This window comes from Paenibacillus glycanilyticus (assembly GCF_051200795.1).
GTDB classification, from domain to species: Bacteria; Bacillota; Bacilli; order Paenibacillales; family Paenibacillaceae; genus Pristimantibacillus; species Pristimantibacillus glycanilyticus.
The window spans coordinates 6,222,672-6,280,342 of sequence record NZ_CP195155.1; the positions used below are offsets into that span (position 1 = coordinate 6,222,672).

The following is a 57,671-nucleotide window of genomic DNA, read 5'->3' on the forward strand; positions in this document are numbered from 1 at the left end:
ACTTTTACATCAGGGAAAATCGTCTTCAGCCTCTCGGTCGTTACAACGCCGTTCTCGATTGGCATGTTAATATCCATTAACACGATTTCCGGAATCGTGTGGTTGCAAAACTCGAGCACTTGTATGCCGTCTCCGCATTCCCCAATGACCTCGAGATCGTCTTCCATGTTCAAAATCCGTTTAAGTCCTTCGCGGAAAAGTTGGTGATCATCCGCTAGCAATACTTTTATCTTGCGCTTACTTCCCGGCGCAGCCTGGTTCATCGTCATCTTACTCCTTTCTACTCTCTACGGTAATTGGGATGTTGATTATAATCTTCGTCCCTTGTCCTAATTTTGAGTCGATTTCCATCCTCCCTTCAAGAAGATCCACACGCTCGCGCATGCCAATCAAGCCGAAAGAAGAGTTGTTCTGCGCATGGGCTTCCGCCTGCTCGCTATGGAATCCAATACCGTTATCCACGATCGTAATCGTGACCGTCTCTGTCGTAAAAGCAACCTCCAGCGTAACAAAGGATGCTCTTGCATGCTTCTGAGCATTGGTGAACGCTTCCTGAACGAGACGGAAAACACCAGCCTCCATGGCTGACGGCATCCTGACTTCTTTACCGTTAAGCTCAAAGATTGTCCGGATCTTTGTCTTATCTTCAAAGTCGTGGGCGAACTTGCGTAGTGCAGGTACAAGACCCAAATCATCCAAGGCCATCGGACGCAGGTTGAAAATAATTTTTCTTATTTCCTCCAGTCCGGAACGAACCTGACCTTTCAGATCTAATAATTCGTCCTGCACCATTTGAAATTCCTTCTTTAGTAGCATTCTTTCCACAATTTCTGTTCGAAGCACGATATTGGCAAGCGATTGAGCCGGTCCGTCATGAATTTCGCGAGAAATTCGCTTCCGTTCCTCCTCTTGCGCCACGATGATTTTTAGACCTATCATCTGTCTCGTCTTCGCCGACTCCAATATGCGCGATACCTGGTTCAGGTCGCCGGACAAATACTGGAGCACCACATTGATTTGCGAGGCAATCGTCTCCGCCCGCTCGATCGACTTCTCGACATTGCGGACCCGCTTCTGCAGATCGTCCCGGCGAGTTTTCAAATACGCTTCCTTCTCCCGGTAGACCATCAGATCGAGCTGAATTTGAGTCGCCTTCTCATAGGCGGTTTTGATGTCCTCTTCTTTATATCGAACAAAGTCTTTGCTAACTTCAGTCAGCCGAATGCGAGCGCGCCGGTAGTCCTGCTCCAGTTGGTCTACTCTTTCGATTGTCGTTAACGTTTCCGCCAGTACAATCTCGAGCTCTTGACCAAGGGATTCAAGCTCCTGGCGCGCCGATTCGCATATTTCGTAAATTTGCAGTTTGCTGTCCTCCATGACGGAGATCGCATTCGTAATCACTCTATTAATATCGACTATGTGCTGGTCCAAAACAATCGGCAACCTTTCTTAAATTCTAAGAATATATAAGTTTCACCTTATAAATAGCGCTTAGAATTCTCGGAATGAAACACTACCCGCTCTCCAAGGAAAGCGAGGCCGTTTCACCTGGTTAAAGGCTATTCCCCTTTATCATAACACAGGTTGGTTGCCGCTCGTCCACCATTAATCGATGGCAATCTTTTTCGTTTTGTTATCGTAGGTGACCTTTAGACCCAATTTTTCGGAAACGAGACGGATCGGAATCAACGTTCTTCCGTTCTTGATCATTGGAGCAACTTCCGTCTGGGAAAGCGCGCCGTTGATATTAATTTCCTTTTTGCCGATGACCATTTCAAGCATTTTGGAACCGTTTAGAACAGTTACGCGATTGAGCTTATTGTCCCATTTCAGGGTAACGCCCATCGCATCGGTAACAAACCGAATCGGTACATAAGTCGTACCGCCCGTCTCGAAAGGAGCTACCTCCATGACAATTGTCTTGCCGTTGGAAACAGCCGACTTTTTGCCGATCGTCATTTCGATATGGCCCTTAGTTGGTGTTGTCGTGGAAGACGCATATTGCAACTTGATGTTATCAATGCCTACCGCGCCTGTTGCGGCACGCTCATCCTGACCGTCCGGCGTTGTTACCACGTAAACGCGCTTCAGCTTAACCGGATACGCCATTCCTTTGGCAGACAAGTCGGCCTTAACCGATTTCCAGCCTGTCCAGTCAAGCTGCTTCGCCAGGTCTACGAGGTGGACCGTGCCGTTGGCATCCACGAATTCGGCACGCAGCCAGTTAAGGCTCTTATCGCCGTATACGTCCATTGTCATCGATACCGGCGAGCCGTCGATCGATTTTCCGGAGCTGCCGTTAAACTGCGCGTATACCGCTTTTGTACCGGTTCCGGCACTAAAGTCATAGGAAATTTGCAGCGCTTTGCCTGACGTTTGGCCCGGAAGGTCCGTAACCAGCTTCACGCTTCCCGTTGTTGTCGCAGCAGGCGTCACCTGCGGATTAATCGCATAGGATACATTTTCGAATGTCTCAAACGTTTTCTCGGAACCGCCCTGCGTGAACGGAAGCATGGTCCCATAGCCGTCGTAGCGGCCAATCGCGTAGCCCGTTGTCGTGCCCGGATTGACGGAGTTAACCGTAAGAGTGTCTCCGCTTGTTGTTGCGGTAAAACCAGTGAACTCCCATTGCAGCGAGTCGCCGGTCAGCTTGTAGGTTTTGCCGTTCTTCAAGGTAACTTTTACCGGAATGGACACCGTTGCGCCCTTCGACAGGACGCCTACCGCCGTATCGAGCTTCAGCTCCGCAATCTGGTCTTTGCCGATAACCTCAACCGGATAGGTAGCCGTTACGGAGCCAGATTTTACCGTAATGTTGGTTGTGCCCGGCTTGGAAGCCGTAAACGTATTGCCGCTGAACGAACCAACGCCCGTAGTGCTGCCCCAGCTTGCATTCGTTCCGTCTACCGTATAAGGATTGTAATACGTATCATAGCCTTTTACCGAGAAGGTTGTCTTTTGTCCGACAAAAAGAACGTTCGAACCGCTAATCGCAATCCCTTTCAGATCGCCTTGCGGTGCCGTTGTGAATACCCCAATCGAATTGGAAATGCTGCGCTGCGTTGTATCGTATTGCGTGGAATGAGCCAGACGAAGCGAAGTCTCGCCAAGCGGACGCTCAATCATCGTTGTTGAACCGCCGCCGTCGAGGTTGATCCCTTTGTATACGCCAAGCTTCACCATCACCTGCTGCAATTCTTTCAGATTAAGCCCCGTGCTGTCACCGTAGTCCTCGCTTGTGATCAGATAAACCTTTGTACCGTCCTTGGAATAACCAACCGCCGTACGGGATACGTAGGAAGAGCCGCTTACACCCGTAATATCGCGGGAGAAAGTCGCAGCCGCACCGTTATTTACGAGAATCGTATGTCCGCCTACCAGCATTTCAAAGGACGTAGGATCTACCTTTTGCCCGGATGTGGCGGATACGAGCGAGTAATCGGATGTTACGGACTGGCCAACCTGCAAATGCTCGAGAATAAATTGTGCCGCAGTCCCGTGACCGCGCAGGATATAACCGTCTGCCGGGATCGCCCCGGTTAACGGCTTGCCGTCCGAAATTTGCTGAACAACTCCGTTTACGACAAGGGCTTCCGTTGGAGTCGTAGACGAGTTCTTAGGGCGCTCCGCGCCGCCCCAGGCGCTATTGTAAATATAGAGAGCGTTAAGATGGCTGTAGTTCGAGGAACCGCCCTCCGGAATATAAGCGGACTGGTTCAGCCCTGCCAGCGTAAAGCTGGAGCCGTCTGCGGACGTCACTTTACCGTCGAAGGTATAGCTGTCGATGACCGGCTTGCGGTCTTTGGTCACGGCAAAAGCGTACATGCCCTTAATTTGCATCGGGCTGGTCATAAGCGTTCCGCTTGTAACCTGCGCGCCCATTGGCGAGCCTTCCGTTGTTGTGATAAACACGTCGGCGTTGATGCCCGCAACCGCGCCGTTCTCTTTCGTCATATTCATAACCGTATTCAGCTTGCCTACGGTATCGTTCTTGCCGCTCATCGTGTTCAAGTTCACATAAGGATTGGTGAGATCGACTTGAATGACATGGATATTCGCTTTAGCAGCTTTTCCGCTGCGTGTTGTCGTCCAGAGATAGTCCATTCTTTGCGCGCCAGCCGTAATATACGACTGTTGAAGAAGCTTGAGGGATGGCTCTGCCGTAGCAGCAGCCGCTGTACCTGCTTGGAACGGATTCAAGTCTAAAGATATAGCTGACGAGACTGGCTGAGCCAGCAATGTGCCACCGATTACGACAACCGCGATCTTTTTGCCTAGACTTCCCGTCTGCCGGACTTTGCTGTTATGTACCTTACTCATCGTTATAGCAACTCTCCTAATCTATTAATCTATCTATTATAGACTATTAGAAGGGGAGAAAAGTTCCGAGTATAAAAATTTCTTAATAAAAATGGGAGGATAGTCGTGCTGTAGTGTGGTAAAAAGGTAGGGTAAGGCTGCGAGAAAAGGTCATTCTTCCGATCGCTGTTGCAGACGAATTCTTTCAATTATAACGATGCTATCGTTAGAATTCGTCCTGCAAAGGCGAGCACTTAAAAGCTTTCTGAAAGAAAGCTTCTTCGTAAGCTTATGCTTTTCTCCAGAATGACCTTTTCTCTCCGCCCCTCTGCCTGCCCCATCCCCCAGCACTTGGGGGGATGGCCGAAAGAAAATAGGTCATCGTGTGGGCCTACTACCACCCACTGATGACCCACAGGTTCTATCTCTTAAGGCCCCTAGGGCCTTAACTAATTCTATTTACTTTTTTCCACACTTAAGGTTCCTTGGGGACCTTAACTTCCCGTGCTACCCCACGGTTCCACCATTTCCAGCATCCTCTAGGTCAATAAGACCCTAACAGGGTCTTATCCACTCCAAACTAGTTACTTTCACTGCCAATAAGACCCTCGCAGGGTCTTATCACGTACATCCCCGCCATTTCCTTGCTTCCGTCAGCCATCTCCCGATTAATAAGACCCTGCCAGGGTCTTATCCACTCCAAACTAGCTACTTTCACTACCATTAAGACCATTGCAAGGTCTTATCACACCATAATCCCCACCGGCCCAGAAGACAGAAATAGCCCCGTCGCTGCGAGAATATCTGCGACGGGGCTCAAAATTTAAATCATCCTAACAGATCTACATACTCGAGCAATCGTTTGATCATAACGATCGCTTCGGCGCGAGTAGCGTTTTTGGTTGGGCCGAAGGTGGTTTCGGTCTGGCCGGTGATAACGCCCATATATACGGCTTTAGCCAGGTCGCTTTTCGCCCAGGACGCTACTTTCGTCCGGTCACTGAATTTGGACAGGTAAGTCGTTTCCGACTGTGGAAGCGAGATCGTAACCGCAGCAGCCTTTGTCGCGCGGGACATCATTACCGCCATCTCCTGGCGGGTAATCGGACTATTTGGCTTAAACGTACCGTCGGTATTGCCCATTACGATGCCAGCTTTGGAAGCAGCGCCGATATAAGCGGCTGTAGCGGTTCCTCCTGCAACATCCTTGTACTTCGAAGCATCGCTCCGGCTTCCGGACAAACCGAGGCCTCGAACAATATACGCCGCGAATTCCGCGCGGGTAATGGAGCTTTGCGGATCAAACTTCGTTGTGGATCCCGAACGGCCTTCGATAATGAATTTGTTCGACATCATCTTGATCGTTGAACCCGCCCAATGCGAGCCGATATCGGTAAACTTCGATGAACCGCTGACCAGAGCATAAGAGCTGTTGCCCTTCCGCTTGAACGATACCATATTCGTACCGTTCTCCGTCGAGAATGTGGTCGGTACGTACGACAGCTTGCCGGTTTGCGGATCCAGCCATACCACTGCACTGTTCGTAGCATTCACGGACGTCAGAGACTCAAAGCTCCGTTTCACATAGCCGCCAAATTCCGATAGATTCTTTTCGGTCGTCCCATTCACGACCGAGGTCTCGAACGTGATCGGCGTCGACAAGAGCGATGCTCCTGCTTTGCTGATCGCCGAAGCCAGGCCACTGGTGTTCGAGTTAGAACCTTTTTCAATCTTAATCAATAGGTTGCCTGTTGTAGAGCTGGACCCGATCAGGGAAGCCATACTCTTAAAGGCCAGTGCGCTAAGCGGAATCTCATACGAGCTTGTTCCGTACTGTACGACGAGGGACGACCCGTTACTGGAACGGTAAGCCGTCTCCAATACCGTTAACGGAACGGCCACAACTGCCGCTCTCTCGGAGCTTGGCACCTGGAAAACAACGCGCGCATTGCTGATTCCTGCGCTTCTTGCTGACGTATAAGCGGTAGAAAGCTTATCGGCTTGGATCGTATAACGGGTAGTCGTATAGCCGGCAGGCGAAATATCCGATGTCTGCGTGGCCATTGATGTCGTTAATCCAATACCTCCACCGCTTGCTTCTTCATAACCGCCTGGCAGCGAATCAATAAGCGTCGTCTGATTGGCTACCGTCACATTCGTAAAGCTGTTGATAACCGTGCCGTCAGACGTGCGCAGGCTGTTAGTAGAAGTTGCGTAATAAGTAACGGTAACCGCATCGCCAACGCCTGGCGCTTTGGCGAGGGTCAATACGACGGTATTGCCGCTGACGGTTATATTAGTAGCCGGGTCCGCCGAATTATTAACCTTCACCGAGAAGTACGCGGAGGAAGGTACATAGGAAGAGCTGAGCGTTTTCCAGAAGGACAAGGTCAATTTGGTTCCTTTGACAACCGCCCCGTATAACCCGGTATCCGAAGACGAACCGTTTCCTACCGAAGCCGTTGCATTCGTAAAGGCTGCCGCTTCATTGCCGGACAAATCAGCCACAGCTGTGTATAACTTGGAATAAGACACCTTCACCGATGAACCGGATGGAATATCCGGACTTACCGTAAGAAGGACCTGTGAACCAGAGACGGATACTTGCGTTACGCTGCGCAGCGAATTGTTAACAAGCACGCTGTACTGGCTGGTTGACGGTCTTCTAGCTGAATCCAACGCTTTATTATAAGTAATAATGATGGACGAACCGTAAGCGTCAATGGTTTGCACCGTCGGCAGCGATGTATCTACCGTGCTTGATAAGGAATAATTGCTGAAATTGCTTACCTTGTTGCCTGCTGCATCCTGCAGCGGGTAAGATCCGGCGCTGTAGGATACTCTAACGCTCGAGCTTGAATCGATTGAAGTATTCACAGCTAGGATAACTTTATTTGCCGTGCTATACACAGATGTTGGCGTGTAGTAATTACCCCCAACATAGACGCTGAATTGTGAATAAGCATAGCTGCTGACCGAAGCCAGATTTTTCGAGAAGATCAGAGTTATGATCCCGCCTGCAGCGGTCCCTCCCGTCAGTTGAGGCAGGGTTGTGTCCACTGCGGTAGTTACCGTCTGGGAAGTCAGGCTAAGCGCCTGGTTGCCCGAAAGATCCCGAATGCCGAGAGTTGCAACAGATGGCTTGGAATACGACAGCTTCACTTGCTGCCCGTCCACGATGTTGCTGGACAATGTCAACGTAACCTTTGGTCCGGACACCGAAACGCCGATAACGGAGCGGTATGCGCCATCAACCGTGATATAGAAGCTTCCTGCTGTAGGAATCGAATTATCCATCAGATCTTCGTTATAAGTCATCACAATCGTTGATCCGTTAGCTTCCAGCTTCGATATCGCCGGAGGAGTCGTATCTCCGCCAAGCGTCTTGAATGCCCATTGATATTCGTTCTGAATACCGTTAAACGTATTGCCCGCAAGATCGGTTACCGCATCCGGGTCAATAACGACATAATAAGCCGTTCCTGCCTGCAGAGCCTGGTTTGGCGTAATAATGAGTTTCTTGTTGTTCAGCGGATCTACGGAAACCGAAGTTCCTACCGAAGGTGTCGCGCATTGACTGCTGGTACTGCTCACGCACTGAATCCAGATCTGTCCGCCGCCCGGTTGTACGGCTTCGCTAAACGTGGCGGACATAGTCCCCTTAGGATCAGCCGAGGTTGAACTATTAGCCGGTGAAGTAGCGACCAAGGTCGGCTTCACATTATCTTGCGTAACCGTAAATCTCCAGCTGGATGAACTCGTTAACCCGTCATAATACAATCCTACACCGTCTTTAAAAGCACGGCTTCCGACAGTGACGTAGTATGCCGTATTATTCACAAAAGCTTTTGCGGCCTCGCCGCCGTAAGCGCTTGTTGCGTCAATGGTAATCGTGTCCGTACCGCCGCCGGATACCCGGCCCGAAGTAACCGGAATGGAGCGGAACAACGTGCCGCTTGTTACTGTACGGATCTCGATCGTGCCGCTATCCTGGAAGACAGGCTCCGTAAACGTTAATACGAGCTTGCCTGTTGTAGCGGTTAGAATACCGCCTGCTGTTGGCAAGAGGCTTTTAAGAGCCGGCTTGGTTGTATCATTGCCATACCCGGTTGTAAAATTCCACGCCGCAGCATTAGCAATTCCCGGGAACGGATAATTAAAGCCCGAATCCGTCTCGACAAAAGCTCCTGCATCCACAAGTACATAATATGAAGTATTCGCGTTAAACCTAGGACTTGCCGGCAAATTAACGGTTGCTGTCGCTCCCGTAATCGCCACTTGAGACGAGCTTGTTTTGATTCTGGCAAAAGTCGTGTTGTTCTTCACGTCTCTGATTTCAATATACTTTTCGGCCCCGGCCGCAATGTTATGGTCAAACGTCATGGTCAGCTTATCCGTCAGGACAGATACAGAGGTCGCATAATTGGCGGGCGTAACCGTGACGATATTAAGAGGAGCAAGGTCCGTACGGAAGCCCCAGCTTACATAAGAAGCTCCACCCAATTCCATGGCATTGCCTGCAGCGTCCTGAAAAGCGGTTCTAGGGATCGTAACCGAATAGTCGGCGTTGGAATCCAGCGGAGTATTGGGCGTAATCGTGATGGTGCTTGTACCGCTGCCTTGCACCATGCTTGAGGTTACCGGAATATTTTTCGTATCCGTTACGCTGCTTAGCGTCACGCTGCCGCTTGCCGCATAGACAGGCTCGTTAAACTGAAGAATTACTTTACTGTCCACAGCCACTTTGGTTGCGCCCGAATCCGGCGACTTCGCAAGGATCGACGGCCCCGTTGTATCGACAACCGCTGCCGTTCTGAAGTTCCATGTTGTCGCACTGGAAATACCGGCATAATAAGTACCGTTGGATACGTTGGCAAAAGCGCCGTAATCAATCAACACGTAATAATCCGTATTTACATTTAAGATGGCATCCGGATTAATGGTTGCCGTGCGGCCTGTCGCATCGAGTCTGATTTTGTAGGAAGACATCGGAATGCTCTCGACAATATCGCTTGTATTGTAGTTATAAATGGTAATAACGGCTGAATCGGCGCCTTTTGTAACGGCCTCATCAAACGTCAGCGTCAAATCGCTTGCAGGCGTAACCCCAATTGCATTATCCGCTGGACTCATGCCTACAACGATAGGTCCGCTTGATGCAGCTTGTGCCACGCGAGTGTCCCCTGACCAACCCGAAAGAACGAGTTGGAGCACTAATAAGACAGCTATCATGAAACTTAATCGGCTTCGTACTAACATTTCCCGCAATCACTCCCCAGCTAAATACACTTGTACCCTATTTGTCGGCAAATCAACTTGAAAAATTTAGGCTAACTAGGTATTAGTCGAGGATCAGCGCGAAAAGGTTGCACTTTCCAGATAAAAAGAGCAAACAAAAAGCCCCGAATCCGAAGATTCAAGGGCTTTGATGTGAAAGCAATTATTTCGCAGCAAGTGCGTCTGCTTTAAGATTCTCTGCTTTGTCCACGCGCTCCCAAGGGAGATCCACATCCGTACGGCCGAAATGACCGTAAGCAGCGGTTTGAGCGTAGATTGGACGGCGAAGGTCAAGCATTTTGATGATGCCTGCCGGGCGAAGATCAAAGTTCTTTTTGATCACGTCAACCAGAAGCTCTTCGGATACTTTGCCAGTGCCGTAAGTGTCAACGTTGATCGATACTGGTTGTGCTACGCCAATGGCATAAGCCAATTGGATTTCGCATTTGTCAGCCAGACCTGCGGCAACGATGTTCTTAGCTACATAGCGAGCTGCATAAGCTGCGGAACGGTCAACCTTCGTTGGATCCTTACCGGAGAATGCGCCGCCGCCATGACGTGCATAACCGCCGTAAGTATCAACGATGATTTTCCGGCCAGTCAGACCAGCATCGCCTTGAGGACCGCCGATTACGAAACGGCCTGTAGGGTTAATGAAGTATTTCGTTTGCTCATCGAGCCATTCAACAGGAACAACCGGCTTAATAACATGCTCAAGGATATCCTTTTGGATTTGCTCCAGCGAGATCTCTTCCGCATGCTGAGTCGATACGACGATTGTGTCTACGCGAACCGGTTTACCGTCCACGTACTCGATTGTAACTTGCGTTTTGCCGTCCGGACGCAGGTAGCCCAGCGTATCGTTCTTACGAACTTCAGACAGGCGGCGAGCGATGCGATGCGACAATGCGATTGGCAAAGGCATCAGTTCAGGAGTTTCGTTCGTAGCAAAACCAAACATCAGGCCTTGGTCACCGGCACCGATATCTTCGTTTTCCTTCTGAACGTCTTTCCCGTCGCGGCTCTCAAGCGCAGCGTTAACGCCTTGCGCGATATCCGCGGATTGTTCATTAAGCGATGTCAACACCGCACAAGTGCTGGAGTCAAAACCGTATTTTGCACGCGTATAACCAATTTCTTTAATTGTACGGCGAGCAATTGCGGAAATATCGACATAATCAGCACGGGAGCTGATTTCTCCAATAACAAGTACAAGACCAGTTGCAACCGAAACTTCGCAAGCTACGCGAGCGTAAGGGTCCGCTTCCAGAAACGCGTCCAGAACAGCATCCGAGATTTGGTCACAAATCTTATCCGGGTGGCCTTCTGTAACCGATTCCGATGTAAACAAGTGACGACCTTTTACAGACATCCGTATCAACCTCCTACAGCTAGTATGAAATAAGTGCAGACATCCTACACAAAAAATGAACCTTTTCCCGTAGGAAAAGGTTGTTAGACAACTCTCTAAAACAGTATAATACCGAAAATGTCGCTTGGTGTCAACGGATACCAATTTTTGATAAAAGTTAAGTTTCCGGATTAAAGTGAAAACGGCTCCGCCGTCCTTAGGCGGCAGAACGCGTTTCATCCGGATAATTCTAAGCCATATATATATGAAGAAATTTATTCGCTTAGAATTTAAACGTAGCCGTTTAACACTTTTTCGGCTTGGGCAACAAGACGCTGCGTAATGCTGCCACCGATCGAACCAACATCGCGGCTTGTTACTTCCCGCCATTGAATGCGAGTACCGCCGCTTACGCCGCCAAGCTCGTCTGCAAACTCTGTGTCAGCACCTACGCTCACACCATGAGAAGCAAATAAGCCAAGCTCCGCCGCAAGTTCATACTTCATTTGGTTTAACGCTTCCTTACACTCCGGTACAACCACTCTGTTGGAAGAACGACGACCCATAATAAGAACACCTCCATTTATATTAGGAACGTGGCTTTATTGTGTGTCCTTCCGAGCGGTTTGAAGCGTATAACTTATTTACTGTACGGGTAAAATGTTCTATAACATCCAAGCTTATTGAATTACGTAGCTGCCGCGTACCAATACAGTCAATGAACCTTTATAGGTAGGAGCAGTAGTAATACCACGCCCTGCGCGCGGGAACAAAATGTGATGGTTTGCCGTGATCGACTTGCCGTTGGTTAAATCTTTGCCATCCGTCAAATCCGCAATACCATTCGCGTCCGTACTATATACAACGGCTTTACCTGAACGCACGACTACCTCGGTACCTTCGTTCGCAATGAGGATTTTACCGTTAGGAACAGATACAACTTCAAGCTTCGCGCTAGCACCGCCTGTTTCCGGTTGCGTTGTTTCGCCGCCGTTAGAACCAGAACCAGCCTTGGCAATCTGTTCATCCACATAGCTCTTGGTTACAACCGGATCATCGGCAGAACCAGGCACTGCTGCATTTGATTCCGCCTCAAGGGTTGTCGGCCAGTTCACCCCAGCAATAATGCCTGCTCCTACTAGAACAACAGCGAGTACAATCCGTAGTGCATACTTCTTCAATTTCGACAAACTCCTTTCTTAACGCAATTACGCAAAATTACGCAAACAAATCTAGTATCTTCTATTAAGATACTAGATTTGAATGGGATTAACCAGTTATTTCTGAACTATTAATGTTCGCCGTCAAGCCAGTTGATTAGAGAAGAGAAACTAATATCTTTGGAGAAGAGCTTTTTCTTGCTGCCGTTTACGGTTTCGTAAACGTTAAGAGTGTAGCTGCTCCAGTACAGATTATCCTCCATCTTCTTGCTGAAGGAGTTATAGTTGTCTCCGACTTTCCATGTCAGGCTATTCTCGCTTTTACCCTCAAGGTTGATTTCTTGCGACCAGAGAACATCGTTAGCTGGCGTATATTCAAGCTCCATAGTAAGCTTGGATTGTGTAAAACCATCGTAGCTGTAATCACGTTGAACCTTGCTGCCAAGGTCAAACTCTAGAGTGTCACCATCGGCAAATACATTAAAGTAATTGAAGTCTACGTTATATGGACCTACTTTAATGGCATGGTTGTTAGTAAGATCAGTGTTCTCTGCCGGCATGCCGAAGTATACACCACGAATGAAGCCTGTTGGAGTTCCTGTTGCACCTTTGATCAGACCATTTGCGTCAATCGCTTCACCCAGCAAAAGTTGCAACCCATCGCGGCTTACATTGCTAGGAAGCTGCGTATATACAATAATTTGTTCTTTGTTACCCGGTGTTACGGAAGTAGCTGTCTTCTGAATCGTTGCTTCGTAATAATTGCCTGCAGCAGATTTGAAGTACCCTGTCCATTGCGGCATTACTTTGCTACGAGTTTGGTTATTTGTTACATCCATAAACACAGCATAAGTATCCTGGATATCGCCTTGGTAAGTACGAACATCCGTAACTTTAACGCTCATTTCGGAGCCAATCGATTTTTGTGTATAAACATTGCCAGCATTAACCGAGTAAATGGCTGAAAGAGCTGATTTTGTTACTTCTGCTACTTGAACATCTTCTGTACCTGACTTCTCATTGAGCTGAAGCTCAAACTTCTTCCAGTTATAAGCGTAAGGCAATTTACCGATAAAGGTAACGGTTGTTGAGGCACCTGGCGCCAATCCGATATCGCCTGTATTCTTGACTGCTTGACTATTAATGGTGATATTCTCATCCAGTACCACCGTACCCGTTAATTCAGGAAGCGGCAGATAAACTGATTCTTTATTTTTAATAGAAAGCTTAGCTACGACGTTATCATCGTTACCCCATGGCAAACGTTGCACGGATTGCAGTTCTACTTCATAAGTTCCTTTTTCATCCGTAAAGGTTTGTTTTGCTGTTCCCGGCGTTGTATCAAGCTTGAATGGAACCATAAACGATGCGACAGGTAATTCGACTTGGCTGCCCTCTGCTCCTGTCTTTTGAGTAATGACCAGCTTCCAGCCAGAAGTCGACACTGTGTTAGGAATAGATCCTGTCAATCGGATGGAGTTAAGTACAGCGGGCTCAAGCGTTAAGTTGGAATCTGCAGTATTCTTCAGTTTCAACTTATACAAGCCGCTAGATGTTTTTAAGTAGTAGTTATATTCCGGAATGGCTACTCCGAATTGGCTCGTATTACGTGCTACAAAAGATAAATTGATATTATAGTAGTCCGTTGTTTTGGATACGGTGTTCTGATCAATTCGCATGTTCACATTTGTGTTGCTGATTTTGACTGTTTTATAACCACCAAGTTTAACGTCATTGGTGTAGCCCGATGGGAATGTGAACGATCCAATCGTTTTCTCATAACCGGATACCGAGAAATCAAACTTCACAAAATTAAGGATGAGCTGATCAAGCGTTACTTTCGATCCTACTGCACTGTAAAACGTAAGGGTTGTATTAGACTTCGGGCTGATAGTCTTCTTGTTAGCCTTGTCTAGCAAAGTCAGCGTATATTTCGTTCCGCTCTTGGACTTCAAGCGTGCCCAATAGTCAACCAGATTTATAGCTTTGCTATCACCATTGTAAAACTCGAAGGTAAAACTTGCGGTTGCGCCACTCGCGCTTGGGACTAGACTTGCATCCGTCAGCTGTACATACGAAGCGCTCGATACGTACACCTTCTTGTTGACAGAAGAACTTGATGCAGCGAAAGACACTGGTATCGCACTGAGCAGCATAACAAAGGCAACGAAGAGGGATACAAGCATAGTCGTTCGTTTAAAGCTTTTCCGCATTGTCACATTCACTCCGTATAATTAGATTTACTTAAATAGACGAGAATGGAATCCTATAAGTTTCGGCACATCTCAAAAATCTTTGCTCCGCCTATATCCGTAACTATATCTAATGTATATGAACTGCATGTGAACATGTCCTATGAAAATAAAAAAGAAAGCTGAGAGCTTATGCTCTCAGCTTTCTAGTTAGTTAGCAAATCTAATTAGTTGTTTTTGTAAACAACCAAGATTACGCCAGCTTCTTTAGAGTTATCACCATAAGATTCGCCGCTAGCAACGATTACGAGTTGGTATTGGCCTTTTGCTGTACCGTAGTTGTTAGACACAGTGTCAACAGCTACACGTACATCAGCAAACGAACCAGTTGCCAATCCAGTGTTGTCGGAGTTTACAGTATAAATCTTAGTGTTACTTGTAGCTACATAAGTAGTTGTACCGTCTTTAATTGTTTTCAGGTCATTGTTAACAGTTGGTACAGTAGCAATTACAGTAGTACGTGGAGTTACAACTGCACTTTCATAGTTTGAGTCAGATGCATCAGTATCTTTCAGTGTTACGATATCATTCGTACCAACAGTAGCGATAGCTGCATCGAGAGCAAATGTTTTCTCTTCTCCATTAACATTCAGTTTAACGGAGTAGAAATCACCATCGGCAGTTGTAACCTTCGATTGGCTTACGAACAGACCTTGAACTCCTGGGAGTTCAGCTGCTGCACCAGCAGAAGTGATAACAACGAACTTCGCTGTAGCACCTTCAGCTTTAACAGTTACTTTATCTCCAGCTTTAACATCAGCTGCAGTAGCTGCTGTTACAGTGGAATCGACACCTTTAACAGTTACTTTCAGGTAAACTGTATTAGCATCCAACAGGTAAGAAGTGCTTGCCGAAGCAGCATCTTTAGTTGTAAGTTTCGAAGAAGAAACCGAATCAACTTTAGCGTCGTTGTTGTTAGCCAGTACTACGCTATTTTGGGACTCAACTGCAGTCGCGAATTTAATACGACCAGTATCTTTGTCGAATTTAAGTTCAACCAAAGAGTTGTCTTTAAGATTCGCTTTAGCAAACGCATCATTTGTGTAAACAGTATATTTCTTTTGATCCTTCAAGGAGTAGTAAACAACTTTAGTGTACTCAGCAGCAGTTACTTGACCATCAAGGATGATTTGATAATTAGAAGCATCTACATCGTAGATAACTGCATAATCACCAGAAGAAGCAGCTGTTTCGGAAGTATATGCTACAGCTTTGCCATCTTTGTTGAGGTAGAATGTGTACTCGGAACCGAGTGTCAGTTTGGAAGTATCTACAGAAGTAACATAAGTTGTTCCGCTTACTTTAACTGTTTTATCGGATCCAGTTGTACCTGTTGCTTCTACTTTACCAGTTACGACTTTACGAGTAGCAACAACTTTAGTTGCAAGGCCCGCTTTATTCTTAACAACATCAATGATATCGCTAGCTTTCAGATCAGCAAGCGTAGCCGCTTTGCCATCCAAAGTGATGGAAGTTGACGCATCTACTTTGTAAGAACCACCAGCAGCTTCAGTGTTAATGATGCTGTAAGTAGTGTATGCTACGATATCATCAATTTGGAGATCAGAGTTCCAGTTTGTAACGAGGATAGCTTGAGCTTTACCATCCGAGTTCAGGAACAATTGAATGTTTGCATCATCTTTAAGTTGATCAACTGTTGTGTCAATTGTCACACCATCAGTGTTCACGTATACAACTGGAGTTGCAACAGTGCTGTATGCTGTAGTCGACGCATCAGTCAAAATAGTGCCGTCGATTTTTTGGTCGCCATTTACTTTTGTAGTGATAACGTTGCTCTCAGCTTGGTTATCAGTAACAGCAAGAACTTTACCATCTTTATTTTTCAAGACAGTAACTGTATGACCAAGAAGGTCAGTCAGTTTTTTGCCACCAGTGATAAAGAAGTTGCTAGCTGTAGCAACTGCACCTGTAGCCAGTTGAATTTTCTTGTCGCTATCCAACGCAACAGAAGTTAACACTTCAGAGCTGCTAGTGCCCAGTTTGTTAATCAGCAATTGATCAACGTTTTTAACTTGAACGTTGGAAAGGTCGCCGTCAGTATTGTATTGAACCAAGTTTGCACCCAGCGAGTTTTCAGTCAGTTCTGCAACAGTACCACGAGTAGCGTTAGTACCGTTTGCCATTTCAACGCCTTCGAACAAACCAACTTCGTCAGCTTGCAGCAACACGTTGTAAGGCCACGAACCGGACAGGTATTTATCTTTGTAGCCCAAAGCGCGAACCAAGATCGCAGTTACTTCTTCGAACTTGATTGGATCGTTTGGACGGAAGTTACCATTGTAACCTTGGATGAAGCCTTTAGCAGCAGCTGCATTGATGTAGCCTGTGTACCAAGCGCCTTTTTTAACGTCTTTGAACGAAGGAGCTGTGTTAGCCATCAGGTTAGCAGCGCTTTCGTTGCCAGTAGCAACGATAACAATTTTAGCCAGTTCAGCACGAGTGATCGTGTTGTCTGGTTTGAAAGTGCCATCAGCATAACCATTGATAATACCCAGAGCTGTAAGCTCTTCTACTGCAGTTTGTACTGGTTTGCCAACTACGTCAGATGGTGTAGCTGCAAACGCAGGAACTGCCAAAGCGGAAAGCATGGAGCCAGCGAGTGCCAGCGAAAGTAAACTTTTTTTCATAACCTTTTTTTCTCCTCCTCTAAATACCTTCGGTTGTTGAGAGTTTTGTTTAGAAAATGAATTGCTCGTTTTTCTCATAGCCGATTCACCCCCTTCCCCGAGTTAAGAGCATAAATTAATAAATTAATATAAATGATGTCTGCTTCCATGCTTCAACCCTATGTAAGAACATGTCGCAGAAACTCGTAAACCTACGAAAAAACCATATAAATATATTACTAGAGAAGACCTACCACTTAACATTATACAATGGGCTACTCACAGCGTAAAGAGGAAGTTGAGAAATCATTCCACTTACAGGAATAATAGTAGTCCCAAGGTACTACATGCCTCGTTTTTGCAATGTCATGTAATTAAACGCACAGTAGCTCAAAAAGTTGCGCTCAGTTCAAAAAACTTCTGAGATTTTTTTTCGATTCGGTTGTTTATGTATTGTTACCCTTCCCTAGGTATGTACCTAGTATAGCTTGGCCTATCAATCTCGTCATTGCAAAACATTTTCCATGGATAAACTTACTTTAGAAAATATTGCATTGGAAATCAGCAGTAATTAATAAAAATTAATAATAGAGCAGATCGGCCAAGAGCCGAACTGCTCTGCCTCATTAATTCGCGTAAATTGCTGGCAATGTTTTGTTGCTTGCCATGACTTTGGCGATCAGGATTGATGCGTCGCTGCGCAGCAGTCTGGATCTAGGCTCAAACACATAGCCGGCTTTCTTATCTTTAGGATCAATCATAGAGCCTTGAATAAAGCCTTTCTTCTGAATCGCTAGAATCGATGGTACCGCATAGTAATCAGCGTTCGCGGAATCCTTAAACGCTTTATCCAATGCAGCTTTTGCTTTAGCAGCGTTTGTCTCCAGCTTCAGATTAAGCGCTTTTGCTAGAATAACCGATGCGTCTTGGCGCGTCAACTTCGTATCCGGCTCAAACGTAACCGGTTGGGTACCTCGTATGATACCCGCTCTAGCGGCTGTCTCAATATAACGGTAATCATAGAGGGCGTCAATATTCAAGATCGGATCAACCGGCACATCGATAAAATGCTTTGGTCCTTCATAATTCAAAGGAATGCTCAGCGCTTTAACGATCATACGCGCGAATTCGCCTCGGGATACGTATTGATCCGCGCCAAAGATACCTGTAGGGTCCTCCGCGTTCATAACGCCTTTAGCGAAAATAGCCTCCATGGCATTACGTGCGTAAGAATGGTCGTTGATATCATTAAAGCCATATGTCAGTTTGCCTACTACATAGTAGCCGAACTTCTGGAACGGTACCTTAATGGTGTGTTTCTTCTCGTCTACCGTACCGCCCATGTTCTCCCACACATTCTGGTACGGGTCGTAACGGAATACCGTTACAACGGTTCCGGCGCCTTGCGAGATATTAGGATCATAGGACAACGTCAGTGTACCCGATAGGGATGGAACAACTTCTCTACCACTGCTGAAACGCTTAAAGAATTGTTGGGTTGGGTCCCCTTGAACCATTGCGTATGGATAAGGATCCTGACCGCTTGTTACCGGATCATAGGCTTTGGTAGCATCGTCATCCGCCAGGCCTCCATCGATCCAGAAGAGCGAGCTTACTTTAATGAAACGATCCGAGAAAAATTCGCTTAGGTAATACGAACCAACCGCATTTTCCGACCAATAGTCTGCAGGCTGGCTTCTGAATTCATAACGGTTAATTACGCCATCCGTAGGATTGGCAATACCGAACAGAAGCTGATTGCCGCTGTAGATTTGGCTTGAATTGTTGCTTGTCGAGTTGTAAGAAGGACGAACAAGCTTGGTGTTTTTCGGGAAAGTCAATGCCAGGCTGCCGTCAAATACTTTATGAGAACTTGCCATCGTTTCCGTATATTGCGCACCCGGAATATTCGCCGGTTCATAATTTACGGTTAAGGAGTCCGTGATTTTATCCTTGCCGCGTGTAATGATTATCGGAATAGCAGTTTCTTTATTAGCTTTCAAGCCTGTTACGCGAACCTTGTATGCCTCGATAGGCACCGGAGTTACCGGGTCTTGGCTGTAATCAAGATAAGTAACTTTCTTGGCAGCAAGTTTGTTAATCGTCATCGAATCGGCGCCTGGCGAAGCAATAATGACGTCAACAAAGTTCGAATTCAGATTACGCTCCTCCGTTACTGGCGCAAGCACGGTATACGGAATAGCAACAGGGTCAACCTCGAGACGGTAAGTCGCACGAGGACCTGCTTCTCCGCTGTTAAATACGGTAAATGTATAGACCTGTGCACTTCCGTCTTCAGGAATCTCTTGGTCTTCCATAATGAAATAGAAGTATTGTTTCTCAATATCGTAGTACACTTTAATACCGGCTACTGTTGCATTCTGATTAATAGCCGTCCCAACCGGTTTGCCATTGGAAGTTGGTGTAAATTCCTTAGTCAGATTCCAATCGATATCCTTGGCAAAGTTAGGAGAGCTTACTCTCAAAATATAATTTGCCAGCAAACTGTCGTTATCATTACCATTTCCATCCGGATCCTTTAGTTCTGCCATTTTGTTTGCGATCTCTATCGGATCGTCACCCAAGTCTACAAAATCGAACGTACCGTATACATTCATCCGAGCTTCTTTTGTAGAGTAAATATTAGATACATTCGTGAAGTTAGGGTCATTTGCAAGCGGTTCTTGCAGATTCACACTGTACGGATATACTCCGTCCGTATTTGCTGCCGGAATTGAAGGCAGGTTGGTTGGGACAATGCTGATCTTAACCGTATTTTCGTAATTGTTTTTCGACGTTTTGTAAACGATCTTAAAGGTGTTTTCCCCTGTTTTGTTCAAAACCCCAAAGGCCGTTGCTTTGATCGTATCTACACCGTTTGCGTCTTTATTTACAGCAAGTTTAAACTGAGTCTTGGTAGCTGAACCATTTTGAGCAAGCGGCACTTCTACGTTGTTAATATAGAAGAAAACGGTTTGCGGCTTCGTATCGCCCGGATAAACAATCTCATCCTCATTGGCGATATTCATGAATTGACCGGCGAAATTGCCAAGCTGATCAAAAATGTACTGAATGCCGTCGCTAACTTTCATTGTTGTGTCGTACTTAATCTGCATGCCATTGTACAAGCTGTCATACTTCACAAAAGGACCGTACAAGAGCTTAATAGAAGCGCCTTTAAGGGAATTATTGTTCTTCACTTTAAAGTAAAGCTGTTGGGTACCGGCGGTGGGCAGCTTCGAAATCTCCATAAAAACGCGCAGGAATGGAACCGATGCCCCGTTAACATTCTTATACACAATTTGATTCACCGTATCTTGACTAAAAGAAATGCCTGCTGCAGGAAGCAAATCCTTACCCGCACTGTCTACTAATGAAACGATATTGGTTAAATTCACTCCTAAGGAAGAGTAGTTACCAATCAGTACTTCAACGCCCATCGGTAGCGAGTAAATATTCGCATTTTCAATGTCCGTTCCTTCAAGAACTTGCAGTTTAGCGATATCGCCTTTCATGCCTGCGGTATAACCGGTCAGGTAGTTTACGTCATAGATATACGGCAAAGTGCTGTTATGGAGCGTAAAGGTATAAGTCCCTGATTGTTGGGATTCAGCATCCACTACGTTATAACCTTGCATTTTGAACCGGTATGGCGTCTCATACGAAAAACCAGTAGAGGATGTGTCGCCAATAGCAAAGCTGAACGAGACTGTAATGTATTTTGTAGTCTGTGTAATGGAATCCTTGTCTGGGCTTACACCTTTAATATCTGTCGCTATGACTTGATAATTTTGTCCACCAACCCATTGCGGCAAATATTGAAATTGACTGGCCAGATTGGCAAAGTCCGCTACATTCGGCGTATAGGCGTTATTCGCGTACTTAACCGGAATAATAGCTTTACCCGAAAGCGTTAAAGTCTTACCGGAGGAAACGGAGAGATCCGATGTCTTATCCAGATCAATCGATGTTGTGCCATCCGTCACCGACATATCATAGAAGGTCGAGGAACCGTTATAGAATGCAATCTCCCTTGTGGTTTCTACAACCTGGCTGTTGTTGTACACGCGGATCGTGACAATGTTTTTGCCTGATTTGATATTTAACGGAGAAGCAACAAACTTGTAATCGCCGGCATCGGACACGTTATATTCATAGCTCTTGCCGTTTACGGAAACCGAAACTTTAGTCGCATTTGGCGCTTTACCACTGATGGAGATATCCTCGCTTGTTTTGCCGTCAGACAAAGCCGACTGCAGAACCGTTGTTTGATCCTCCAATATCGGGTAGCTTGTACCGCGAATGGTCGCCGTCAAATCATAAAGCATCGGGCTGTTGCGGTATTCAATATAAATGGATTCGCTGACTGTAGAAGTACCGTAGATCCCTTTAAACGTCAGCTTATTAAGGCCCGGATACAATTCCACGTTATTTACCGAGATATTGTTTCCGCTTAAAGAGATATTGGCCGTCTGATTCTCGATCGAATTTACGACGGTCTCCTTGCCACCGCTAACCGAAACGTTGTAGACGCTGTAGCTGATCGAGTTACCTACTACATTGTTGATTGTACCTTTCAGAGTTACGCGTTGGTCGGTCGTAATCCTTGCGCTTCCTGAAGTATACTGCTCATTCGGAAATAGGAAATACGTCCCCGCGGCGGATGCTTTGTGCGGTGTACTAAACGGCGGCAGCAGCGTAATTAGAAGCGCCAGTGACAGCACAAGGGATAATAGCTTTTTCAAAACGATGTTCCTCCTTTATGTAATGGCTGTTAGCGTAATGAATAAATGAACGATCGACGGTTCCAACTGGTTGACATTGCAATTAGAGGTCGATTGTAAATAAAGCTGTATGTTCCGATTTCCTTCCTCCCTCACACTCTTCGCCTGAAGAATAGTTCTGTACCTTTGTTATCGGTCCGCCAGCCCTAAAATGTTAGTTCATTTGGCAGATTGGAATGATAAAGAAATTTTAATGATGGCATGAAAAAAAAGGGCTGTCCTGATTGGACAACCCTTTGATCTTACCAGTATGAGAGAATAGCTTAATTATTTCGAGCTTCTAGCATCGACTTTCGAGCGAAGCATGCGGTTCAAGAAGTTGATAAGCGGACGACGCGACTTGTCTACGATACCGATGAGCTCCGCGCCAATCTGAAGGCTGAAGATCACCAGACAGATCACGATAAACGTAATCCAGTTCGCGGAGGACGATTGCACGACGGTTGATTGCAGAACCGCAAATCCGCCGAACACCGCAGCCACGCTCCAGATGATAAGAACGGTCTTGCGATGGCTGAAGCCAAGTTCTTGCAGACAATGATGCAGATGTCCTTTGTCCGGCGCAAAGATCGGGCGCTTGTTCACAAGACGACGGATGATCGCGAAGAATGTATCGGACAACGGTACGCCGATGATAAGCAGCGGAGTTACGAACGATACGATCGTAATCTGCTTGAAGCTCGTCATCGAGAGCATCGCCAGGCAGAAGCCCAGGAACAAGGAACCGGAGTCACCCATAAAGATTTTGGCCGGATGGAAGTTGAAGTACAGGAATCCAACGATACCACCCAAGAGCAGAACGCTGAGCAAGATAATCGGCACATTTCCCATGATGATCGCCATCACAAGGATGGTACCGATCGCAATAGCGGATACGCCGCCTGCCAGCCCGTCCAGACCATCGATCAGATTGATCGCGTTCGTTACGCCCACGATCCAGAAAATCGTGATCGGAATGGATATCCAGGCTTCAATCGGCTGCATCGTTGCGCCAAACGGCACGTTCAGCAGGTCGATCTTCACTCCAAAGCCGAATACCACGACGCAAGCCGCAGCGATTTGCGCTACCAGCTTCACCTTGGCCGACAGCTCGAAGCGGTCGTCAAACGCGCCAATGAGGATAATCATCGTACCGCCAACCAGAACGGCGCGGATCAGATTCTCTCCCTCATGGTTCAGCAATCCGTCCGGAATGAACGGCATCAGAATGAGAAATCCGACTGCGAAAGCAAGATAGATCCCGAGACCACCCATACGGGGCATAATCCGCGTATGTACTTTGCGGTGATTCGGTTTATCGATCGCTCCAACCTTGAAAGCGAATTTTTTAACTAGCGGTGTCATAACTAGAGCTATTATTAGAGATATGATAAATCCTAGTGTGTACAGTAAGCCTGCTGGCATATTGTGCAGCTCCCCTTTTTCTTTCTACCGAAGTGAATTATACTCCGACAGAAGAAGAAACTCCAAATCCCGTTTTCACGTATTTTCAACGGTTTTGGGAGGTTATTACGTAGTAGGGCGTGGTTTCTTGACGTTTTCTTTATCGCGAACCACTTTCACGACGAATTTCGGCAATACCATCATTCTTGGCAGCCTTTTCGGCTCCTGTAATAACCGGTAAAACCACTCCAAACGCAGCTTCTGGAATAGCATTGGCGCTCTTTTCAGCTTGCCTGCAATAATATCGAAGCTTCCTCCAACTCCCATAATAAGCGGGACTCCAAGCTGCTTCTTATATTTGGCAATCCAAGGCTCCTGCGTATCCGCGCCCCGTGCCACAAACAGTAAATCCGGTGCTGCCTGCCGAACCGCTTCGATTACTTCCGCGTCCTGTTCAGGACCAAAGTAGCCGTTGCGGCAGCCTACGATGCGAACCTGCGGATATTGCAGCTGCAGCTTCTCGGCCGCCGCTTCAATAATTTCCGTCGATGTGCCAAGCAAATAAGCTGTCCATTTCCGTTTTTCGCCCTCTTGCATAAGACGATGCAACAGGTCAAAGCCCGTTACGCGTTCTGTCACCGGGGTTCCCACATAATTGGCCGCCCATACGACTCCCGCACCGTCCGGTACGATAAGCTCGGCTTTTCTCATCATCTTGTAGTAATCCTGGCTTTCGACAGCCGACATTACCATAATCGGATTAGCCGTAATGACATGCGTCTGGCGCTTGTGTTCAATTGCTTCTGTTAGATATTTGACCGTCTCGTCCATGCTCATCTTGGAGAATGGAATTCCGTAAATCGGCACCGTTGGAACTTGTTTCGACAAGTGAAAATCACCTCGATATGGTATGACGCAATAACTGCGCAATTTGTTGCGCTGGCTGCTGCGATTGTTGTCTTAATCGTTCGATCGCTTCGCGATGCTCCTCTTTCCAGCCGTTTGCGTCGTCCAGCAGCCGCTGGGCACTGTCCGCGAAAACGATTGGATCAAGCTGTTCGGTCGTGCCAACCGGCGTTAGACCGAGACGGTGAAGGAACTGATCGATCTTCGGATCATACGATAAGCCAAGCATCGGAACCATCTGGTTCGCCGCGTAGATGAGCGCGTGAAGGCGCATGCCGAACAGCGCATCGCAGCGGCTTACCTCCAGCAGCATTTGCTGGGGATCGTCGCCAGGGGCGGCCAGCTCAGCCGAGCTTCCGCCGGCCAGCCTGCCGCTGAGCCGTTCCATGACCACCTTCGATGCTTCCGCATCGTCGGGGGTATGGAACGGAAGGAACCGCAGCCGCACCGGGCGGCGGCTGGCAAGCTCGGCCAGCGCGTCTGCCGCGCGGCCAAGATCGGCGCCGTCCTTGCGCCAATGCCGCAAGGACACGCCCAGCACGGGCACAGCCGCGGCTTCGCCTGCAGCGGCTGCTGCCCGCCCCGCTGCCGCGCCAGCCGGCAGCGGCAGCCCCATTACCGGATCGGGTACAACCTCGATCCGGCCAGCCGCAACGCCAATCCGCTTCAATAGCTCAGCGGATTCGGCGTCCCGCACGGACACATACGCGCTCTTCCGCATGCTTGAGCGGATGAGCGGATCCATCCAGCGGCGGTTCACCGGCCCGATCCCTTGCGAATAAATAAACGTCGGCTTGCCAAGCCACTGGGCAAGCTTGATGATTCCGGTGTAATACGGAATCGTCTTTGCGCTTGTGGCGTCCTGCAGCAGGCTTCCGCCGCCGCTGATCAGCCCGTCGCTTGCGCGGAGCGCGTTCAGCACGTCCTTCGGATGCATCCTCCGGACGGCTTCCACGCCGTACATGCGGCTTGTCCAAGCCGGGTCGGCCGACAGCACGACCGGCTGAATTCGAACACCGTTAGCTTCGCCCTGCTCGGCTAACGCAAGCAGGATCGAGCGGAGTACCGCTTCGTCGCCGCTGTTGCGAAAGCCGTAGTAGCCGGAAATCACTATTCGGTAATTTTTTTTATCAGTCCCGGTGACCATTTACGCCATACCCCTTCCACCACTTGCCACACGCCGATCAAGATCAGGCCGATAATCGCGCCAAGGCCAAGACCGAGGAATACGCGGATAATCGAAATGTACAGCGGCGTATGAATGTGAGCGAACGTATCGACCATCGACAGCTGTCCGATCGAGCCTACAATAATGAACACCCACGCTGCGCGGTAGCGAAGCGCAAGGAACAGACCCGCCAGAAGCAGCGGATGCGCGAGCAGGAATTCCTTGCTTCGCGGACGAACGCCAAACGTCTGCTCCAGCCAGTTGCGGAATGTCAGCTCCAGCGAAGAAGCCGAACCTTCGTTGCCTGTCCGAGACAGGTAGTACATACCTACTACGGCAATTACCACAAAGGCCACTACCATAAACACCGTAATCGGCATATTGGCGAATTTGCGGATACGGCGTACCGGAGAATTGCCGGTATAGAGCAGCACGTAAATCGCCGTTAAGCCGATAGGCGCCAAATGAAGCAGGCTGACGCCGCGGAATTGCTGCAGCACCATGCTATACGTAATATTGTTCAGAAGACCAAAGACAAAAGGCACCGCCATCAGCGAAATCAGTGCGGTTACGATAAACCAGATCACCGCAAGGCCAAGGCGGCGACCTACCGTCAAGCCTTCGAATACCCATTTGCCTTCGCCAGGAGCGCCGGCTCGTCCATTCCAGGCGGCTCCGCCCACCGTGCGGAGGCTGCCCTCGGTACGGGAATAGACGCGATTCATGACCCAGACAAGCGCAAGGGTAGGAGCACTGATGCCGGCTCCAAGAGCCAGCGCCTGCTCGGCAAGCGGACTGTTAATCTGGAACAGGCCCGCTGCCCCAACGAGACCGATCAAATAAAGCGGAATCAGCGTACCTGGGATGAAGACATTAATGAGCAGGGCGATCAGGGCAACGGCGCCTGCGGCTACAACCATCTTAAGCGGCTTGATGTAAGACGGATGCTTCACGTCAAACGGCTGAGCCAGATTCGGAGAGAAGCCTTCATCGGTCATGCGCTGAACCAGGCCGTCCTTGCCCTTCATCGTGATATAGAGATTATCCAGACCGCTTACGACGGCCGACTTCTCCAGGCTTGTCTGCACGCCGGCATTCAGGAAGAACATCCGAATGTTGCGGTCCTTCGCGGCAAGCAGGAAGCGGTCGGTAAGCACCTCCGGCGATTTGCCGATAGCATCTTCAGCCGACAGGGAGTACAAGCGTACGATATTATAATTTGTAATATATGCTAATTTATTTATGCCGGATTGAGGTTTTTTCAAGTTCTCGATCGTTGCGATACCCATGCCGTATTTGTTCAGCAATTCAGCGAACGAATTAAGGCTGTGAAGCTCGACTTGATCCTTAAAGCCCTTCACCGTAGCACCGTCAAACAATACGCGGGTTACGCCGACTTCCTTCAGACGGGCCAGCTGCGCATCCGTTGCGGCCTCATCGTAAGGCAGCACGCGGTCCGAGAACCGGGCCAGAATGTGAAAACCTTTGTCGTGCAGGGTCTGAAGCGTAATCGGGTCAAAATCCATCGGCTGCAGCAGCACGGATTGCAGCGGCATTTCAACGACAAGTCCGTTGCGTCCGTCAAAGGACCAAGGACGGTACGTTGCACCGGCATGATCCATTGCCTGACGGATGATTGGTCCAATCTTCTCTTCCTCTTCTTTACCGCTGAACAAAATATAAGTAAAGTTCTGTCCTACCGGCTCCAGCTTGCTTTGAAGAAGAGCGATATCCTTCGAGCTGTAATATTTCAGGCGTCCGGCCTGGGAAAGCTCCTTAAGGGAGCTTTCGTACAGGGACATCGTCGTAATGCCGGCGCCTTTCATTTTCTCCAACTGCTCGTCGATAAACTGCTGCGGCCGCGTCTGGTATTCCGAGATTTCAACCAGATCGCGATAATCGAATACGTATTCCACGGATTTCGAGGATGCTTCCATATTCATTCGATTCATACCGATCGGCAATGCGGCGATTACGCCAATAATTGCAATAACCCACAGCCAGAGTATCGCTTTGCGGTTCCATTGCTGCCAACGTTGAAGCACAATAATCCTCCGTTCAATCTCTTGCGAATGTAATCCCTATCTGACAATAACCCGCCTCGGCGGATTAAGCTTTGTTGTCTACGCGTTCCATGACGGCTCCGCGGAGTTTTCCAAGCAGCTCGGCTGCATGCTCCGTGGACTCCCCGCGAACAGCGAAATACACTTTAATCTTAGGCTCCGTACCGGATGGACGCAGGCAGAACCACGATCCGTCGGCGAGCATGTATTTCAGTACGTTCTCCGGACGAAGTCCGTCAAGTCCGCCAAGGTAATCAAGCACCTTCTCCACCTTCACGCCGTTGATCTCGGCAGGCGGATTGTTGCGCCAGTCATTCATAATGCCGGCAATCTGCTGCACGCCGTCAAGACCCTTCAGCGTACGCGACTCAAGACCTTCGAGATAGAAGCCATGCTTCGCATACAGCTCAAGAAGAACGTCGTACAACGTTTTTCCTTGACTGCTATAGTATGCCGCCGCTTCGCAAATCAATAACGAAGCGACAACCGCATCTTTGTCGCGGGCATAATCGCCAGTCAAATAACCGTAGCTTTCTTCATAGCCGAACAGGAAAGTATGCTCTCCCGTTTGCTCGTAAGCCGTCATTTTCTCGCCAATATATTTGAAGCCAGTCAATGTATTCTCTACGGCTGCGCCATAGGAACGAGCGATATCGGCCCCCATCTCGCTGGTAACGATCGTTTTGATCACGATTCCGTTAGCCGGCAGCTGGCCGCGCTCCTTCAATTGACTGAGCACATATTCGATCATCAGAGCGCCCGACTGATTGCCTGTCAGGACGACATATTCGCCATTGTTGTTTTTAACAACCGCACCCATGCGGTCTGCATCAGGGTCCGTACCCATAATAATGTCGGCATTAATCTCTTGAGCAAGCTTCATCGCAAGCGTAAAAGCTTCGCGCTCTTCCGGATTCGGGGATTTGACCGTGCTGAAGTAACCGTCAGGCGCCTCCTGCTCGGCTACGATATGAACATTGCTGAAGCCCGCTTTGCGCAGCACTTCGCGGACAGGCAGGTTGCCCGAACCATGAAGCGGCGTAAAGACCACTTTGAATTTCTCGCCAAGACCGCTTTGCAGCAGCTCTTTGTTCAAGCTTTGCGCAACAACGGTATTCGTGTATTGCTCGTCTGCTTCCGCATCAAGCCATACAAGAAGGCCTTGCGCTTCCGCGTCCTCGCGGCTCATTCTTTTCACTTGATCAAAACCGGTTACCTGGCCGATCGAAGCAATAACTTGCTCTGCGTCTTCAGGGATCAGCTGGCAGCCGTCCGCGCCGTAAGCTTTATAACCGTTATATTCCGGCGGGTTGTGGCTAGCCGTAATCACGATACCCGTCGAGCAGCCAAGCGCGCGTACCGCGTAAGAAAGCTGAGGCGTCGGGCGCAGCGAAGGGAACAGATAGGTTTTCACGCCGTTTGCGGCAAGCACCAGCGCGGAGTCAAGCGCAAACTCTGGCGAGTTGTTACGCGAGTCGTGAGCGATTACCGCGGATGGCTGTCCCTCTACTCGGGAGAGGATCCAGTTCGCGAGACCTTGCGTAGCTTTGCCTACGGTATAAGCATTCAGACGGTTTGTGCCTGCGCCCATAACGCCGCGAAGACCGCCTGTCCCAAATTCAAGATCGCGGTAGAAACGGTCGGTAATTTCCTTCTCTTGTCCATCAATGCTGCGAAGCTCTTCCTTTGTAGCCTCATCGATAAGCGCATCATTCAACCAAGCTTGGTAACGTTCAATTGCTTTTTCATTTTGATTCATTAAACAGCTTCACTCCTTTTTTTATAAAAAGATGATTTGCTTTATGAGAAAACCTCTATCGAAGCCATTCGATGATGAGCGACCGCGCTTAGAGGTAAGTTTTTGCCAACTTACAAATTCTAAAAAGTCTTAGCGTTCCGACAAGGCAAACATAAGCTCGCCTTCCGCAACCACCTGGCCGTCAACCTTTGCTGTCGCTTTCCCTTTGCCGATTGGCCCTTTAAGACGGGTAATTTCCACTTCCAGCTCAAGCGTGTCGCCCGGCTTTACTTGACCGCGGAAACGGAAGCCGTCGATGCCTGCGAAGAAGCCAAGCTTGCCGCGGTTCGCTTCAACCATCAGCATGGCAACGGAACCCACTTGCGCGAGCGCCTCAACGATCAGTACGCCAGGCATAACCGGATATCCGGGAAAGTGCCCAACAAAGTGAGGTTCGTTCATCGTTACGTTTTTGATGCCTACGGCTCGGACGCCCGGTTCTACCTCCGTAATGCGGTCCACGAGCAGAAATGGCGGGCGGTGCGGAATAATTTCTTGGATTTGATTGATATCGAGCATGAATATTCGCTCCTTTCACGGGTTAACAGGTATAAAATACGTTTACAATACGAAAACTAGTAGTACCCTTCATCAAACTGCAGGTTGTGAAGGTTAAGATAAGGGGGCTTGGCTGGCGGATATCGATAATCCACGGGCCAAGCCTCTTTGTGTGCCTACTGCCTATTGCCCCGGCCCAATGGTTTTGTTTTGTCCGGAGCCCGGCTTGTTCAGCGCCTGGAACAAAATAATGTACACAATCGCCGTAAGGAACGAGAAGGCAATAACTGCCCACAAGTACGAATCGGCAAACGGTGCTTCCAGAAATACAAACATGATGCCGATATAAAACAGCACCGTTGTCAATTTGCCCATCCAATTCGCCGGCACGGTCTTTTTCCCTTTAAAGTGAAACACCATGCCTCCGGCTATCATTCCCAAATCGCGCAAAAAGATCGCTGCAGCCGCTGCCCACGAGATGTGGCCGGCAAGGAGTAGCGATAAAATGACGGAAATGAACATTAGCTTGTCTGCGAGCGGATCGAGCATTTGGCCGACTGTCGTTACCTGCCCTGTGCGCCGGGCAATATACCCGTCAAGTATATCCGTGAGGCCTGCTGCCACGACAACCAGAAAGGCGTAAATCATGTGTCCCTGCGCGAAAATCGCGACATAGACGGGGATCATTGCAAAACGCAGCGACGTTAAAAAATTCGGCAGATTCAAACGCGCACGCCCCTCTACCTTTATCCGTTTCTTCCATACAAGGTTCCCAATCATTATACAACTACCATATGAAAATGAAAACAGCACCCACCGTCCGCGGGAAACCAAAAAAAGCTGCTCCCCAGTCACCATAACATAATGACTTCCGGAAACAGCCCTTCATTAATAAATATTCATGTTCTACGTATCGGAGAAAACCAAATCATACATATGCTGCCAGGTTTCCCAATGGAATACATCGCTGCCTGGCTGCTTGCCTACAACCGCATACCCGACATACAGACCGGTGATGAGCATAATAACCATGATGACCGGCACAATGCTTTTGCGCAAAACCCAAAATGTGATCCGCGCACCTGTGGAACGCTGCTTTTTCTCGGAATGGTCGCCGCCCACCGTGTTGCTTCTTTCCTCGACTGGCGGCTTTTCCTGATTTTTCGGCGCGCTCCGCGTCAGAACCGCCCGTTCATCCGTCATACTCTCACCCTATCTATTTGCGCAGGCTGTTGGCTAACCCCATCATGGTGTCGCTGGACGTTAAAGCTCTTGCGGCCATTTGGTAAGCACGCTGCACATTAATAAGCTCCGTCATCTCGTCACCCAGATTAACATTCGATTGCTCCAGGGCGCCCTGACGAAGCGCTATGCCATTCTCGCCGCTTGGCGTTACGTTCTGCAGCACGTCTGCCACGTTAATGCCGTCGGCTATTTCATACAAATTATCCGCTACCAGCGTTAAGGCTGCGGGACGGGTTGCTTGAACAAGCTTGATGGAGCCGAGCTCAATCGTGCTTCCGTCAGTAGCCACGCCCTCCGCCGTACCGTCCGGATTAACCCGAAGCTGATATCCGCTTGGCACGACCAGAGGTCCCTCGCCTGCCGGCGTATTCGCAACAACCGGATAGCCTTCCGGCGTTGCCAAAATCGTATCACCGTTTGCCGCAACCGTCAACTGCAGCGCGCCATTGCGGGTATAAGCGCGGTCTCCGTTTGCGTTAACGGCAACCTCGAACAATGCGTCGCCTTCAATCGCAAGATCGGTATCCTTTTCCGTCGTTTTGATCGTCCCTTGCTGCAAATTCGGCTGAATCATTGCAAGCCTCGAGCCCCAGCCTTGGTTGAAGTTCAGGGAAGTCAATCTTCCGGGCTGATTGAACGCATCCGGCTGCTTCCTTGTATTGTTCAGCAGATCCTCGAAGGTAGCTTCTTTACGTTTATAGCCTACCGTATTCACATTCGCAATATTATCCGCCAGCATGTCCAATTTCTGCTGCAGGGCATTCATCGATACGCTGGCATTAATCATCGAGCTGTTCAATTCTTTTTTACGCCTCCTTCGAGCCTATACCCGGCCTACTTGATTCACCGCTTTATCCAAGCTTTCGTCATAAAATTGGATAACCTTCTGGTTCGCTTCATAAGCGCGCAGCGCGGCCATCAAATCTACCGAGGATTGCGCGGCGTCAACATTGGAGCGCTCTACGTAGCCCTGCCGCACTTCAACGCGCTCACCCGCGGCAACGGGACGGACATCCTGAGCATCGCCGGCCAGACGGAATTTCCCGTCCCCTTCGCGGGCTAGCTCATTGGGATTATCGATCCGGGTCAGCAATAGCTGTTTTCCCGAATCCGCCCCAGTCTTTGCGTCAACGAAACGCTGGTCCGCCGTCAAGGTCAGGCCATCCAGGCTGACGCCGGAAGGGAATTGAATCGGGTTGCCGTCCGTCCCTAGCACATTAGATCCGTCACCGGCTACCAGGAAGCCGTCCGATGTCAAGGTAAAGGAACCTCCGCGCGTATAGCGAATCTCCCCGTTCTTGTCCTGCAGCGTAAAAAAGGCTTGAGGCTGGAACGTCACTTGGCCGTCCGGCGATACGTATTTGCCGGAGGCATCAAAAGCCATTCCCGGCACGTCAATATTGGAAACAAGGGCAAAATCCGAGGATTTGCCCGTCTGCATCAGGTCGCCTTGCAGATGAATCGCAAGGCTTTCTTCGGCGAACACGCCGGTGCTGACCTTGCCAATCTGCTTCTCTTCCTTCTGGTCTACTCCCGTCAGCGACAGCAGCATCTCCGGAAAAGAACGGGTTACCGCATAGGTCTGCTTATAACCAGGCGTATTAATATTGGTAATATTATTCGTTATCGTATCATGTCTGCGCTGCTGCGCGGTCATACCCGCCGCAGCCGTATAAAGACCTCTTAACATGTGCGCCTCCCCGGCCGGTCCGCTTGCGAAGCCGTGCTCTTAGAAAAATCGTATCTCTTCTTATATAATATCGGCTTCGCGCAGAGCCGCCGTTATAGATCCTCCCTGCGACCTTGGACTCAATTTATGCCTTGGCACGCCCCCCACAGCGCCCTACCCGCACAAATTAGGCCCGGCTTTTTTTGCCGAGCTTGTCCAAGTTATCAAGAAGAATGCCCGTTCCCTTCACGACGCAATGCATCGGGTCCTCCGCAATAAGAACGGGAACCTTAAGCTCGTCCGCAAGCAGAGCATCCAGCCCGTCCAGCAGCGCGCCGCCGCCGGTCAGAATGACGCCACGGTCGATAATATCGGCGGACAATTCGGGTGGTGTGCGCTCCAGCACCATTTTAGCCGCAGCCACAATCGACATCACCGGATCCCACAGGGCTTCTCGCACTTCCGCGGAACGAATTGTAATCGTCAGAGGCAGACCGGATACCATATCGCGTCCGCGAATGTCGATCTCGTCATGCCGTCCATCCTCGTACACCGTACCGATCTTGATCTTGATATCCTCGCTTGTCCGCTCACCGATCAGAAGACGGTACTTATCCTTGATGTACTTCATAATCGCCGCGTCGAACTTGTCCCCCGCGATTTTGATTGAGGATGAGGTCACAACGTCGCCCATCGACAGAACCGCCACGTCGGTCGTTCCCCCGCCGATATCCACGACCATGTTGCCGCTAGGCTGGAATATGTCCATTCCAGCCCCGATAGCGGCAGCCTTTGGCTCTTCCTCCAGAAACACTTCCTTGGCGCCGCTCCGTTCAGCCGCTTCGCGAATCGCTTTCTGCTCTACCGACGTAATATTTGTAGGAGCGCAGATCAGAATGCGCGGACGGCTGAACCATTTGCGGCCTTCAACACGGTCAATAAAAGCCTTAAGCATAATTTCCGTAATTTCGAAATCGGCAATAACGCCGTCGCGAAGCGGACGGATGGCAACGATGTTGCCGGGCGTACGCCCAACCATGCGGTGCGCTTCTTCGCCAACGGCGAGCACCCGTTTCGAATCGCTTTCAATCGCGACTACCGAAGGCTCGTCGAGAACAACGCCCTTCCCTTTCACATGAATGGATACATTTGCAGTACCCAGATCAATACCGATATCCTTGCTGAGCATAAGGCTATAGTCCTCCAACCAATAATGTAATCATCCCGTCCATAAATAGTTCCCACGACATAGGACATACTGATGTACATTATTCGCCAAAAACCACAAAATTCCTCTTATCTATGCGCACAAAAACTCGAAAAATGTTTAACTTTTGCCAGCTGCGATAACTTCCCGTTTCTTCGTGCTGGTCTTCTTGTATTTAATCTTTGTAGCTTCGCCTCCCCTCAGATGCCGGATCGACTTGTGGTACTCGAGAATGTGCTTCACCTGGTCCGCCAGGTCGGGGTTGATTTCCGGCAAACGCTCGGTCAAATCCTTATGAACCGTACTTTTGGAAACGCCGAACTCTTTAGCGATCGTACGTACCGTATGTTTGGTTTCAACGATGCAGCGACCTATTTTAATGGTTCGTTCTTTGATGTAATCATGCACGTTCCCGCCTCCCTACTCGAGATAGTTTGGTACAGTATATGAGGGGTACGGGTATATATTCTTTATGGTCAAGCCTTAGTGGCGTGTTTGGCCTAAAAATTTCATAAAAAAACGAAACAGGCAGAGGTTTTCACCCCTGCCTGTGAGACTTTCGTCCTATTTTTTTTCTTGAGCGAGCGATTGGCCAACAATGGAAGCCGGGTTAACCGACTTGCCGTTCTCCTGCACGCTGAAGTGAAGGTGAACGCCGAGATCCTTCTCGAGATCGTTCCGGCCCGCTACAGCGATTTTCGTTCCTTGCTTCACATCGTCGCCTACGGCAACTTGGATGTCGCTAAGGCTTTGGTATACCGTTACGAGACCGTCGCCGTGGCTGATCTCTACAACGTTACCGTTTGTAGGATGCTTCTCAACGCGGGTTACTTTACCGGAGAGAGCAGCGAGTACGTCAAACGGTTGGTCGCTTGGATCCGCAAAGTCTAAGCCGGTGTGAGGAGCAAGCGTGTTATCGCCGATTTGGATAACGGCTTTCGCTTTCTCGTCGCTTGTTGCGTTTACATCATAGTAAGGGAGCACTTCATCCAGGTTGTCTTTGTTTACTACCGGCCATTCCAATTTCTCGCCTTTTCTTTCCGCTTGGAGCGCTTGGTCATCCGGCTTCGCAGCATCGCTGCCTGCAACGGTCTCCGTGTTTTCGGAAGTCGTAGCTGAAGTTTCTTTGGTGGTGTCCGAACCCTGGTAGATCCACATTAAGGCTACGATGATTGCCGCGGCTGCCATAAACGCTGCCGGGGTTACCCATTTCTTCGACAGCAGTTTTTTAAAGCCATTGCTAGACTTAGCGGCAGATACTTCTCCTATTACGTTTTTAGGAGATTCTTGCTTGGTTTTGTTTTGATTTTCATTCATTTGATATCACCTCACTAGCCATTGTTGCCAGAACAACTAGCTTTATACGTGAGGGATTACTATTTTTTGAGAAAAGAAACTTTTAGTGAAATTTCGCTGCAAGCTTCGAAGCTTGTTCGACTTTCGTACCCGTATAATAGTAGGTTACGATTTGTTCGGCGCTTTTTCCTTCCTCCGCCATGCCGTTGGCTCCCCACTGGCTCATGCCCACGCCATGGCCGTAGCCGAAGGTCGTTATCTCTATCTCGTCTCCGTCCAGCTTCCATGTAAACTCAGAGGAAGCCAGTCCAAGCTTCTCCCGGACTTCCCGTCCGGTATAAGTCTTGCCGTCTATCCGAATATCGGCGATCCGGTTGCCGGCTGTTTTATCCAATACCCGGATAACCGGCTTCTTCTTGCCGGCGAGCCCTAATCTCGCATAAAAATCAGAGAGTCGCAGCTTCACCGTCTCCTGATAGCGGGGCGAAAGCTGCTTGTCCCAAGGACTCGCTACGCTTCGAAGGTAAGGAAGCTCCTCCTGAAAATATTGCTCCGAGTTCTCCGTATACCCATTGCTTGTGGAGAAAAACACCGCCTGAATCGGCTCGCCTTCATAAGTGATTACTTCCCCGCGCGTGTCGCTTACCGCTTTGTTCAACTTCGCCATTCTGGATTCCTGTTCATCCTGTGGCCACAGCTCCTTGAGCTTATCGAGCGAAATATAGATTTGATGGTCAATCGTATCGGTGACATCCGCACGGGAAGCCGCGCCAGTTGCCGGCATGCCGCTGCGATCATTCAGTTCAAGCCTTCTCACTATATAAGTACGAGCGGCGATCGCCTGGGCCTTTAACGCTTCAAGACTAAAATCGGCGGGCATCTCTCCCGCAACCACGCCTCTGACGTAAGTCTCCAGCGTAACCCGCTCCGTACGTTGTTCCTTTGTTAAATAAACCGTGATATACGTTTCCTTGCTGCCTGCCGCCGTCGTCGGCTTTTCGGATGAAGATGGCAAAGGCGCCTGCCCGAACCCGTCGGCAGACGCCTTATTGCTAGACGTTACGCCGCTCTTCTCCCCCTGGAACCGATCAAGTCCGGTATGGCTTGATTCGGCGTTCCGGTATGCGGAAGTCGCAAGCAATACGGACATACTCATCGCTATTCCAATTCCGAAGGCCGTCCAGCATATAGCGGCCAGCCATCTGCTTCCGGGACGCCTGATCGTCCGTTTCGGTCTGCCTATTACGTATCTCATAGATCTCCTCTCCGCCTATAAGCCGCTTTGAGAGAGTGGACTCTCTCAAAGCCGGCCTTGATGGATTTATTCTATGAGCCTGATTAATAGGATAGAACCCGCGGTTCCCGTTCAAGCACGACGTATATTCTATTGTTTTAGTCATGGCGCAGCGCATCTACGGGACGTAGACTTGCTGCCTTGTTGGCTGGCAGATATCCAAATACGACACCTACGAAGGCCGAGAAGCCAAACGACAGAAGCATCGTATTCATCGGCACTTCGGTCGGCGTTTTCATGACCTGGCCTATGATATAAGAGGCTATATTGCCGATAAGGATACCTAGGAGTCCGCCGAGACCGCTTATCACGACGGCTTCCACGAGAAACTGGAATAAGATATCTCTCTTCTTCGCCCCTAGCGATTTCCGTATGCCAATCTCTCGGGTACGCTCCGTTACGGAGACAAGCATAATATTCATTATCCCGATACCGCCAACGACAAGCGAGATGGCCGCCACGTAGATCAGCTGACGGTTCATCGTTTCGTTAACGGAATTCAGCGTCTTCATCGCTTCTTCCTGGTTCAGAACCCGGTAAGCATTCTCGTTGCCGCGGAACTTCTCGTACAAGGTTGATTCCACCTCGCTCACAACCGAACTCATTTGCTTGGTGTCCGTTACCTTCATATTAATCGTGGTTACGCCGTTAACCTGAAAGATCTTCTGGGCCGTCGAGATCGGAATGAGAATCTTCTCGTCATTGGAGCCCGTAAGCGAGTCGCCCTTGGATTCCAGCAAGCCTACAATCGTGAAAATATAACCGTTTATCGTAATCTTGCGTCCTACCGCGTCCTCCGGATCCACTCTTTCATCCTCGAACAAATCTTGAGCGGTCTGCGTACCGATAAGCGCTACCTTTGTCTTGTTATTGATATCGGGAGCAGCAATGTACCGGCCGTCCTGCACGCTGAAGTCTTTGACTTCCTCATATTCCGGCGTAATGCCTTCTACGCTTACGGACACTTGAGTCCGGCCGTATTTGGCATAGCCGGTTGTGCTTGTAATGGGAGCAACTCCGCTAACGTTATTCAAGTCGCCTAGCTTCAGCGCCTCATCGACGGACAAAGAGGTTACCGTACCGCGTCCGGTAATCGTAACGGAGAGCGAATCCGGGCTGCCAAGCGTCGAGACCTGGCTTGCCACTTCATTGGATGATGCCTTGCCCATTGCCACAAGCGCAATAACCGTCGCAACCCCAATCAGAATGCCGAGCATCGAAAGGATGGTTCTAAGCTTGTTCGATAAGACGCTTTTGACCGCCATTATGAGGCCCTGCGAAATCTTCATGGCTGTCCCTCCTTTTCTGCTCCGTCAGCACCCCATCCCGGATGATTACCGTACGGCTCGCACGCTGAGCGACCTCCATGTCATGCGTAATCAATACAATGGTCTGCCCGGCACGATTAAGCTCCTCCATCATGCTGAGCACTTCCATGCCTGTCTTGGAATCAAGCGCGCCTGTCGGCTCATCCGCCAGCAGGAGCGGCGGATTGGTGGCTAGTGCCCGGGCAATCGCTACGCGCTGCTGCTGACCGCCGGACAGCTCATTCTGGCGGTGACCCATTCTCTCGCCAAGTCCAACGCGCTCCAGCGCTTCCATCGCCCGGCTGCGTCTTTCCTTCGCAGACAGCCCCCGGTAGATGAGCGGAAGCTCGCAATTCTCAAGCGCCGTCAGCCTGGGCAGCAAATGATACCCTTGAAAAATAAATCCGATCTTCTTATTGCGCATCACCGTGAGTTTGTTGTCGCTTTGTCCGCGCACCTCCATGCCGTCAAGCTTGTAGCTGCCTTCATTCGGTACGTCCAGACAGCCGATGATATTCATCAACGTGGATTTGCCCGAGCCGGACGGGCCAACGATGGCCAGAAAATCGCCATGGTTGACCGTCAGCGAGATATTATGCAAGACCGTCATTTTTTCCCCGGCCATTTTGTAATATTTGACGATATCATTCATTTCAATGAGTGCGGCTTGCCCGGTCATCGCGCACCACCGCCGAAGCCAGTTGCTGCCCGTGTCGAGGTTCTTACGTTTCCGCCTCCGCCGCCGAAGTTGCCTCCGCCGCCAAAGCCGCCTGCCGGGAAGCTGCCGCCAAAGCCGCCGCCTCCGAAGCCGCCGAACTGCTGTTGCTGTTGAGTCGAGGACGAGCCCATTCCTTGTGCGCCTGTTGCTACCGGAATCAATACGGTATCGCCTTCCGCAAGACCGGATTTGATCTCCACGTAAGTCTCGTTGCTAATCCCCACCGTTACTTCCTTCAGCTGCCCGCCAAGCGTAATGCTCTCTCTCATCTGATTAGCCATGCCGTTTCTTCCGCCTTGGCCGCCGGCAGCGCCGTTGCCTCCAGGGAAATTACCGCCCGATGCATTGCCTTGGCCATTTCCTCGCGGGGTCGTACCGCTGCCGTTTGGCGCGGTACCTTCCGCTGCTCCTCCCGGCTTTGTTCCCGTTCCGCTCTGATTGCCGCCGTCCGCAGCCGCAATATTGCGTCCCGTGCTTTTTCCTCCGTCTGCCGTCGTTGTCCCTCCGCTGGCACCGCCTTGGAAGCGTCCGCCCCCACCTTGACCAGCCTCGCCGGTACGGCCTTGGAAGCGTCCGCCTCCGCCTTGCCAGCCGCCGGCGGCAGCCGCTTCGTTACCCGCAGCCCCTTGCGCTCCTTGGCCTTGACCTTGACCGCGCTGGCCTTGGCCGGTTGGCGCAGCCCCCGTTCCCGTTCCGCTTCCGGTACCAGGCACGCGGACATAGGATTTTCCGCCGAATTCAACAACCGCGTTAACCGGCACAAGCACGGCATCCGTGCTTTGTTCCGTTACGATATCCGCCTGGCCGGACATGCCCACCATAACGCCGTCAATATCATTGAGCAGCAAGCTTACGCTGTAGGATGCGGAGCCGTTGGAAGATGTACCCTCCTTCGCAATTTCGGATACCGTTGCTTCAATGGTATGGTCCGTAATTGCGCTAAGCGTGATTTGAGCGGTTTGCTTCAGCTTGACCTGTGAAATATCCAGCTCGTCAATACTTGTAACGAACTCGAGATGCGTGTAATCTACGATCTCCGCAATGGTCGTGTTTGCCTGAACCTCATCCCCAACGCTTATATCGCTGGTTGTAACCTCGCCGTCAATCGGAGCGATAACCTGCTTTACTTCTTTCGCTTGATCCTCATAGATCTTTTGCAGCTGATCGTTGTAATCGTCGATGGTGGACTGCAGATCGTCAATCTCATCCTTGATCGATTTCGTCGATTGCTCTTCATTCTCCGTGCCGATTGCCTGTTTATATTCCTCTTGCTTGTCCGCGATCTGATCTTTCGTTTTGGTGATATTTTTGTTGATCGTCTCGATCTGATCATCATAATTATCGTTGTCCTCGAAAGTAGCAAGCACCTGCCCTTTCTTCACCTTGTCCCCTTCCTTGAAGGAGAGCGTTGCAATCGTGCCGCTCTTGCCTGCGGTTACCGTCTCTCTCGAGTTGGCCTCTACCGAGCCCGTACCGCTTATCGAGGTCTTAATATCGCCTTTGATCGCTCGAGCCTGAACGGCAAGAGGCGTCTCGGTTGTTGCCTTATCGTCGCGCATGTAATAGTAGTAATACGCGCCTCCGCCGGCGGCAGCAAGAATAATGATGATACCAAGCCATAATGTCCACTTCTTCATTGACTGTACTCCACCCTCCATCGGTCATATCTACCGACGAATATATCACGGGAAAATGAACAGAGCATGAACAAGCCTATGAGCATAGGACTATGGGCTTCAGATGCTAGTGAACGTGAACACGCAAAAACTCTTGGAATTGCGCACAAAAAAAGCTGCTTCCTTGTCAGGAACCAGCTTTTTGACTAATATATCCGTTACGCCCAAGTAGGCTGCACTTTCAAGACTGCGGCTTCGCGCTTGTAGGCGCTGACCGGCTCAAGCTCGACAGCTGGCGCTGCGGCTACCGCGGCAACCGGAGCTTCCGGTTCAACCCGTCTGATATCCGCACCTAGTGCGGCAAGCTTGCCTGTAATATCGACATAACCGCGGTCTACGTGGTAAATGCCCGATACTTCCGTCTCCCCGTCTGCGCGGAGTCCCGCACAGATCAGCGCGGCGCCTGCGCGTAAATCGGTTGCGCACACTTTGGCACCAACGAGCGGTACATTCCCGGTTACGAACGCCGAGCGGCCTTCGACCTTAATCTGCGCGCTCATCTTCTTGAACTCCTCCACATGCATGAATCGGTTCTCGAATACCGTTTCCGTTACGACCGAGGTGCCTTCCGACACGAGCAAGAGCGCCATCATCTGGGACTGCATGTCAGTCGGGAAGCCCGGATGCGGCAAAGTTTTCACATCCACCGATCTGAGCGCTTTTGGAGCACGGACACGAATGCCGTTATCCGATTCCGTGACTTCCACGCCCATCTCTTGAAGCTTCGAGATGACCGGAGTCAAATGGTCGCCAATCGCATTTTCCACAAATACGTCTCCGCCCGTGATTGCCGCAGCAATCATATACGTGCCTGCTTCCACACGGTCGGGAATCACGTTATGCGTTACGCCATGCATACGGTCAACGCCTTCGATCCGGATCTCGCCCGTACCTGCACCGCGAACCTTAGCACCCATGGCATTTAAGTAGTTAGCAAGATCAACGATCTCCGGCTCTTTCGCCGCGTTCTCGATCGTTGTTGTGCCTTCCGCCAAAGCGGCGGCCATCATAATATTTTCCGTTGCCCCGACGCTGGCTACATCCAGATAGATCTTCGCACCTTTAAGACGCGCCTTCGTACTTGCTTCAATGAAGCCGTGTCCAAGCGTAATCTCCGCTCCCATTGCCTCGAAGCCCTTCAGGTGCTGGTCAATTGGTCTTGTACCAATCGCGCAGCCGCCCGGAAGCGAAATACGGACCTTGCCGATTCTGGCGAGCAGCGGGCCCATAACGAGGAAGGATGCACGCATCTTGCGAACAAACTCGTATGGAGCCTCAAAGGTGGAAATCGTACCCGCAGAAATCCGCATCGTCTCATTGTTGTAAGTAATTTTTGCGCCTAACGAAGCTAATACTTTCTGAATGGTCATTACATCGTCGAGGAGGGGAACGTCACAGATGACGCTGTCTCCTTCCGCCGCTAATAACGAGGCCGCCAAAATGGGAAGTACTGCATTTTTTGCACCGCTGACACGGACCGTTCCCGATAGACGCTGGCCTCCGCGGACGATAATTTTGGTCATCTTATAGTTCCCTCCGCGAACTGAATTTCTCCAAACATTAGTTCCATTTTTAGTATAAGAAAATGACAATTCCATGCTTTATCCAACCTTCATCTTATCATTCATTTACACAAATCGACAAGCGGTAAATTATTACCAGAAAGATCGTCAAAAAGCACTAAAAAAAACCGCTTATGCCGAGTCGAAAGTACTGCCCTCCGTTGCCGTTGGGGCAGCATTTTCAATTCGAATCCGGGGCTTTATATACAGTTGTTCGTAGTCTCGTGTCATTTTCATACCGTCCTGTAGTATCCATTGTTGTCTTTTTTGAACGTTGTTATTCGACAAAATACCGCAGGAGCTTCGTCCAGTTCCAATAATCGAGTATGAAACCGGCGAAGCCGTGACCGATAACGACCGCCATGACAACCTGAAACATCCTTGCCTTGGGACTGCGCGGGAATTTAAAAAATACATCCAGCTTGATCTCCTGCAGGATATACCAGACGAATACAATACTGAATAAATTAACGACGATTGAAAATAACGCGATGGTCCCGGTTGCATTTTGCGCATCGTTCACCATTTGATCGATACCCATCTGGTTTAAATTTCCCTTCTACACAATATGTCTGATTCATGGTTATTGTCTATATACCCGGTATAAAATCGTTGTAAACTCCGCCCGGCTCGCTTTTTTGCCCGGCTCGTATACATTGTCCTCCGTTCCGCTGATAACCCCCTTCAGCTTCAGTGCGTTCAGCATCGGAGCGGCCCAATGATTGCGCCCTACATCCTTGAACGGATTGCCAAGCGGCGCTACGGGCCTCACCTGATCCGCATAACCGATAATCATCGCCATCTCCGCTCTTGTAACCGGCTGATCCGGGCGGAAGGTTCCATCCGGGAATCCTTTGATCCATCCCTTCTGAACCGCCTTGGCAATCGCCGCGTATGCCCAATGATCGTAATCCAGATCCTTGAACCGGACATCGGCAGGCATGCCGTACACAACCGGCTTATACGCTTTAATCGCCATCGCTACCGCTTCCGCACGGGTAATCGGACGGTTCGGTTCAAAGGTATAAGGACCGGTGCCGCTCACGATGCCAAGCCGGCTCATCTCCACGACGGCATCCCTCGACCAGTGGCTCGCGATATCGCGGAAGCCTGCCACGAGCGGATCGAACTTCACTTTAAAACGGTAATACTGCTTGTCAAAAGCGCCGTTAGCCGTAAGCTTTATGTAGTACACGCCGGGCTGCAAAACCTTATTTGCCGCTTGAAGCGATCCGCTTCGTCCGGTCATCTGAGTGAAGACCAGCTTCTGCTTCTTATCGTATGCTTCCAGCTTCATCATTTTGCCTGCCGGAACGTTAAACAAATTGAGGTCTACGACGCTTGTAGACGCAAGGCGGATTTGGAACCAGTCCACATCGCTTGCGCTGCCGATTACCCCGACGTATTCCGTGCCGGAGGTTGTCATGAGCGCTTCGTAATATTTGTCGTTGGGTTCATTGGGATCCGCATATTTCGGAACGTAGTCCATCTTCAGGGTGTAGGTTCCGACGGTGGGACTTGCTTCGGAAGATATCGCATTGTGAACCCGGATATAGTACTTGCCAGGCGAAACGGTCAGAACGGGGGACTGCTCGGCTTCGCCTTCCCGCTCCTCATCGTAAGACATAAGCGCCTGGCCGGCCTGCTGAACCGCAAGCTCGGGATCAATTCGCACCGTATTGGTAGTTACCCGGAGACTTAGCGTACCGCCCTGCGTAAAAGTCACCGCATACCAGTCCCTGTCGGCTAGCTGATGGAACGAACCGGTGATGCTCTGACTGCGCGGCTGAAGCGTAAACGCCTCATACGGTTTGTCATTAGGCTCGTAGCTGTCCGGAGCCATGCTGAAGGTTGCCGTCAACAGATATGGCAGCTTCAGATCCATGTCCTTGTTCATATATTGAATCAGAAAAGCTTGCTTGCCTTTTTTCACCGCAAAATCAACTACGCGGCTCCCCAGCTTGGTCTCTGCCGAAGCCTTCAGCGTATCGCCGGTATAATGCGATAAACGGACAGCCGGCGTCGCGCTGCCCTCTGGGGTCAGTCCCTCAAAATTCAGCGTGACGATGCCGTCATAAGGAGCATCTAACGTATACCAGTCCAGATCGCTGCCGGCGGAGAGCAGCGCCGTAACCTGCTTGCCCGCAGGCAGCGGCTTGGCGCTCGCACGGGTGCCGTTTGGTTCGAAGCGGTCGGACTTCGCCGTCATCGTAACGGCTTTATCCACCTGCAGCAGACCGTATCCGGATTTGTTATCCAGGCCGGGGGCGCCGATATCCTTGGCGGACTGGCGGAGAAGCTCCCTCACCTGGTAAGGCTTAAGCGAAGGATAACGGGCCCAGACCAGCGCTGCCGCAGCCGCAACCTGCGGGGCCGCCATGGACGTCCCTTCTTCTTTCTTATAGCGTCCACCTATTGCGGTTGTATATACATTCCAGGATGCCGCAAGATCGATTTCCGGTCCGGGGTTCGAACGGGGATCCGGCGTATTGTCCGGCTTCACTCCGCTGACGCCTAGCACAGTCGGGTATGCAGCGGGGTACTTGACCTCCGCTTTATCTCCGTGGGTCAACCCATCGTTGCCTGCCGCCGCCACAAGGAGCACGCCTTTGCTTTCGGCGTAATTGACGATATCCAGCATATAAGGCGAGTAACGGTTAAGACCAACCGACATAACCACAATCCGGGCACCGTTACGGACCGCGTACAGGATGGCTTCCCCTAAATCGCGTTCCGTACCGTCTCCTTGCGAGTCAAGCGCTTTAATCGGCATCAGCTTGGCTTCCCAGAGGATGCCGCTTACCCCTAAGCCGTTATCGCCTTCAGCCGCAATAACGCCAGCCACCGCGGTTCCGTGGCCGTTATCGTCATCCGGCGGTTTGTTCGGCTGCACGAAGTTGGTGCCGGGAACCAGATTCCGCTTCAAATCCGGGTGATCCAGATCAATCCCCGTATCCACGATCGCAATGGTCAGATCGGTCTGCGTCCGCACGGTTTTCCAGGCTTCCGGCGCGCCGATCTGCTTCAGGTAGGTCTGCTTGCCGATTTCGGGATCATCCGCCGCGGTTTGCTCCGCGGCGAGGATGTGCACCCGCTCATTCGGGTGCACGTATTCCACGCCCGGCTCGCGTTGCAGCCGGGCGGCCCAAGCGCTGGCGTCCGCCCCGCCGTCCGCGGGCTGGACGAGCCAGACCTCCGCCGCCTCGCTGCTCTGGCGGCGGAGCACTCGCGTCCCGCGCAGCTCATGCGCCTGCGCGGGTTCGCGCCATTTGAGGAGCCAGCCTTGCGGCTCCTCTTTTGCCCCGGCGGGGGCGCCGGCGGCGGCTTTGCTCGCCGCAGCGGCCCCAGCCGGGGCTAAGCCTGCAGGGGCGGCGGGCATAGCCGCCCCGCAGGCGAGAATCCCCGCGAGGAGAAGCGCGGGGAGGGATCTTTTCAATACGCTGCCGAGAGCATCTCTTCTCATCAGTTTCTGCCTTTATCGGTATATTTGTCTCCGTCTCAAATTATACGTATGCTCTTGCCACACGTTTCTCTATGACCGTTTAATAGTCTCTATTTATCTCCTATTACCATTCGATTTCCGGCCCCCGATCTCCTGTCTCTAGCAAAAGATAATTACCTGTAAAGAGGATGATACAACCATGATATGGCTAACGAAGTTCGCCTATCCTCCTACTCTTCCTTCACTCTCTAAGCACTTGGGGAACTAAACCTCCACCTACCCCGGCATTTCCGGCGCATTCCCACATCCACCACTCTACTTAAGGTCCCTGAGAGACCTTAAACACTCGCAAACCAGCTGCTTCTTGCCTATTAAAGCCCCTTAGGGACCCTAACCTCCACCTACCTCGCATTTCCGCCGCTTTCCCACATCCACCACTCTTCTTAAGGTCCCTGAGAGACCTTAAACACTCGCAAACTAGCTCCTTCTTGTCTATTAAGGCCCCTGAGGGACCCTAAACACCGCCTCACCCGCATTTCCGCCGCATTCCCGCCTTATGAACTTCTACTAAGACTCCCGCTTATTCCCCATTTTATATAAGACCCTGTCAGGGTCTTATTCAATCCAACCCGGTAGCCCGCTAACCTGATAGAGGACCCGCAGGGTCTTATTCTATGCGAGCAAGCTGCCTACGGAGCTAGATTAGTCCACTTTCAAAGCGATAAGACCCTGCCGGGGTCTTATCCTCCCTATTCCAACCCCCAACCAACTGGATAAGACCCTGACAGGGTCTTATCCTTCCACTCCCCACTTTCCCACATCCCGCAAAAGAATCCCTAGCCCCCCGCCATACGCTTTTTCATCTCAGCCGATTCCCACCCCGCCTCGCCCCACGAAAAAAAAGCCCAGCGGCTCTCCAGCCGCTGGGCTCCAACGAAATCTACCTCACGAACAAATCCGCCTGAATCGTAAACACCGCATCGATTCCTTTCATCAGCGGACCCGGCAATACGCCAAGGGCAACCGTTGCGGCCGCGCAGATCCAGATGACGACTCCCGTTACAGCCGACACATGGATACGATCCTCTTCCTCGCCGTTCGACCGCATAAACATCTGCCGGATTATACCGAAGTAGAAGTAGTAGGAAATGACGGTGCTAACCACCATAATGGCTACCAGCCAGTAAGCTTTTACGCTGGCTGCGCCGAGCAGGATGAACAGCTTGCCGAAAAATCCGGCCGTAACCGGCAATCCCGAGAGCGACAATATAAAGATCAGCATAGCCGCCGCTGTCCACGGGGCCCGGTAATAGAGACCGGAGAAGCCTTTCAGATCTTCATGTCCCGCCGCGCTCGCAACTACCGTTACAACGGCGAATGCGCCTACGTTCATGAGCAGGTACGCAACCAGGTAAAACACAAACTCCGCGAAATTGTTGCTATGGATGATCGTCACCGAGATTGCAATCGGTACGAGCAAATACCCGGCATTCGCTACGCCCGATAAGGCGAGCAGCCGTTTCACCTGCTTTTGCCGCAGAGCCGAAACCGTACCGGCTATCATAGCGGCAGCGGCGATGACCAGCAGAGCGAAGAAGACATCGTCACCCACTTGCTTTTCCGGACCGCCGGTGAGGAAGAACGCGCTGCTGTACAGGAAACGGAATACCGCTGCCAGAGCAGCCCCCTTCGCAATTACCGCCAGGAATGCGGAAACCGGCGTTGGCGCTCCCTGATACACATCCGCGGCCCAGACATGGAACGGAGCGGCCGCGATTTTGATTCCGAAGCCCGCGATCAGGAAGAAGAATCCTACATAAACCAAAGCCTTATAGTCCGCAAAAGCCTGCGGCAGCGCCGTCGGGAAATCCGCCAGACTTACCGAGCCGGTCACGCCATACAAATAAGACATCCCAAACAACACAAAGGCTGACGCGATACCGCCCGTAACCACATACTTGAAAGCTGCCTCGGCCGACAGCGACGAGCGCTTCCTCAAGCCAACCAGCACGTAAGTCGTGATGCTGAGCAGCTCAAGCCCGATATACAAGGTAACGAGGTTTCCGGAGGAGGCCATAATCATAGCTCCGGCCGCTGCCGGAAGCAGCAAGTAATAGAATTCGGCTTTGTCCGTTACCGCGTCATCCTTTTGCGTGGAGCCAAGCCCCAGCAATACGACCAATGACGTACCGACCAGGAAGATTATTTTCAACAGATTGCCGTAATCATCCACCCGGTAGCTGGCGCCAAGGAGCGAGATGGCCTTACCGGCTTCAGCCGCCTCCGCCGCCGATACGCCGGAAGGATTCATATCCATCATCCGCCAGATGACGGCCGCAAGCGACAGCAGCAAGCCTGCTAAAGACAACCAGCCGATAACCGCGCGGTTCGTCCTCCCCGGAAGAAGCAAGTCCGTTACGATAAGGATTAGGAACATGGCGGCAAGGATAAGCTCCGGGGCGAGATACAACGTATCCTGCCATGTCAGCGGTACGAATTCGGTCATCGCTTATCCCCCCATCCTTAACGATAATAACGGCTTGAACAGGCCGTCGACGCTGTACTGGAACGTATCCGTCAGCACGGACGGGTAACAGCCCAGCAGCAGGATAAATGCCAAGAGCACGATCATCGGCAGAGCTTCAACCAGCCTAGCGTCTTTTACCGCGAGATACCGTTCTTCAATAGGGCCAAAGGTTGTTTTCAGCACAGCCCTTAGGACATATACGGCGGTCAGAATGACGCCGATGACCGAGAAGCCGGCAATCCACGGCTGGCTGTCGAACAAGCCGAGCAGCGACAGGAATTCGCCCACAAAGCCCGATAGACCCGGCAGACCCAAGGATGCAAGACCTCCGGCAAGCAGAATGCCCGAGATAAACGGCATCGATCGCGCCAGCCCGCCAAGCTCGGATAAGGTTGTCGTCTTCGTTCTCTCGTATAGGCTTCCGACAATCAGGAAGAGAAGCGCCGAGATCAGGCCATGCGAGACAAGCTGGAACACGGCCCCCTGCAAGCCTATCTGGTTAAAGGCCGCAAGCCCCAGCAGAACGATCCCCATATGGCTGATCGAGGAATACGCGAGCACCAGCTTGAGATCCGTCTGCCGGAAAGCAATAAGAGCCCCGTACAAGAGATTGGCGAGGCCAAGAGAAGCCAGTACAATCGCCCAATCCTTCGCCTGCTCGGGGAATAACACAATACCGAACCGGATCAGGCCGTATGCCCCCATCTTGAGCAGCACGCCGGAGTGAATCATAACGATTGCCGGATGCGCCTCGTTGTGTACCTTCAGCATCCAGGTATGGAACGGCAGAACCGGAAGCTTGATCCCAAACGCCACTACCAGCAGGAGGAAAATAATCGTATGCATCGCAGCCGACATATGGAACGGGTTTAGTCCGCCCGTCTGATCCGGAGCAAGGTTCACCCACGCCGAAGGATCGGATAAATTGCGGACAATATCCGCATAACTGCCGCTGTAAATAAACGATGACGTCTCCTGATCGATATGGAAGCCGGCCGTATTCACGAGAAGGATAAAGGCAATCAGCATGATAGCCGACCCGAGGCCGTTATAGATAACGAAGTGATTAGCGGCCCGCTCCCGGTTGAAGTAACCCCAGATCCCGATCAGGAAGTACATCGCAATAAGCGTAATTTCGAAGAAAATAAAGAACAGGAATAAATCCCGCGCCATAAACACGCCAAGCACGCCCGTCTCCAGGAGCAGGAACCAAGCGTAGAACGCCTTCCATCGCTTTTTCACGTGAACGGAAGCAAAAGCCGCCATCGCCGTAATCAGCGTCGTCAGAATGACAAGCGGCAAGGACAACCCGTCGATGCCCACGTCATACTGGAACGACAGCGTATAGCTCGTGACCCCATTCGAGGCTTGCGTCTCTTTGTTTAACGGAACTTCTACCCAAGTAGCCGTCTCCTCAAAGGAGTTGCCGCCCTGATGCTTGTCGTAATCGGCATACAGCCATAGGGACAAGAGAAGCGGAATCAACGTAAACACAATAGCCGCAGTCTGCAGCCACCGGTTACGGTGCTTCGGCAGCAGAAGAATAACCAGAAGCCCGATAAGCGGAGTTACGAGAATAATCGATAGAATCGGAAGATCGGTCAGGTCCGTCATTTACCAAAACCTCCTTCCAACGATTGCCGCGATAATAACGATAAGACCTATAATTGCGGTCAAGCCGTACGTTTGCGTCTGTCCGTTATTCAGTCTGGTCAGCACCCGGCCGCCCGCTCCAGCCGTAACACCCACCAGCCGGACTGCGCCGCCAATCACGTATTCGTCGAAAGCATTCAGACTCTTGCCAACGGCGCGAACCGTTTTGACAATAACGGCGTCATAAAATTCGTTTACGTAATATTGCCGCTCCAGCAGATGAACAAGCCACGGCATCTTGGCTCCCGCAACGCCGCGCTCGATGCTGCCTTTGCCGTACATAAGCCATCCTACATAGATGCCAAGCACGCCAACGGCTATGGAAGCGACAATCGCGGCGCCGCTTGCATGAACGTCCTCCGAGCCATCCGTCAGCCAGCTGCCCAGCCAACCGTTCCAAGGCGTTTCGATAAAACCCGCTCCAACCGATATAATGGCAAGCACGAGCAGCGGAATGGTCATCACCTTCGAAGATTCTTGCACCTCGGCCGGCTGCTGTAGACGGGATTTGCCTGTAAAGACGATAAAAAACAACCGCGACATGTACAGCGCCGTACAGAAGGCCGCCGCCAGTCCAACGGCAAACAGGAACGGATTCTCTTCAAGCGCGGAAGCCAGAATCGCATCCTTGGACCAGAAGCCCGAGAACGGCGGGATGCCGGATAGGGATAACGCTCCGATCGCAAAGGTCCATGCCGTGATTCGCATTTTGGAGCCAAGGCCGCCCATTTCGTGAATGTTCTGGGTATGTACCGCATGAATCACGCTGCCAGCCGCCAGGAATAATAGCGCTTTGAAGAAAGCATGCGTGAACAGATGGAAAATACCGCCCGTCATCGAGCCAAGTCCCATTGCCATCACCATGTAGCCAAGCTGGCTGATGGTTGAGTAGGCCAGAATCCGTTTAATGTCGTTTTGCGCGAGCGCTACGGTTGCGGCGAAAATCGCCGTAAACCCGCCGAAGTAAGCGACCGTATGCATCGCGGCCGCGGAGGCCTCGAAGATATCAAACGTTCTCGCCAGGAGAAATACGCCGGCCGCTACCATCGTCGCGGCATGGATCAAGGCACTGATCGGCGTGGGACCTTCCATTGCATCCGGAAGCCATACATGCAGCGGGAATTGACCGGACTTGCCGATAACCCCCATGAACAGAAGCAGAGCAATCGAGGTTGTAATGGTCGTCGTAATCGTACCGGACTGCCCTTCGGTAAACACATTATGTATACTGCTGAAATCAAGCGCATGGCCGGGCATATACCAGAACAATACGATAATGCCGAGCAGCAGCCCCGCGTCGCCGATTCTGGTCACGATAAACGCTTTTTTCGCCGCCGCGCGGGCCGCAGGTTTCGCATACCAGAAGCCAACAAGCAAGAAGGAGCAGACCCCAACCAGCTCCCAGAAAATATAGAAGACCAGCATATTATCGGACAGCACCAGCCCCAGCATCGCAAAGGTAAAGAGAGCGACATAGCCGTAAAAGACAGTAATCCGCTCATCCTTTTTCATATAGCCGGCCGAATACACGTTTACGAGAAAGCTGACCACCGTAACGATAACAAGCATAAGGGCATTCAGATTCGTAATTTCGAAACCGATCTTAAGCGTATATTCGCCAAGACCAATCCATTTGTAGCTGTCGCCGCTGTAATCTACCGCATTTGGTCCCAATCTCTCGATAAAAACGAGCAGGGACATGACCAGCGACGCAAGCGAGCCGATCGAAGCGATCAGCACGCCCGCCAGCCGGTAGCTCCTGCCCAGGGCCGTCAGCAGAAGGAAGGCAGCAAACGGGAAGAGCGGAATGAGCCACGCTGCTTTCGTTAATTGATCCACGGGTCACATCACCTCTTCATCTCGTCGAATTCATCTACGTTAACGGTACCTCGCGCGCGAAACAAGGCGATCAGCACCGCTACCCCAACGGCAGCCTCCGCCGCCGCCACCGTAATGGCGAACAAAGCGAATACCTGGCCGGTCAGGGACGGTACAACCCCGTATTTGGAGAACGCAACCAAATTCAGATTTACCGCGTTCAGCATAAGCTCAATCGATAACAGGACGATCACAGCATTCCGTTTCACCAAGGCTCCATACAGCCCGATGCAAAACAGGATCGCCGCCATCGTCAGATAGGATGGAAGCATGTTAATCCGCCCCCTTTTTCGCAATAGCAATCGCGCCGATAAAGGCAACCGTCAGCAGCACCGACAACAGCTCGAACGGCACGACGTATCCCGTATACAGCAGCTGGCCAATGCTCGACGTATTATCCTCCACCGCTTGCAGCGGCTGGGCATCGGGAAAATCCGTCGTCCGGATGGCATAGAACAGAATCCCGAACAGGCATAGCGCTCCTACAGCAGCCAACGTCTCGTGAAGAGGCTTAACCGGATCGGCCTGTTTATTCTGATGATTGGTCATCATGATGCCGAATATCATCAGAATGGACACGGCACCCGCATAGATCAGCACCTGGACGAAAGCGACAAACTCCGCATCCAGCAGCACGAACATCCCGGCCAGGCCGAGGAACACCGCAGCCATGGAGATGACCATATGCACGACCTTTTGAAGGCTAACCATAAGGACAGCTCCGATGATCATAATCGCCGAGAAGATAAAAAAGGTGGCGAACTCGCCATTAAAATCAATATTGAACAACTTATTTGGCGCCTCCTTTCGCAGGAGCACCGATGTTATTGTTATCTTGACGGACCAGCGTATCGTTGTCGGTCAGCCACTGCACATCCTTGAACAGATCATCCCGGCTGTACGCGGACAGCTCGAAATGATTGGTCATCACAATCGCTTCCGTCGGGCAAACCTCGGTGCATAAATCGCATAAGATGCAAATTTCGAAATTGATATCAAACGTGTCGATGACCTTGCCTTTTTTGGCCGGATCGGGGTTAGGCTTGCCGGTCAGCGTAATGCAGTCGGTTGGACAGATTCTTGCGCACTGGTTGCAGACGATGCAGAGGTCCGGAATAAAATGCTGAATACCGCGGAACCGGTCCGGCATAACAATCGGCTCGTCGGGATAAGAAGTCGTCACTTTTTTCGATACCATTGATTTGAGCGTCACGCCAAGCCCTTGCACAAGTCCATTCATGGCTAGATCCTCCTAAAAAGAATTGCTTCGTAAGCATGAGCTTAAGAATTTCGAAGCAGCCTTTATTTTACGAACAGCTCCAGGTAACCTGCCGTCAGAAATACGTTCAGCAGCGATACCGGCAGCAGCACCTTCCAGCCCAGACCCATCAGCTGATCAACCCGGATACGAGGGAAGCTCGCCCGGATCCAGAATAAAAAGAACACGATAAACGCGAATTTGAGCAGGAACCAGATGATTCCCGGCACAAAATCAAGAAACGGCGCCGGCGCGTGCCACCCGCCGAGGAACAGCACGGTCGTCAAAGCCGCGATCGCATAGACGTAGACATACTCCGACAGCATAAAGAATGCAAAACGGAAGCCGCTGTACTCCACGTGATAGCCGGCAACCAGCTCCGATTCAGCCTCGGGCAGGTCAAACGGCGTACGGTTCAGCTCGGATACCGCCGCAATCATAAACACAACAAAGCCGATAATTTGCGGAATGAAGTTCCAGTCCCAGAACCATCCGCCGGACTGCGCCGCCACGATATCCCTCAGATTAAGGCTGCCGCTACGCAGGATGACGCCTACAACGGAGATAACGAGCGGAACCTCGTAGCTGATCATTTGCGCAGCCGAGCGCATGCCGCCAAGAAGCGCGTATTTATTGTTCGAAGCCCAGCCCCCAAGCACAATGGCCAAGGTTGAGATGCCTGATAAGGCGGCGTAATAGAGCAAACCGACGTTCAGATCGGCGAAATAAAGCTTTTCCGTATAAGGAATAACCGCAAGCACCGTAAAAGCGGGTACATAACAAAGTATAGGGGCAAGAACGAACAGGAGGCGGTCGGCTTTGCGCGGAATCGTGTCTTCCTTAATGAGAAGCTTGAATATGTCGGCCACCGTCTGGAGAAGGCCAAGAGGACCAACCCGGTTCGGGCCGATCCGAAGCTGCATCCAGCCGATAACCTTCCGTTCGAAATAAATGGCGTAGGTGACAAAGCCAAGCACAACGAACAGGAACACCGCGCCCCATAGAAAAATAATAACCGCATTGCCCCAAGTCATCGAGTCATGCAGCCATGCTCCCATCAGCAATCAACCTCCCCGACTACAATGTCGACGCCGCCGAGGATCGTAATCAGGTTGGTCATCGTCTCTCCAACAAGCAGCTTAGGCAAAATCTGCAGGTTTACAAAGGACGGCCGCCGGAACTTCAGGCGGTAAGGCTCTGCTTTTCCTTTCGAGACGATATGACAGCCGATCTCCCCGCGGGGTGATTCTATACGGACATACACTTCTCCTGCCGGAGGACGGATAACACGGGGCACCTTGCCCATCGTCTCGCCGCCGGACGGCATTTGCTCAAGCGCCTGCTCGAGAATGCGAAGGCTCTGCTTAATCTCCTCCAGCCGGATGACGTAACGGTCGTAGCAATCTCCGTTTTTGCCCAGCGGTACATCAAATTCGAAGCGGTTATACAAACTGTACGGCTCCGCCTTGCGCAAATCCCAGTCCACGCCGGTACAGCGCAGGTTGGCGCCGGACAGACCATAGTCGATCGCCGTTGCCGCATCGTATCGGCCAATGCCTTTGATCCGGGCGAGGAAAATCTCGTTGCCGCTCACCAGCTTGTCGTATTCCTGCAGCTTGCCGTACATGTACGGAATGAAATCCCGCACTTTATCCAGCCAGCCCGGCGGCGCATCCCATTTCACTCCTCCAACCCTCATATAATTGTAAGTCAAACGAGCCCCGCACAGTTCATTAAATAAATTAATAATGATCTCCCGGTCGCGAAAAGCATAGAGGAACGGGCTCATCGCCCCGATATCCAGCAGGTAAGTCCCCCACCAGACGAGGTGACTGGCAACCCGCTGCAGCTCCATTACGATAAGGCGCATAAACTCCGCCCGCTCGGGAACTTCAAGCCCCATCATGGTCTCGACGGCATGAACCAGCACGTAGTTATTGGTCATGGCCGCCACATAATCCATCCGGTCGGTATATGGGATAATCTGCGTATAATTCAGTTGCTCGGCAAGCTTCTCGGTACCGCGGTGCAAATACCCCATAACCGGGGTTGCCTCCGTGATGACTTCTCCATCGAGTTTGACAACGATACGGAATACGCCATGCGTGCTGGGATGCTGGGGACCGACATTTAGTAGAAGTTCTTCGGTACGAATCACGCTGCAGCTACACCTCCGAATCGAGCGGCTCATAATCTTTGCGCAGCGGATGCCCGACCCAATCGTCGGACATCATAATGCGGCGCAGATCGGGATGGCCCTGGAATGTTACTCCTAACAGATCATAGATTTCGCGTTCGTTCCAATTCGCGGTAGCCCAGACGGGCGTCGCCGAAGCGATAACAGGATCACTTCGGTCAGCCTTCACCTTCACCGCCAGCTCCCGCCGGCTTTCGAGATGAACCAGGTGATAGACAACCTCCAGATGCGTCTCGTAGTCCACGCCGGATACATTTCGCAAATAAGTAAAATGGAGCTCTTCATGCCGCTTCAGCAGTTCGGCAGTTGCGGCCCAATGCTCGTTCTTCACGATAATCGTCGGCATATGCCGGCTCATCTCGTTAACATAAGCATCCTCCAGCGCCTCTTCGTGAACGAGGCTGCGAATCAGCTTTGCTGCCGCATCAAGCTCCGGCTGCTTGGGCGACGGCTCCGGCGGTGGCGGCGGCTCCGCGCCCTCCGGCGCTGCTCCGCCCGCGTTCGCGGCTTCCTTCGCCGCCGCTCTCGCCGCGCGCGCTTCCGCCGCCGCCTTCAGCTTCGCTTCCCGCTCCGCATCCACCGCGCCCTCCGGCGCTGCTCCGCCCGCGTTCGCGGCCTCCTTCGCCGCCGCTCTCGCCGCGCGCGCTTCCGCCGCCGCCTTCAGCTTCGCTTCCCGCTCTGCATCGACCGTGCCCTCCGGCGCTGCTCCGCCCCCCGCGTTCGCGGCTTCCTTCGCCGCTGCTCTCGCCGCGCGGGCTTCCGCTGCCGCCTTCAGCTTCGCCTCCCGCTCCGCATCCACCGCGATCGCTGGGGCCTCTGCCGGAGATTGCGGTAATTCCGCGGCAGCCTTCGCTTCCTCTTCAGCTTTTATCTCTTCTGTCTTTATCTCTTCAGCTTTTATCTCTTCCGGCTTTTGCCCTTCGTCCTTCTCCTCGCTCATCGGTCCGTCACCCGCTTCCCGGTCTTCGCTTCGTAACGGATTTTTTCTTGCAGCTTGTTAATGCCGTAAATCAGCGCCGCCGGATTAGGCGGACAGCCCGGTATGTAGACATCGACGGGCACGATCTGGTCGACGCCCTTCATCACCGCATACGACTTGATATACGGTCCGCCAGCCGTCGCGCAGGAGCCCATTGCAATCACCCATTTGGGCTCGGGCATCTGGTCATACAGGCGACGCAGCAGCGGTCCCATTTTCTTCGTCACGGTACCGGCGACAATCATCACGTCCGACTGGCGCGGAGAGGTACGGAACATCACCCCGAACCGGTCAAGATCGTAATGGGAAGCGCCGGTTCCCATCATTTCAATCGCGCAGCAGGCCAGACCAAAGGTCAGCGGCCAGAGCGAGTTGCTCCGCGCCCAGGCTTTAAGCTGCTCCAGCGTTCCCATAAAGACGTTGCGTTCCAGCTCCTTGCGTTCCTCCAGCGATATCGACTCTAAACTGAATTCCATTTCAGCACCTTCTTTTTCCAGGCATATAGAAGTCCGATAAACAGCATTGCCGCAAAAATGAACATCTCAACCAGCACAAAAAGGCCGAGCTTATTATATGCGACGGCCCAAGGGTATAAGAAAACGGTTTCCACATCAAAGATGACAAACATTAACGCAAAGATGTAATACCGGATGTTGAAGCGCACTTGCCCTTCGCCGACCGGCTCATTGCCGCTCTCGTAGGTTGCTTGCTTCGGATCATTCGGCTTATGCGGTCTGAGCAGTCTACCGACGGTCAGCGCCGCTGCTGGGAGCAAAATCCCGAGAAAAATAAAAATAGCCACGACGACATACTGGTTGACGTAATTGTCCACACCATCGCCTCCGTCAAAGCGGACCAGCCGCTTGGTCATTTTTCCTCACAATTATAACAAAAGCTTCCACAGCCGTCTATGAAAGAGTTGTTCGATTCCGCTTCCCCGAAGAGCCGGACAAGCCCGTAACGGCGCGGCTTCCCGGGAACCGTGCGTCACCCGCCGGACACCCGGTCAACACGATACCCGCCTGTCACACTATTAGCCTATGCTCGCCACCCCTTGCGATATCCCAAAGTTAAACAAATCCACTCGCTCATCCTAGAACGGCTATTGGCATAGCGACTCTCTTAACGATATCCCGTATCGTTAAGACTCCCACTAGCATCCGTTCTACCCATCTTAACGATGTCACACATCGTTAAGCAGCCCGGAATTCGCACGCCATTGCCACTTTTACCGCTTCACGCTTCTCTTAACGATATCCCGTATCGTTAAGACTCCCACCAGCACCCGTTCTACCAATCTTAACGATGTCCCACATCGTTAAGCAGCCCAACTCGCGCTGCTTGGCGGAATCACTCCCCCTCAACGCAATAAAAAAGCAGGAAGGACGCCATCCACCAGGCGTCCTTCCTGCATCTTTATCTCGACCGCGACTCCGTCAGCTTGAACTGGCCCACCAGCTGCTGCAGGAACTTCGTGATCGACTCCACGCTCTCCGAGGTTTGGCGTACGCTGTCCATCTCTCCAATTAGCTCCTGGACTTTGCCCTCCACGTCGGAGGAGACCTTGCGGTTTTCCATGCTGACGAGGGCAATCCGTTCCATCAGGTTCACTACCTCGTCTACGACCTGCGATTTCCGGCTATCCTCGCTTTGCGCCGTCTGCAGCGTGCTCGCTGCGGCCGCAACGAGCTGCGTGCCTTCCTCGACGACCTTTGTCCCTTCGTCCATCGACGCGTAAGCCTGCTTCGCTTCATCATAGATTTGATGCGTAATCTGATGCACTTCCTCCGTGGAACGGCGGGTCATATCGGCCAGCTTGCGGATTTCCGATGCCACAACGGCAAAGCCGCGCCCCTGCTCGCCTACGCGTGCCGCCTCGATGGAGGCGTTTAATGCAAGCAGATTCGTTTGCGCCGATATCTCCTCGATAACCTGCAGAACGCCGCGAATCTCTTCAACCGTATGCATAAACCGGCGGATCGTATCATTCGTATCGCCGACTTTCGTGGAGATATGCTGCATTTTATCCCCGATCCGGTCCACTTCCGATTGCGCCACGGCAATCTGCTCGGCAGCCTGCAGCTCCAAGAGTCGCAGCGTATCCCTCATCTCGTCGGCGGAATGCTTCGCCATATCGATATCCTTCAGCTGATTGCGGATGCTGCCGATCATATCGCCAACCTTGCGACTGACCCGC

42 protein-coding genes (2 of these 42 cut by a window edge) are annotated in these 57,671 nt (G+C 51.1%); all 42 read right to left on the bottom strand.

The window, feature by feature from the left end:
- A protein-coding gene (locus tag ACR9FF_RS28115) for a response regulator (RefSeq protein WP_127499480.1) crosses the window boundary here: on the bottom strand, positions 1–263 show its 5' portion. 466 nt of this gene lie to the left of the window's left edge; 263 of the gene's 729 nt are visible here — the first part of the coding sequence; it begins with the start codon at positions 261–263; its stop codon lies off the left edge, out of view.
- A gap of 7 nt (positions 264–270) precedes the next feature.
- A complete protein-coding gene (locus ACR9FF_RS28120; protein WP_127499483.1) occupies positions 271–1,431 on the bottom strand; it encodes a sensor histidine kinase in 1,161 nt (386 codons plus the stop codon).
- 174 nt (positions 1,432–1,605) lie between these two features.
- Positions 1,606–4,320 carry a stalk domain-containing protein gene (locus ACR9FF_RS28125; protein WP_435167139.1) on the bottom strand — a complete coding sequence of 905 codons (2,715 nt, stop codon included), beginning with the start codon at positions 4,318–4,320 and terminating at the stop codon, positions 1,606–1,608.
- 807 nt (positions 4,321–5,127) lie between these two features.
- Positions 5,128–9,471: an Ig-like domain-containing protein gene (locus ACR9FF_RS28130; RefSeq protein WP_435167141.1), complete on the bottom strand. Its 4,344-nt coding sequence runs from the start codon at positions 9,469–9,471 to the stop codon at positions 5,128–5,130.
- Between the two features lie 268 nt (positions 9,472–9,739).
- Entirely contained in the window at positions 9,740–10,948 is a 1,209-nt protein-coding gene (gene metK, locus ACR9FF_RS28135; protein ID WP_015847319.1) for a methionine adenosyltransferase, read from the bottom strand.
- Between the two features lie 269 nt (positions 10,949–11,217).
- Entirely contained in the window at positions 11,218–11,493 is a 276-nt protein-coding gene (locus tag ACR9FF_RS28140) for an alpha/beta-type small acid-soluble spore protein (protein WP_127499058.1), read from the bottom strand.
- A gap of 114 nt (positions 11,494–11,607) precedes the next feature.
- Positions 11,608–12,108: a hypothetical protein gene (locus ACR9FF_RS28145; RefSeq protein ID WP_317982404.1), complete on the bottom strand. Its 501-nt coding sequence runs from the start codon at positions 12,106–12,108 to the stop codon at positions 11,608–11,610.
- A gap of 110 nt (positions 12,109–12,218) precedes the next feature.
- Positions 12,219–14,300 carry a hypothetical protein gene (locus tag ACR9FF_RS28150; protein ID WP_435167146.1) on the bottom strand — a complete coding sequence of 694 codons (2,082 nt, stop codon included), beginning with the start codon at positions 14,298–14,300 and terminating at the stop codon, positions 12,219–12,221.
- 206 nt (positions 14,301–14,506) lie between these two features.
- Positions 14,507–17,065 (bottom strand): S-layer homology domain-containing protein, encoded by a 2,559-nt coding sequence (locus ACR9FF_RS28155; protein ID WP_435167149.1) that lies wholly within the window; start codon positions 17,063–17,065, stop codon positions 14,507–14,509.
- A 527-nt stretch (positions 17,066–17,592) separates the two neighbouring features.
- Positions 17,593–21,711 (bottom strand): S-layer homology domain-containing protein, encoded by a 4,119-nt coding sequence (locus tag ACR9FF_RS28160; protein ID WP_435167152.1) that lies wholly within the window; start codon positions 21,709–21,711, stop codon positions 17,593–17,595.
- Positions 21,712–22,017: 306 nt separating this feature from the next.
- A complete protein-coding gene (locus ACR9FF_RS28165; protein WP_201002414.1) occupies positions 22,018–23,154 on the bottom strand; it encodes a glycosyltransferase family 4 protein in 1,137 nt (378 codons plus the stop codon).
- Between the two features lie 105 nt (positions 23,155–23,259).
- The gene (locus ACR9FF_RS28170; RefSeq protein WP_435172233.1) at positions 23,260–23,970 is read right to left on the bottom strand and encodes a WecB/TagA/CpsF family glycosyltransferase; all 711 of its coding nucleotides are present in this window, start codon (positions 23,968–23,970) and stop codon (positions 23,260–23,262) included.
- Between the two features lie 58 nt (positions 23,971–24,028).
- A complete protein-coding gene (csaB, locus tag ACR9FF_RS28175) occupies positions 24,029–25,186 on the bottom strand; it encodes a polysaccharide pyruvyl transferase CsaB (RefSeq protein ID WP_435167156.1) in 1,158 nt (385 codons plus the stop codon).
- Positions 25,150–27,252 (bottom strand): DUF5693 family protein, encoded by a 2,103-nt coding sequence (locus ACR9FF_RS28180; protein ID WP_435167159.1) that lies wholly within the window; start codon positions 27,250–27,252, stop codon positions 25,150–25,152. The genes csaB and ACR9FF_RS28180 overlap by 37 nt, the downstream gene beginning before the upstream one ends.
- A 64-nt stretch (positions 27,253–27,316) precedes the next feature.
- Positions 27,317–29,029 carry a phospho-sugar mutase gene (locus ACR9FF_RS28185; RefSeq protein ID WP_435167162.1) on the bottom strand — a complete coding sequence of 571 codons (1,713 nt, stop codon included), beginning with the start codon at positions 29,027–29,029 and terminating at the stop codon, positions 27,317–27,319.
- 129 nt (positions 29,030–29,158) lie between these two features.
- Positions 29,159–29,587, bottom strand: coding sequence for a 3-hydroxyacyl-ACP dehydratase FabZ (gene fabZ / locus ACR9FF_RS28190; RefSeq protein ID WP_015847330.1), 429 nt, complete (start codon positions 29,585–29,587; stop codon positions 29,159–29,161).
- Between the two features lie 162 nt (positions 29,588–29,749).
- Positions 29,750–30,292, bottom strand: a complete 543-nt coding sequence (locus tag ACR9FF_RS28195; RefSeq protein ID WP_127499029.1) for a CDP-alcohol phosphatidyltransferase family protein — start codon at positions 30,290–30,292, stop codon at positions 29,750–29,752.
- Positions 30,293–30,472: 180 nt separating this feature from the next.
- Positions 30,473–30,769 carry a DNA-directed RNA polymerase subunit beta gene (locus tag ACR9FF_RS28200; RefSeq protein ID WP_435167167.1) on the bottom strand — a complete coding sequence of 99 codons (297 nt, stop codon included), beginning with the start codon at positions 30,767–30,769 and terminating at the stop codon, positions 30,473–30,475.
- 13 nt (positions 30,770–30,782) lie between these two features.
- Complete coding sequence (locus ACR9FF_RS28205) at positions 30,783–31,610, bottom strand: flagellar hook-basal body protein (protein ID WP_201002420.1); 828 nt, start codon at positions 31,608–31,610, stop codon at positions 30,783–30,785.
- Positions 31,611–31,634: 24 nt separating this feature from the next.
- The gene (locus tag ACR9FF_RS28210) at positions 31,635–32,501 is read right to left on the bottom strand and encodes a flagellar hook-basal body protein (protein WP_127499035.1); all 867 of its coding nucleotides are present in this window, start codon (positions 32,499–32,501) and stop codon (positions 31,635–31,637) included.
- 166 nt (positions 32,502–32,667) lie between these two features.
- Positions 32,668–33,669, bottom strand: coding sequence for a rod shape-determining protein MreB (gene mreB / locus ACR9FF_RS28215; RefSeq protein ID WP_127499037.1), 1,002 nt, complete (start codon positions 33,667–33,669; stop codon positions 32,668–32,670).
- 138 nt (positions 33,670–33,807) lie between these two features.
- Positions 33,808–34,095 (bottom strand): sporulation transcriptional regulator SpoIIID, encoded by a 288-nt coding sequence (gene spoIIID, locus ACR9FF_RS28220; RefSeq protein ID WP_015847336.1) that lies wholly within the window; start codon positions 34,093–34,095, stop codon positions 33,808–33,810.
- A gap of 156 nt (positions 34,096–34,251) precedes the next feature.
- Complete coding sequence (locus ACR9FF_RS28225; RefSeq protein WP_435167172.1) at positions 34,252–35,004, bottom strand: peptidoglycan DD-metalloendopeptidase family protein; 753 nt, start codon at positions 35,002–35,004, stop codon at positions 34,252–34,254.
- Positions 35,005–35,086: 82 nt separating this feature from the next.
- Positions 35,087–36,238, bottom strand: coding sequence for a stage II sporulation protein D (gene spoIID / locus ACR9FF_RS28230; protein WP_435167175.1), 1,152 nt, complete (start codon positions 36,236–36,238; stop codon positions 35,087–35,089).
- Positions 36,239–36,375: 137 nt separating this feature from the next.
- Positions 36,376–37,566 (bottom strand): ABC transporter permease, encoded by a 1,191-nt coding sequence (locus ACR9FF_RS28235; RefSeq protein WP_435167178.1) that lies wholly within the window; start codon positions 37,564–37,566, stop codon positions 36,376–36,378.
- Positions 37,508–38,263: an ABC transporter ATP-binding protein gene (locus tag ACR9FF_RS28240; protein ID WP_435167181.1), complete on the bottom strand. Its 756-nt coding sequence runs from the start codon at positions 38,261–38,263 to the stop codon at positions 37,508–37,510. The genes ACR9FF_RS28235 and ACR9FF_RS28240 overlap by 59 nt, the downstream gene beginning before the upstream one ends.
- A complete protein-coding gene (locus tag ACR9FF_RS28245) occupies positions 38,260–39,939 on the bottom strand; it encodes an efflux RND transporter periplasmic adaptor subunit (protein ID WP_435167184.1) in 1,680 nt (559 codons plus the stop codon). The genes ACR9FF_RS28240 and ACR9FF_RS28245 overlap by 4 nt, the downstream gene beginning before the upstream one ends.
- Before the next feature lie 197 nt (positions 39,940–40,136).
- Positions 40,137–41,501, bottom strand: a complete 1,365-nt coding sequence (gene murA / locus ACR9FF_RS28250; RefSeq protein WP_127499050.1) for a UDP-N-acetylglucosamine 1-carboxyvinyltransferase — start codon at positions 41,499–41,501, stop codon at positions 40,137–40,139.
- A gap of 316 nt (positions 41,502–41,817) precedes the next feature.
- Positions 41,818–42,081, bottom strand: coding sequence for a DUF1146 family protein (locus ACR9FF_RS28255; protein WP_015847343.1), 264 nt, complete (start codon positions 42,079–42,081; stop codon positions 41,818–41,820).
- Positions 42,082–42,123: 42 nt separating this feature from the next.
- Positions 42,124–45,003, bottom strand: a complete 2,880-nt coding sequence (locus ACR9FF_RS28260; protein WP_435167188.1) for a S8 family serine peptidase — start codon at positions 45,001–45,003, stop codon at positions 42,124–42,126.
- 919 nt (positions 45,004–45,922) lie between these two features.
- Positions 45,923–47,488, bottom strand: coding sequence for an NADH-quinone oxidoreductase subunit N (locus ACR9FF_RS28265; protein WP_435167191.1), 1,566 nt, complete (start codon positions 47,486–47,488; stop codon positions 45,923–45,925).
- A 3-nt stretch (positions 47,489–47,491) separates the two neighbouring features.
- A complete protein-coding gene (locus ACR9FF_RS28270) occupies positions 47,492–49,123 on the bottom strand; it encodes a complex I subunit 4 family protein (RefSeq protein WP_435167194.1) in 1,632 nt (543 codons plus the stop codon).
- The gene (gene nuoL / locus ACR9FF_RS28275) at positions 49,124–51,001 is read right to left on the bottom strand and encodes an NADH-quinone oxidoreductase subunit L (protein WP_435167197.1); all 1,878 of its coding nucleotides are present in this window, start codon (positions 50,999–51,001) and stop codon (positions 49,124–49,126) included.
- 8 nt (positions 51,002–51,009) lie between these two features.
- On the bottom strand, positions 51,010–51,312 hold the full coding sequence (gene nuoK / locus ACR9FF_RS28280) for an NADH-quinone oxidoreductase subunit NuoK (protein ID WP_015847348.1): 303 nt from the start codon (positions 51,310–51,312) through the stop codon (positions 51,010–51,012).
- A 1-nt stretch (position 51,313) separates the two neighbouring features.
- Entirely contained in the window at positions 51,314–51,829 is a 516-nt protein-coding gene (locus ACR9FF_RS28285) for an NADH-quinone oxidoreductase subunit J (RefSeq protein WP_015847349.1), read from the bottom strand.
- A 1-nt stretch (position 51,830) separates the two neighbouring features.
- Positions 51,831–52,280 (bottom strand): NADH-quinone oxidoreductase subunit NuoI, encoded by a 450-nt coding sequence (gene nuoI, locus ACR9FF_RS28290; RefSeq protein WP_201002443.1) that lies wholly within the window; start codon positions 52,278–52,280, stop codon positions 51,831–51,833.
- 62 nt (positions 52,281–52,342) lie between these two features.
- On the bottom strand, positions 52,343–53,356 hold the full coding sequence (gene nuoH / locus ACR9FF_RS28295; protein WP_435167201.1) for an NADH-quinone oxidoreductase subunit NuoH: 1,014 nt from the start codon (positions 53,354–53,356) through the stop codon (positions 52,343–52,345).
- The gene (locus ACR9FF_RS28300) at positions 53,356–54,456 is read right to left on the bottom strand and encodes an NADH-quinone oxidoreductase subunit D (protein ID WP_201002447.1); all 1,101 of its coding nucleotides are present in this window, start codon (positions 54,454–54,456) and stop codon (positions 53,356–53,358) included. The genes nuoH and ACR9FF_RS28300 overlap by 1 nt, the downstream gene beginning before the upstream one ends.
- Positions 54,457–54,463: 7 nt before the next feature.
- The gene (locus ACR9FF_RS28305) at positions 54,464–55,435 is read right to left on the bottom strand and encodes an NADH-quinone oxidoreductase subunit C (protein WP_435167204.1); all 972 of its coding nucleotides are present in this window, start codon (positions 55,433–55,435) and stop codon (positions 54,464–54,466) included.
- Positions 55,432–55,950, bottom strand: a complete 519-nt coding sequence (locus tag ACR9FF_RS28310; RefSeq protein ID WP_127497877.1) for a NuoB/complex I 20 kDa subunit family protein — start codon at positions 55,948–55,950, stop codon at positions 55,432–55,434. The genes ACR9FF_RS28305 and ACR9FF_RS28310 overlap by 4 nt, the downstream gene beginning before the upstream one ends.
- Positions 55,935–56,345, bottom strand: coding sequence for an NADH-quinone oxidoreductase subunit A (locus ACR9FF_RS28315; RefSeq protein ID WP_127497879.1), 411 nt, complete (start codon positions 56,343–56,345; stop codon positions 55,935–55,937). The genes ACR9FF_RS28310 and ACR9FF_RS28315 overlap by 16 nt, the downstream gene beginning before the upstream one ends.
- A 545-nt stretch (positions 56,346–56,890) precedes the next feature.
- On the bottom strand, positions 56,891–57,671 hold the final stretch of the coding sequence (locus ACR9FF_RS28320) for a methyl-accepting chemotaxis protein (RefSeq protein WP_435167209.1). 1,442 nt of this gene lie beyond the right edge of the window; only the last 781 of its 2,223 coding nucleotides appear in the window; its start codon lies off the right edge, out of view — the gene reads right to left on this strand; its stop codon occupies positions 56,891–56,893.

Excerpts from the sequence above, each read along its gene's own strand:
- ACR9FF_RS28255 (WP_015847343.1), bottom strand. The coding sequence starts at position 42,081 with ATGGGTATCGATCAAATGGTGAACGATGCGCAAAATGCAACCGGGACC.
- ACR9FF_RS28240 (WP_435167181.1), bottom strand. The coding sequence starts at position 38,263 with ATGACCGGGCAAGCCGCACTCATTGAAATGAATGATATCGTCAAATAT.
- spoIID (WP_435167175.1), bottom strand. The coding sequence starts at position 36,238 with ATGAGATACGTAATAGGCAGACCGAAACGGACGATCAGGCGTCCCGGA.
- ACR9FF_RS28260 (WP_435167188.1), bottom strand. The coding sequence starts at position 45,003 with ATGAGAAGAGATGCTCTCGGCAGCGTATTGAAAAGATCCCTCCCCGCG.
- ACR9FF_RS28165 (WP_201002414.1), bottom strand. The coding sequence starts at position 23,154 with ATGCCAGCAGGCTTACTGTACACACTAGGATTTATCATATCTCTAATA.
- ACR9FF_RS28235 (WP_435167178.1), bottom strand. The coding sequence starts at position 37,566 with ATGAAGATTTCGCAGGGCCTCATAATGGCGGTCAAAAGCGTCTTATCG.
- ACR9FF_RS28245 (WP_435167184.1), bottom strand. The coding sequence starts at position 39,939 with ATGAAGAAGTGGACATTATGGCTTGGTATCATCATTATTCTTGCTGCC.
- ACR9FF_RS28185 (WP_435167162.1), bottom strand. The coding sequence starts at position 29,029 with ATGAATCAAAATGAAAAAGCAATTGAACGTTACCAAGCTTGGTTGAAT.
- ACR9FF_RS28125 (WP_435167139.1), bottom strand. The coding sequence starts at position 4,320 with ATGAGTAAGGTACATAACAGCAAAGTCCGGCAGACGGGAAGTCTAGGC.
- ACR9FF_RS28155 (WP_435167149.1), bottom strand. The coding sequence starts at position 17,065 with ATGAGAAAAACGAGCAATTCATTTTCTAAACAAAACTCTCAACAACCG.
- fabZ (WP_015847330.1), bottom strand. The coding sequence starts at position 29,587 with ATGCTCGATATCAATCAAATCCAAGAAATTATTCCGCACCGCCCGCCA.
- ACR9FF_RS28210 (WP_127499035.1), bottom strand. The coding sequence starts at position 32,501 with ATGTTAAGAGGTCTTTATACGGCTGCGGCGGGTATGACCGCGCAGCAG.
- ACR9FF_RS28150 (WP_435167146.1), bottom strand. The coding sequence starts at position 14,300 with ATGCGGAAAAGCTTTAAACGAACGACTATGCTTGTATCCCTCTTCGTT.
- ACR9FF_RS28315 (WP_127497879.1), bottom strand. The coding sequence starts at position 56,345 with ATGACCAAGCGGCTGGTCCGCTTTGACGGAGGCGATGGTGTGGACAAT.
- metK (WP_015847319.1), bottom strand. The coding sequence starts at position 10,948 with ATGTCTGTAAAAGGTCGTCACTTGTTTACATCGGAATCGGTTACAGAA.
- ACR9FF_RS28200 (WP_435167167.1), bottom strand. The coding sequence starts at position 30,769 with ATGACGGATGAACGGGCGGTTCTGACGCGGAGCGCGCCGAAAAATCAG.
- mreB (WP_127499037.1), bottom strand. The coding sequence starts at position 33,669 with ATGCTCAGCAAGGATATCGGTATTGATCTGGGTACTGCAAATGTATCC.
- ACR9FF_RS28140 (WP_127499058.1), bottom strand. The coding sequence starts at position 11,493 with ATGGGTCGTCGTTCTTCCAACAGAGTGGTTGTACCGGAGTGTAAGGAA.
- ACR9FF_RS28265 (WP_435167191.1), bottom strand. The coding sequence starts at position 47,488 with ATGACCGAATTCGTACCGCTGACATGGCAGGATACGTTGTATCTCGCC.
- murA (WP_127499050.1), bottom strand. The coding sequence starts at position 41,501 with ATGACCAAAATTATCGTCCGCGGAGGCCAGCGTCTATCGGGAACGGTC.
- nuoH (WP_435167201.1), bottom strand. The coding sequence starts at position 53,356 with ATGGGAGCATGGCTGCATGACTCGATGACTTGGGGCAATGCGGTTATT.
- nuoI (WP_201002443.1), bottom strand. The coding sequence starts at position 52,280 with ATGAATGGACTTGTGCAAGGGCTTGGCGTGACGCTCAAATCAATGGTA.
- ACR9FF_RS28305 (WP_435167204.1), bottom strand. The coding sequence starts at position 55,435 with ATGAGCGAGGAGAAGGACGAAGGGCAAAAGCCGGAAGAGATAAAAGCT.
- ACR9FF_RS28225 (WP_435167172.1), bottom strand. The coding sequence starts at position 35,004 with ATGAATGAAAATCAAAACAAAACCAAGCAAGAATCTCCTAAAAACGTA.
- ACR9FF_RS28310 (WP_127497877.1), bottom strand. The coding sequence starts at position 55,950 with ATGGAATTCAGTTTAGAGTCGATATCGCTGGAGGAACGCAAGGAGCTG.
- csaB (WP_435167156.1), bottom strand. The coding sequence starts at position 25,186 with ATGGTCACCGGGACTGATAAAAAAAATTACCGAATAGTGATTTCCGGC.
- ACR9FF_RS28170 (WP_435172233.1), bottom strand. The coding sequence starts at position 23,970 with ATGAGCATGGACGAGACGGTCAAATATCTAACAGAAGCAATTGAACAC.
- nuoK (WP_015847348.1), bottom strand. The coding sequence starts at position 51,312 with ATGCTTCCATCCTATCTGACGATGGCGGCGATCCTGTTTTGCATCGGG.
- ACR9FF_RS28270 (WP_435167194.1), bottom strand. The coding sequence starts at position 49,123 with ATGACGGACCTGACCGATCTTCCGATTCTATCGATTATTCTCGTAACT.